This window comes from Flavobacterium anhuiense, from assembly GCF_004151235.1.
In the GTDB taxonomy this organism is placed as follows: Bacteria; Bacteroidota; Bacteroidia; order Flavobacteriales; family Flavobacteriaceae; genus Flavobacterium; species Flavobacterium anhuiense_A.
The window spans coordinates 1-53,481 of the sequence record NZ_JUIV01000025.1 but is presented as its reverse complement, the minus strand read 5'-3'; the positions used below and the strand labels follow the sequence as shown (position 1 = coordinate 53,481).

At 34.3% G+C, this 53,481-nt stretch carries 31 protein-coding genes and 1 pseudogene; 15 read left to right on the top strand and 17 right to left on the bottom strand.

All coding sequences use genetic code 11. From position 1 onward, the window contains the following. The 13 genes and pseudogenes from NU08_RS22535 to NU08_RS20655 all read left to right on the top strand — a co-directional run. Nucleotides 1-92: pseudogene (locus NU08_RS22535) on the top strand (transposase); the annotation flags it as partial. Nucleotides 93-178: 86 nt separating this feature from the next. After that, nucleotides 179-826, top strand: coding sequence for a hypothetical protein (locus NU08_RS20710; protein ID WP_129748952.1), 648 nt, complete (start codon nucleotides 179-181; stop codon nucleotides 824-826). 495 nt (nucleotides 827-1,321) lie between these two features. After that, nucleotides 1,322-2,620 (top strand): hypothetical protein, encoded by a 1,299-nt coding sequence (locus tag NU08_RS20705; protein ID WP_129748951.1) that lies wholly within the window; start codon nucleotides 1,322-1,324, stop codon nucleotides 2,618-2,620. A 402-nt stretch (nucleotides 2,621-3,022) separates the two neighbouring features. Continuing rightward, nucleotides 3,023-10,432 (top strand): hypothetical protein, encoded by a 7,410-nt coding sequence (locus NU08_RS20700; protein WP_129748950.1) that lies wholly within the window; start codon nucleotides 3,023-3,025, stop codon nucleotides 10,430-10,432. A gap of 15 nt (nucleotides 10,433-10,447) precedes the next feature. Next, on the top strand, nucleotides 10,448-16,285 hold the full coding sequence (locus tag NU08_RS20695; RefSeq protein WP_129748949.1) for a VWA domain-containing protein: 5,838 nt from the start codon (nucleotides 10,448-10,450) through the stop codon (nucleotides 16,283-16,285). A gap of 87 nt (nucleotides 16,286-16,372) precedes the next feature. Continuing rightward, nucleotides 16,373-17,527: a hypothetical protein gene (locus NU08_RS20690; RefSeq protein ID WP_129748948.1), complete on the top strand. Its 1,155-nt coding sequence runs from the start codon at nucleotides 16,373-16,375 to the stop codon at nucleotides 17,525-17,527. Nucleotides 17,528-17,548: 21 nt separating this feature from the next. Continuing rightward, nucleotides 17,549-17,917 (top strand): tail fiber assembly protein, encoded by a 369-nt coding sequence (locus NU08_RS20685; protein ID WP_129748947.1) that lies wholly within the window; start codon nucleotides 17,549-17,551, stop codon nucleotides 17,915-17,917. Nucleotides 17,918-17,981: 64 nt separating this feature from the next. Beyond that, nucleotides 17,982-18,842 carry a DUF5977 domain-containing protein gene (locus tag NU08_RS20680; protein WP_129748946.1) on the top strand — a complete coding sequence of 287 codons (861 nt, stop codon included), beginning with the start codon at nucleotides 17,982-17,984 and terminating at the stop codon, nucleotides 18,840-18,842. Nucleotides 18,843-18,846: 4 nt separating this feature from the next. After that, the gene (locus NU08_RS20675) at nucleotides 18,847-19,482 is read left to right on the top strand and encodes a DUF5977 domain-containing protein (RefSeq protein ID WP_129748945.1); all 636 of its coding nucleotides are present in this window, start codon (nucleotides 18,847-18,849) and stop codon (nucleotides 19,480-19,482) included. 85 nt (nucleotides 19,483-19,567) lie between these two features. Next, nucleotides 19,568-21,292, top strand: coding sequence for a sialidase family protein (locus tag NU08_RS20670; RefSeq protein ID WP_129748944.1), 1,725 nt, complete (start codon nucleotides 19,568-19,570; stop codon nucleotides 21,290-21,292). Between the two features lie 14 nt (nucleotides 21,293-21,306). Continuing rightward, on the top strand, nucleotides 21,307-21,768 hold the full coding sequence (locus tag NU08_RS20665) for a hypothetical protein (protein ID WP_129748943.1): 462 nt from the start codon (nucleotides 21,307-21,309) through the stop codon (nucleotides 21,766-21,768). Between the two features lie 2 nt (nucleotides 21,769-21,770). Then, nucleotides 21,771-23,405 carry a BspA family leucine-rich repeat surface protein gene (locus tag NU08_RS20660; protein WP_129748942.1) on the top strand — a complete coding sequence of 545 codons (1,635 nt, stop codon included), beginning with the start codon at nucleotides 21,771-21,773 and terminating at the stop codon, nucleotides 23,403-23,405. A gap of 97 nt (nucleotides 23,406-23,502) precedes the next feature. Then, nucleotides 23,503-25,107 (top strand): class I SAM-dependent methyltransferase, encoded by a 1,605-nt coding sequence (locus NU08_RS20655; protein ID WP_129748941.1) that lies wholly within the window; start codon nucleotides 23,503-23,505, stop codon nucleotides 25,105-25,107. Nucleotides 25,108-25,157: 50 nt separating this feature from the next. On the opposite strand, the gene NU08_RS20650 is transcribed toward NU08_RS20655, so the two are convergent. The 17 genes from NU08_RS20650 to NU08_RS20570 form a co-directional block, all read right to left on the bottom strand. Further along, the gene (locus NU08_RS20650; RefSeq protein WP_129748940.1) at nucleotides 25,158-26,975 is read right to left on the bottom strand and encodes an alkaline phosphatase; all 1,818 of its coding nucleotides are present in this window, start codon (nucleotides 26,973-26,975) and stop codon (nucleotides 25,158-25,160) included. 246 nt (nucleotides 26,976-27,221) lie between these two features. Continuing rightward, complete coding sequence (locus NU08_RS20645) at nucleotides 27,222-28,757, bottom strand: RagB/SusD family nutrient uptake outer membrane protein (RefSeq protein ID WP_129748939.1); 1,536 nt, start codon at nucleotides 28,755-28,757, stop codon at nucleotides 27,222-27,224. Between the two features lie 19 nt (nucleotides 28,758-28,776). Beyond that, nucleotides 28,777-32,145: a TonB-dependent receptor gene (locus tag NU08_RS20640; protein WP_129748938.1), complete on the bottom strand. Its 3,369-nt coding sequence runs from the start codon at nucleotides 32,143-32,145 to the stop codon at nucleotides 28,777-28,779. 70 nt (nucleotides 32,146-32,215) lie between these two features. After that, on the bottom strand, nucleotides 32,216-33,136 hold the full coding sequence (locus tag NU08_RS20635; RefSeq protein ID WP_129748937.1) for a FecR family protein: 921 nt from the start codon (nucleotides 33,134-33,136) through the stop codon (nucleotides 32,216-32,218). Nucleotides 33,137-33,247: 111 nt separating this feature from the next. Then, nucleotides 33,248-33,805: an RNA polymerase sigma-70 factor gene (locus tag NU08_RS20630; RefSeq protein ID WP_129748936.1), complete on the bottom strand. Its 558-nt coding sequence runs from the start codon at nucleotides 33,803-33,805 to the stop codon at nucleotides 33,248-33,250. 447 nt (nucleotides 33,806-34,252) lie between these two features. Next, nucleotides 34,253-34,909, bottom strand: a complete 657-nt coding sequence (fsa, locus tag NU08_RS20625; protein WP_129748935.1) for a fructose-6-phosphate aldolase — start codon at nucleotides 34,907-34,909, stop codon at nucleotides 34,253-34,255. 472 nt (nucleotides 34,910-35,381) lie between these two features. Beyond that, the gene (gene xylA, locus NU08_RS20620; RefSeq protein ID WP_129748934.1) at nucleotides 35,382-36,707 is read right to left on the bottom strand and encodes a xylose isomerase; all 1,326 of its coding nucleotides are present in this window, start codon (nucleotides 36,705-36,707) and stop codon (nucleotides 35,382-35,384) included. 9 nt (nucleotides 36,708-36,716) lie between these two features. Then, nucleotides 36,717-38,198, bottom strand: a complete 1,482-nt coding sequence (locus NU08_RS20615) for a xylulokinase (protein WP_129748933.1) — start codon at nucleotides 38,196-38,198, stop codon at nucleotides 36,717-36,719. Nucleotides 38,199-38,200: 2 nt separating this feature from the next. Further along, nucleotides 38,201-39,208 (bottom strand): GntR family transcriptional regulator, encoded by a 1,008-nt coding sequence (locus NU08_RS20610; protein ID WP_129748932.1) that lies wholly within the window; start codon nucleotides 39,206-39,208, stop codon nucleotides 38,201-38,203. A gap of 532 nt (nucleotides 39,209-39,740) precedes the next feature. Further along, nucleotides 39,741-40,775, bottom strand: coding sequence for a glycoside hydrolase family 43 protein (locus NU08_RS20605; protein ID WP_129748931.1), 1,035 nt, complete (start codon nucleotides 40,773-40,775; stop codon nucleotides 39,741-39,743). A gap of 22 nt (nucleotides 40,776-40,797) precedes the next feature. Continuing rightward, on the bottom strand, nucleotides 40,798-42,231 hold the full coding sequence (locus NU08_RS20600; RefSeq protein ID WP_129748930.1) for an MFS transporter: 1,434 nt from the start codon (nucleotides 42,229-42,231) through the stop codon (nucleotides 40,798-40,800). Between the two features lie 258 nt (nucleotides 42,232-42,489). Then, nucleotides 42,490-43,599 carry an endo-1,4-beta-xylanase gene (locus tag NU08_RS20595; protein WP_129748929.1) on the bottom strand — a complete coding sequence of 370 codons (1,110 nt, stop codon included), beginning with the start codon at nucleotides 43,597-43,599 and terminating at the stop codon, nucleotides 42,490-42,492. A gap of 38 nt (nucleotides 43,600-43,637) precedes the next feature. After that, nucleotides 43,638-44,801: a mannonate dehydratase gene (gene uxuA / locus NU08_RS20590; RefSeq protein ID WP_129748953.1), complete on the bottom strand. Its 1,164-nt coding sequence runs from the start codon at nucleotides 44,799-44,801 to the stop codon at nucleotides 43,638-43,640. Nucleotides 44,802-45,060: 259 nt separating this feature from the next. Further along, entirely contained in the window at nucleotides 45,061-45,798 is a 738-nt protein-coding gene (locus NU08_RS20585; protein WP_091498139.1) for an SDR family NAD(P)-dependent oxidoreductase, read from the bottom strand. Nucleotides 45,799-45,960: 162 nt separating this feature from the next. Continuing rightward, entirely contained in the window at nucleotides 45,961-48,114 is a 2,154-nt protein-coding gene (locus NU08_RS20580; RefSeq protein WP_129748928.1) for an alpha-glucuronidase family glycosyl hydrolase, read from the bottom strand. A gap of 265 nt (nucleotides 48,115-48,379) precedes the next feature. Then, nucleotides 48,380-49,408 (bottom strand): LacI family DNA-binding transcriptional regulator, encoded by a 1,029-nt coding sequence (locus NU08_RS20575; RefSeq protein ID WP_129748927.1) that lies wholly within the window; start codon nucleotides 49,406-49,408, stop codon nucleotides 48,380-48,382. Between the two features lie 140 nt (nucleotides 49,409-49,548). Then, nucleotides 49,549-49,995, bottom strand: a complete 447-nt coding sequence (locus tag NU08_RS20570; RefSeq protein ID WP_129748926.1) for a PepSY-like domain-containing protein — start codon at nucleotides 49,993-49,995, stop codon at nucleotides 49,549-49,551. A 290-nt stretch (nucleotides 49,996-50,285) separates the two neighbouring features. On the opposite strand from NU08_RS20570, the gene NU08_RS20565 reads away from it, so the two are divergent. Continuing rightward, the gene (locus NU08_RS20565) at nucleotides 50,286-52,478 is read left to right on the top strand and encodes a tetratricopeptide repeat-containing sensor histidine kinase (protein ID WP_129748925.1); all 2,193 of its coding nucleotides are present in this window, start codon (nucleotides 50,286-50,288) and stop codon (nucleotides 52,476-52,478) included. A gap of 12 nt (nucleotides 52,479-52,490) precedes the next feature. Further along, nucleotides 52,491-53,132, top strand: coding sequence for a response regulator transcription factor (locus tag NU08_RS20560; RefSeq protein ID WP_129748924.1), 642 nt, complete (start codon nucleotides 52,491-52,493; stop codon nucleotides 53,130-53,132). Nucleotides 53,133-53,481 lie beyond the last annotated feature (349 nt).

Here is a 53,481-nt window from a genome sequence, read left to right as displayed (position 1 = left end):
GTTTTGTAACTAATCCTGTAGATTGGAAATACAGCTCTGCTAGAAATTATGGCGATAACGATCAAACTGTTTTAGAAATTGATATTAATTGACTTTCCTGTGTGCACGAGCGAGACGCTCGCGCCAGCAGGGGGGGCTTACGATTTAGAACCTTTTTTAAATTTTAAATACTAAAATTATGAGTACAGTTATAAAACACACAAATGATAGTGGCAATTATATTACAGATCAACAAGTTTCTTTTTTACAATTCTACAATAAAGAATTTTTCATTAATGGTAATGAACTAAAATTAATTGAAAAGTATGGTCCCCAAGGAAGGTCAAATAAAAGCGTTGTTTTAAAAGGAGGAGAATATTATTTATCACCAGATGAAGATTTACAACTAATAATAAATCAACACTCAACTACAGCTCCTTATTGGACATTTTGCTACAATAAACAAACAAACAATTATGGTGATGTTTATTGGGAATATCTTTTTTACAAAAATGGAGAACTTGATGTTAAAGGACGACAGGTTTTTAACAATGAAAAATTATTGATTGCTTCATGTACAATTGATCTAGAAACAAATCAATTGAAAAATAGAAGAAAGTTTTTTTATGGAGATCTGAATTTTTATAAAAGGAATGAATATGAATCTCATTTTTTGAGTGTATCATATAATGAAAACAATGATGTAAGTGATATTTATATATATGATGATGATTACCAAAGTGTAAATGAATTTTTATCTTCAACTAATTCTATTCATTTCGATTGGTTAGGCAATACCTATTTCCATAGTTTTGAGCCTATTTTGCCAACTACAATAATTGCATAATTTATAAACTTTAATAGATAAGAAGAAAACAATCACTAGGTTTATCACACCTAGCCCGATCTCCCGCTGGCGCGAGCGTCCCGCTCGTGAACGCAAAGTTGTCTTGTCCTAAAATAGATATACAAAAAAATAAAACAACTCAAAGACAAAAAATCTTTGAGTTGTTTTTAAAATCAAAAGAGAAATCAAATCTCTTAAATTCCAAAAAATTACATTTTAAAAAACTCAGGAAACTTAAAATTATAAGTTTCCCTACTCTGCTATTGGCTATATCTAAACCAATACAAACCTTATTTCTTTGTTTTACAGCTCTGTAAAATAAAAACCCTATTGTGACGCCACTAACACAATTTTTAAACATTCAGATTACTTGCAATCATCCAAAATCAACAACTTTTTGTAAGTGTCTTATATATCTGAATGAATTACGGTAATCCCCTATAAGCCCGATTAAAAGCCTATAAATTATTTAAACCCGTAAAAAATTAATTAAAAATGAGTACAAATCACAACAGAATCAGAGTGGCGGACTTAGAAAAAAATCAGCCAAACAAAATTTTAAAAACGAATCAGAATGGTGAATTAGAGTTTACCGATGCAAACAATCTTCAAGCCGAAAGTTACAATGCCCTTGACTGCATCACCGAAGGTAAAACCTTAGATGCCAGACAAGGGAAAGTATTGAAAGACATGATTGATCTTAAACCCGTAGACCTAGCTTCTGATACGGAAACTCAAATTAGTGCAGCAGTTCCTGAAGATAAAAAAGTAGTTAGTCGCTTGAAATTGTTTAATTGGTGGGAATGGATGAAGAGAAAAAGTGAAATCATTGTCGGTAATTGGACTTTTAATAATATTTTGAAAATAGGAAACTCAGGCTATCTTATGACGGATACATACAAATTTTGTATAAGAGGAAATCAAGGAAAAACGCTTCAAATAGGTGTTGAAGGAGTAGCCGATGATTCTATTTCAATCGATGTTACTGGAATTTCCTTAAAAAATCGTCTTACATTACCTATTGGGACTTCCACAATTCCTGCTCTTGTTATTCCTAACGGTGTGCTAACTTCATCTCCTCAAAAGGGTGCAATAGAACGAGATCTTACAGGAGAACTTTATCATGTTATAAACAATGCCCGATATAGAATATTTGACAGTCGTGATTCTGGAAATTTTTTAACAACGACTTGGAGATCAACATACACAAGTTCTGCATCTGTATCAGGAACTTATGTAAATACATCAGCATCATCGATATCATCTATTGCTTCGGGTGCTTTAGGCTCTTCTAATCAAGGAAATTATTTATTTAAAACATTTGATAACTATTTGATTAAAAATGGAAATTATTCACCCTCATTAATTGCTCCTAAATCTGTTTTATTTGAAGTTTATTTAAAAGGTAATAATTGCAAGTTTTCAGGAAGTCAATACATTAAATTATATTCTGTTGAAAGAACGGACGTAACGACAGAAAATAGTATTAGAAATTATGAAATCCCAATACAAACAAATTTAAGCCAAAGCGGTGATCTTCTTGGCTCTGTCTTAATGTTTTCAGAAACAACTTACGATACTTTTGGTAATAAAATCTTAGAGAATTACAAGAAATATTTTTTACAAACAATTGATTATGTTGGAAATTATACAGATTTGAAATTTTCAGATGCCTCAATTTCATTAGAATACAGAGTAAGTGTTTTATTCGATGACTCTACAAATCAGAACTCTAAAAATGTTTATGCAAGACCAATTTTCACAAACTATTCTTCACTTTTTTTAAAAATATAATTAAATAGGTAACTATAAATGATGTGGCTGTCTCATTCAAAAATAGAAATGAGACACCACCATCTTTTTACAGAACTCTAAATTTATTACTTTTTACCCTAATCTTATCCACTCTCTTTACAACCCTGTAAAGCCTCAGAACATCCATGTTAAACCGCTAAGCAGCTCTTTTTTAAGCTCCATTTTTAGGCTCATCTTTACACTGTCAAAAGAAAAAAACAGGTTCTGAAACTCTTAAAAACTTTAGTCTTTTGAAAAAATCATTAAGCAGATAAATTGCTAAAAACTGCTTAGAAAAATCCTAAAAAACTATGCATTTACATCGCAAAGATTGGTTCGATCTTACTCCAATTTAATCATTCAGAATACGAACAAAATTAAAGTCAAAAACAAAATTAGAATATGCCAACTAATCCAATTCCTGCGGTTCCAATTCCTACAGCGCGATATTATCCGAGATTGTCCGAGATAATTACTGTAGACGATTTACCAGAATTCTTATCGTTTGTCGAAGATGGTTTGAATTCCATTTTTGATAAAATCCATTACAAAAATTTACAATATTCAAAAGGGTATCGTGGTGATTCTGCCTTTTATAGTCTTGATATTGTATCAAGCAAAAAACTGGCTCTGCCTCTGCCTTTTGGTCTAGGTTTGGTTCTTAATCCAGATCTAAAAGACAATGATTCTTCTATATCATCATTTCCCATTACATTAGAATATCAGTGGGAAATTCTGGCTTTCTTAAAAACATTCAGCTCCAGCAATTTCTCTTTTTCTATGGAGGACTTTTATGCTGTGGGTCTTCAGGTTTTCCGCATCAGCGAAGAACAAGTTGTAGCTCATATGATGAATATTTTTGTGGAAGCCGAAGAAGGAAAAACAAAATACGAACAGCTTTTAGAAGATATTAATACGCTTCAAAATACTAATCTGGAATTTCCAACAAATGTAGAACAATCCATTGGAGGTATTATTGACCTCATCAACGATAGTACTATAATTACAAAATCGATTCCGCTATTATTATTTGGAATTTATATCGCTAAAGAAGGTTTTACTTTAGACGAAATCAAGCAAAAATTGCAAGATTTCTACAACATTGTAGCTCCAGATGGAATCGAAGCTCACATTAAAAGAATTATTACTCCAAAAGCAAAAGCAACCTTAGCTTTAAGTGCTGGAATTGAGTTTCCAAGAAACATCTTAAAACCTGTCAACTCCGATGGAACTGATTATGGTGATGGAACTCAAAAATCGATGTTCGTATTTGCTGAGGCACAATTGTATGCAGATACCGAAGAAGGTATTGGCTATCAATTAGAAATGGGAGGATCTCTTGCTCCTTCAAATTATGCCATGATCGGCAACACAGGTTTACTTCTTCAGTTAGATACTTTAAAAGTCGATTTAAGCAAAAAAACCAATATTTCGGAAGCTGATGCTGACGGACGCCCAAATGATTTCGTTGGAGTTTATGCTCGTGCTGTTTCAGTAACTTTTCCTTCAAAATGGTTTAATGATATTCCTAAAACGCCAGGAAGTACAGCTCCAACACTACAAATTGGCGCATCAGATTTATTAATAGGTACAGGCGGACTTTCTGGAAATATTTATCTGGAAACAGTACCGAGTACAGATGGTGCTTTTAGTTATTTCAACGATAAATTCAATTTTAATTACCCCATCATCATGTTCCAAAAGGACGAAAATGGTGTGGCCAATAAAAAAGAAATTGCCGATTACTCGTCTTTACTTGTCTTTTTACAAGAATTAAATAGTAAAGGCTTACCATACGCTTTTGATTATCCATTATCGTTAACAACTATTAACGATTCGACCACTTATATTTTTACCGAAGCAAAAGATTATCAAAATTTCCTAGCAGAACTTTACGATAATACACTTTGGAAAACTATTGGTTCTGAGAAAAAAGGATTCAAAGTTGGCTTCAATAAATTTGATATTACTTTCAAACAAAATAAAGTTACTAGCTCTAACATTAAAGGTGCTTTAGAAATTCCAAAACTTACAGAAAAAAATGGAGATGCATTAAAAGTCAATCTTGAAGGTCACTTAAATGATGATGGAGATTTTAACCTTACTGCTTCATTCCCAAAAGATAATAAACCAAAAGCAAATCTATTTGACCTTGTTAATATTGATTTCCACAGTTTTGAACTTGGTAAACAAGATGAAGATTACTATTTAGGAACTTCTTGTTATGTTTCTTTTCCTGAAGGAACTTTAATGGGAAGTTTATTAAAAGGGAAAGGATTTGAGGTTGAAAAATTGCGTGTGTACAGCGACGGAAATATTGAAGTTGAGGGCGGATCTATTCCAATTCCTATCAGTCTTTCGGTCAATTTAGGTCCAGTTCAAATGGCAGTTACGAACATCAACTTTGGTTCAACCCAAATTAATGGCCGTAAATATAATTTCTGGGGATTTGATGGTGCCATCAGTATCAATCCGCTTGGAGTTGATGCTCGTGGTGAAGGGGTTAAATTTTATTACTCTACTGATCAGAACTCCGAAAACGGTCTTAAAAAAGATTCCTTTTTAAGAATCCAAACTATTGAAGTCGATTTAATCATTCCAGGAACTGCAACAGAAGCTTCGGCTATGGCAATTATCCACGGTATGATTTCGCTTCCTGAACCAGGAAAATCTAAAGAATTTATTGGTGAAGTTGGTTTGAAACTGCCAAAAGCAAAAATTTCAGGAAGTGTAGGAATGCGTTTTATGCCTAAATACCCCGCCTTTTTAATTGATGCTAGTATTGAACTGCCCGTTCCTATTCCGCTTGGATTTTTAGCCATTAATGCCTTTAGAGGTTTATTAGGATTTAGATATGTCGCCACCAAACAGGCTGTAGGATTAACAAAAGATAATTCTTGGTATGATTATTATAAACATCCAAAACCTGGTATTAACATTAAAAAATTCAGTGGCCCACCAGATTCTATGCAATACAACACTCCATTTTCTATTGGAGCTGGAGCCACTTTTGGAACAGTTGCAGATGGCGGACATGTATTGTCTTTAAGAGCCATGCTTTTATTGTCTCTGCCTACTCTATTTTATATTGAAGCAGGGTTGAATGTTATTTCCTCACGATTAGGACTGATTGAAGATGACCCTAGCAATCCGCCATTTTTTGCTATGGTTGCTTTTGGAGATGATTCATTAGAACTAGCAGCTGGTGCAGATTTTAGTATTCCAAAAGACAGCGGACAGATCATTAAGCTTCATGCACTGTTAGAAGCTGGATTCTTCTTCAAGAATCAGAAACCTTGGTACGTAAATCTCGGTTCTAAAAAAGATCCTATTACGGCAGAAGTTTTAACCTTATTTACCGCAAAATCTTTTATTATGATTTCTGCTCAAGGTATCGAAGCTGGAGCTAGATTAGATTTCAAATTACAGCAGAGTTTTGGTCCAGCCAAAGTTAAATTATGGGCCTACTTGGAAATGGGTGGAAAAATCTCATTCAAACGTCCTCAAATGGGTGGTTACATTAGCGCTGGTGGAGGAATCCAAATTAAGCTTTGGATTATTAATGTTGAAATTGCTTTAGATACGATATTTTCTGTTGAATCATTTAAACCTTTCTTGATTTATGCTAGACTAGAACTAAGTGTTCGTGTGAAGATTGCTTTTGTGAGGGTACGTAAAAATTTCACCGTTGAACTGCAATGGGATCTTAACCGAGTAGTTGATCGTACGCCATACAGCCCACTTCCTAAAGGAACTGTTGGAGACGGAGAAGATGATAGAACATTAGAAAATGTCAAAGGAGTGCATATGCTAACCAATCAGGCATTTGCTTTGGATTATTTCAAATTGCCTGGCGAAAAAAATTATGAAAGCAAAAAGCTTTATCCAGATGGCACTCCAAGACCTGAGTTTATTACCTCGGTAATTCCTTTAGATACTTATATCGACATTAAAATGGCAAAAGGATTGGTTCCTAGCTCCGAATTAAACAAAAAAGTAGGAGGATATACTGGTGAAGCTAAAAACTATACTGATTTAATGCCTCCTGAAGCGACATCTAAAGCCGGAAGACCAATACGTCAAGTTAAGCATGAATACGGAATCAAATCGATCAATTTGAAATCTTGGAATGGCTCTGAATGGGTAGATTATAATCCTTTTGAAGCAGTTGTACAAGATACTGAAAGAACCAATGAATTAAAGGGATTACCTTGGGCACATTGGCAAAAAGCAATTGACCAATATGATTCTATTAGAGTATTAGCAACAAATCCGTTTTCGTTTTTAAGTGCAGCCGAACCAGGATGGCATGTTCCTGAACAATTAGGAATTACGTCTACAAAACTATTTTGTGCTTCAACACAAATCGAAAAACAGCATATGGATTTCCTTAACAAACAAATTGGAAAGCGTTACTATGTGCCAATGCAGTACGAAGCTGATAAAATCAATGGTTTGTTTTTCAAACTTATTGGAGAACTTTCTGTGATTGAAGATCAATACACGCTTGAAGGTGGCGATTTCATGAGTATTACAACTGATGAAAATCCTTTTGGATATAATCGATCATTGTCTTTTAGAAATGAAAACGAGTTAGAAATTATTTTTCCTGAATCTGCTATTGATCCAGAATTAAGGCTTACAACTCAGGCTAAAGAAGTAAAAATTACAGCTTATACTGCCTTTTTTAATGATGGAGATAAATTAGTATCATACGCGCCAGCAAACTTTAGAAAAACTGAGATAGACGAATTTTCTATAGAACAAACTTATACGAAAGCAGAATTTGCAAAAGCGATTACCTTATATACTGAGGAAATTGATGGCCAGAAGAAAAAGATAGACAAAATTGTAATTAGCCCAGTTTCAGCAAATGCAAAACGCATTAAAGAAATCAGAAACGAAATTGCTGCATTATTTGATGATACGTATGGCGAATTAACAGGAGAAACTGAAATTACATTGACAGATCCTATAAAGATTGCTAAATACGCCTCTCTTATGACTGAATTGACAAATCTGAAATTGGATGCTGGAAATGAAAATGCTAATACTGGAGGTAATCCAAATGCATTGACTTTTACACATTATTACGGCTATAATGGGAGAACTTTATATGATTTTGATCAAGTAATTAAATTCAATGATTCGTATGTAGTAACATTCCATCCAAAAGAAGATGCGAAAACTACGATTCTATTACAAGTCAATTCTGATGGTTCAATTATTAGAGAGCGTTTAATTAACGGAATTGTCACTTCTCTTCAGGTTGTAAATGGCAATTTACTGGCAACTCAGGCTTTAAACGCAGAACAATGTAAAGGAATTGGAGAAGCAACAATTGATCTTGACTTTATTGTAGGATGCTCCTCTCCTATTGCCGCAACTGCAATTGTCGAAATGGATGAAGAACTAAATCCGATTTTAGGCACGCAATATTTGAATACTTATTCTTTAGGTTTCAACAAAATATTGCTATTAGCAAATAATGACCTTCTTTGGATTAACAATACATTATCAAATGAAACTCAAATCAGTTGGATTAAAGGAAGTGACAGAACTGTGATTTATCGTTCTAAAATTAACGGAGAAGCAGTTAAAGTTCTTCAGCATAACGATTCAGAATTCAGTTTGATTACTAAGGATAAAAAAGTTATCCGTTTAAATGTCGACAATGCATCAAAAGTAATTTCTGCAACGGATACAAAAGTAATTTCTACAACTGAAGTAGTTGAAATTATCGATGCCATAATTGCGAATAATAAAATACTCCTTTCAGTTAAATTATCGAATGGCAAGTTTGCCTTGGCGCAGATCGATGGAAATACTCTTTCATTAGTAAAAAATGACACCATTTTTGATTCGGCTGTTTATTTATCTAATCAGACATTAAATGATCATTCTGTTTTGGCTTACAATACGCATTATTTGTTTGTATTGAATGAAACTTTAACCCAAACACGATTAATTAAAAGGGAAACAAATGTAGAGGATGCTTCAATCATTCATATCCAAAATGAACCGTCTGTAAATGAAATCTTGATGCTTTCCAGCAAACCAAAAGAGAAAGGTGTTTATTTTTCATTGTTTAGCGATGCATTTGATAACTGTTCTTTACATCCTGCCGAACAAGTTTCTGTAACTGCTTCGACAGCTGCTCTGACAGTCGGAAGTATCAATTATACAGTATTGGGTTTAATTAGTGGATTAGATTTTAGAAGAAGCATTAAAACTTCGAAGATAATTACAACTGATGCAATTATTTGTTCAAGTCTAGTAAATACTGAAGATCCAGAACTTAATTACACTACTTATATTCAGAGAGTAGATTGGTTTAGTAAAGAAGAGTATTATCATAATAAAACGATTTTGGATATTCCTGCCGTAGCTGGGCAATTACAAGCGATGAAAAATGCTGTCGAAACAACAGTACAGCCAATTTGGAGACCAAATACAACGTACTGTTTAGATTTTACTTTGACAGATACGGTTGATGATAATAAAAAGAATCCTGTAGAATTTAAATATTACTATGGATTTAAAACTCTCGGACCAATTGGACATTTTCCTGTTAAGGATCCTGAAACAGTTGATCCTCAAAATCCGCCGGCGAAAAATGAATTGACTGCATTGTCTAAATCTCCGCTGACTTCATTAAGAAGCTATCTGGATTATAATCGTTCTTATCCAAATGCAGATGGAAGTTTATTACAGTCTAAACCTTCATTCTACGGCAACGAGCAATGTGATATTTCTTTATTCTTTACGAGTACATATACTTCTCATATGTTTAAGAATTGGGCAGAATATGAAACTGAAAGACCTGAAATTGAAGGGAAACTAAATCTTTTCATCAAAGATCCTCTGACTGATCTACTTATTGAATATCCAATAAAACCATTGGAAGAAGGACAAGAAGAAATCGCCTATCCACAACCGATAGAAAAAGATAATGATTTAGAGTGGACTGATGATAATGATCCTAGAATTCCATTGGGTGTTAGAATGTTAAACAATTTTATTGAAGATCCTTCTAAGACGCGATGCACACTTGTGTTAGGACAACCTTTAAAACCAAAATCATTAAAATACAAAACAACTTTAACCAATTTAAAACCTTCTAAACTGTATACTGTTTTAGTCAATAACTATTTTGATGGTGCGCAAATAGGAATATCAAGTGAAAGCAAAAATATCCTCGTACATCAATTTGGATTCCAGACTTCACGCTACAAAGATTTTAAAGAACAAGTTCAGAGTTATTTTGTTGATGAAGAAAAAACTAAAGAAGCCTTGTATGATGTGAATGTTAATCTGGATCAGGAACGTATTGATGCTCTGCATTACTTGATTGCTCCTAAAACTGATAATTCGGCAAATGCATTGAGCGATTCAATGGCTACAAAATATCAGCATTTGTTTGATCGTGCGACCGAAGGAATCTTAAAACTTTCTCCTCTTGATCCTGCACAAGGTACTGAAGTAAATAGAATTATTGATACGAATACTGGAGCAACGATAGCACTTTTAGTTCGAAACCCAGAGCCTTTTAATATTCCTAAAATGCCTTTGGAAGAAATTCAAGATACGATTTCTGTTTTAGATGGATCAGAAAACCCAATATCTGGATATAGTGTACTGCATTCAAAAGATTACTCACAAGCTTTGATTATGCATAACAGCAAAACCATTTCAGGAATAGAAAACTTGAAAATCAGGTTTAAATACAGAATGTGGAATAATGACGGAACTGGTCCTTTAACAAACATTATTGATACGCAGATACTGCCATTACAAAATACAAATCTTTAAAAAAATAAGAAAAAAATGAGTTCTATAAATCTTCAGGAAAGCCAGCTCTCGGGCTGTGCAACTTATGTAGCAATTGTAGTCGACGAATCAGGTTCGATCAATGGAAACGAAGCACAGCAAATTCGCGACGGATTATCTTTATTTATCAATTCTCAGAAACAAAGTAATATCACACTTTCGTTAATCGGAATGTCTAACAGCGATACAGCTGTTAGACCCGATAACGTTATCCAGAAAAAAATTTCTAGTAATTATCAGGATTTTATTGATTGGATTGATTTATATGGCCTTGGCAATGAAAGCATTCAATCAGATTATTGGGCTTCTGGTTTAAATGTTGCCAAAAATTTATCTGTTACTCCAGATATCGTTTTTGTTGTTACTGACGGTCTGCAAGTCAATAATTCTGAGTTTTTAAAAAATCTTTTTACTGAATTAAATCTAACTTCGAAAGTTTTTGTGTATGGAGTGACAAGTTCGTTTGATACTATTGAAGAACTAACGACACCGTTGACAAACTTTTTAGAAAGAACACCAATTTTAAAAAATGATCAGACTTCTGCCTTAGAATCAGATTATATCAGAGTTCCTGATTTCAGTACTTTAGGAATTGAATTAAATAGACTAGCAACCAATTTATCTGATTTACAAATTGGCTGTTTTCCTAACGTCAGCATTATTGACGATAATTTAGTTTATCCTTCTTTAAGAAAAGGATTAAGAGTAAGTACACCATGTGGAACTTTAGTTCTAAGAAACAAGAGTAGAGTTCCACTGACTTTAAGCGGTGGAACCAAAATTCATAAAGAAAAAAATCTAAATGGACTTATTTTTAAGCTTGACAACTCGGTAATAATTCCAGGGAAATCTGAAGTTGAAGTTCCAATTCGAATTGAAGGAAAAGCTTTAGCACTTGGTCATTTTTCAGCTCTCGTAGATCTAAACAGTGTTTTTAATCCTTTAGGAATAAGTATTAATTTTAATGTTGGGAGAGAATCATCAATCATTGATATTTCTTCAGAAAAAACAAATCTGCAGTCGGCCTATTTACATATCGCCGCAGCAGGTTCAAGAGGAATTGACAGTACAAAAGGAATTCATCTTCGATGGATGCTGACTGGCAAATTAGGTGAAAATCACCTTCCAAAAGGAGAATTGTACGATGGACAAAATTCTAATTCAAGCTTTAATAAACCTGATGATTTTGTAAAAGTCTACAGAGCACCTTACACAAAAATCAGCCAAACAGTAGATTTAACCCAAAATCCAAATGTTGTAGACAACAAAAAAGCACTTTGGATTTATAAAACAGTAAATCCGCAAAGATCTGTATATGTTAACTTTAAAGATGATAAAAAATATAAATCAATTAAACTTAGGATTGATCCATTAACTAATCCCGTAGATTTTATGCAGGCTTATGGAAATAGTTTGATTGAGATTGAAACCAAAACCGATTTATTCTTTGCAGCCGAATTAGATTTTTCATCTTCAAATACTTCAAAAAGTGTAAAACTGGAAACTTTATCGGTTGCTGAAAACAAAATCGCAGTTGCTAAAAACGTGAGCATCCGTAAAACCTATACTTCAGCACAACTAAACGATAAGGTCCGTGTAGTTGCTGAAAATGGAAGAAGTATTCGATTTAAAGCCAATTATTGCCTTTTAAACTCTATTCAATTTGAGTTTTATTCTGATTTCATTACTAATGCTAATGTTAATGGAGACTGGACTTTAAAAGGAAAATACGGTCTTGACACAGACGACTTTAAAGTTTTTGAACAGCTGGAGCCAAAGTTAAATACTGTTCATGGAAAATGGTTAAAATTTAATGATGGTGAATATGTAAACATTAAAAACTATAAAGCAAAATGGAACAGACCAACTGCTGAAGATGATATTACTGACGAAAACATCAAAGATATTGTTCTGAAATATATTGAGCTAAGTAAATCAGGTAATCCGACGGCCAAAAAAGATATTCATTTTGGAGATAAGATACCTATTAATGACCCAAAAGAAGGAGAAGTGCAACAATACGCTGAAAACTTAACTGAAATATCTTATCTAGATCTTTTAAACATAGCTGCAAACGATTATCATATTGCGCGTATGTTAGGTTTAGGCTGTTTAGATCTTGATGAGGAAGTTTATGATGGAGAATATATTTATTTAACAGAATATACCACTTTTGGAAGTTTAGATGAAGATCCAGAAGGAAAAGAAGTACAACATCTTTCAATGAGTATTCCAACTTCTATCAATACAGAGCGTATGCCTCTTCCTGTGCAGTTAAGCAAAATTGTTCCAGGATTAAATGTTGATTCGGATGAAAATCCAAATAACAGAATTACAGATCCTGAAGGTTATAGTTTTGATGGAAAGAAACGATTTGTGAGTTTATTTATGGATGATATCATGGATTATGATACTGTAACTACAAATCCTAAATCACAAGATGATTTTTTCAAATCATCATTAGAATATGATGGAAGTACTTTTACTTTCCCTGTTTATTTAGGAATTGATCATAAAATTGCTTCTGAAACAATATGGAAAAATCCAGAATTATCACATGATGTTGAGTACAAAAGCGTCAATCAAAATCTAAAAGAATCAGAATTTGAAACTGTTCCAATTTACATTCCTAAGTCTGGAAAATCAGTTTTAAATGCTATTCAGGAAAAAACAGGTGAAAACACGTATATCTATCAAGGATACGGAATTAATATTTTCTCGAGAGCTACATCTGGACGCCAAATCAGCATTAAATCTGATATTAAACCTGCCAATAATTTAATGCCTCCGAGCAATATGAATGCGCTTTTGGTTACAGAAGAAAATCCATTATTGTTTACTTCTCAATCAGAGCAACAATTATTAGACAAGATTACCGGAGCAGACAAAACATTGGTCAGAATTATGTTTGATTATTATTCTGCCCAAGAATTGTTAAGTTACCCTGTCCCAAAAGAAATATCTGTTAAAGATGCAGAAACCGATACAGAATCTATTTTTCCTGATACTGAAGAAATACTTGCGGATCATTTTAAACTGTACTACAAAGACGGACTTCCGGAAGTTGAATATGGTGAAATTGAAATTATTGACAACGATACTGTCAATAACCTTACTGCAATTGTAAAAATAAGAGAGTATAAAATTATCAGTAGTGGTCAGCAGGTTAAAATCGGATTAGATAATGCTAATAAAACAAGATTTGACGGAGGAATTTTAACTATTGGAGATCAAAATTATGTAATTCAAAATATCGAAGTTAAACTTAAAAAAGATGAAAATTTTAATGATGTTTTTGATTATGCTCTAATTGAAGTATTGAAAAAAGAGGTAACCGACAAACTTCATGCTGATGGAGATGCAACAATCGATTCGGAACAAATTCTAGACATTAAATATCCTGAAAGCAGATTATGTACACTGGTGCAAAACATGCAAACGGCATCTAACTGGCATCAGCCTCAAATTGATTTTACAATTCAATATCCTGAGAATTTAAATGTTATTCATCGTGAAGTTATTGATCACACCAATGAAAACGGAGAGAATCTGCAAGTCGAAAAAACAAGAGGAGTTTGGAAGAATGCTGTAATTGAAAGAGTTTTTGAGAACTCTTATGAAATGGATGAAAAAGGAGAGTATAAACTGGATGAAGAAGGTAATCTGATTCCGTTGAAAACTGAAAGGAAACATTTAGGTTTATATAAAATCATCTTCAAAAATTTCAATTTACCTCAGCATCTTCAATTTAAATCGGAGAAAGAAAACTCTGTAGAATGGGCAAATGGTATTGTGAGATTGTTTACAAAAAGCGCTTTTAAAGAAGGAAATCCTGTTCCTGTAAAATCGAGAAAAGAGTTTAAGGTTTATAAAACCGAAAATATCGGTACAACAGGAGATTTAGTCTTGTATATCGATGATCCAGATTTCAAACTTGGCAACTATACCACACAAACTATGGCTGAGGGCTATGATGAAATTTTAGGTGCAGAAGATGGTCCTCGCGAAGAAAATGAGCCAACAAATTACGCTAATGATTATGTTTCTCAGTGTGTAAACTATTATCCAAGTTACAAGGTTTATTTGTATGCAGATCATGTTTCAGGAATTACAAAGGAAAATATTCAGCCAAGAGAAAATGAGAGCACACACTACTCTAGTTTTGGAATCAGTACGCATTCAAAAGCAACTATTGGCTACAAATCAAAAATTAGCATTCCTTGTCCAATGTATGCTGTCAAGGTCGAGAAAACTGAAAAACCTGAAGAGATTATTGGGGGCAGTTTGTATGCAACACGTCCAGATTTTTACAATCGTTCAACTTTCACTTTTACGACCAAATATAATGAGGAACGAAAACCTTATGGCCTATTGCATTATAGAGCTAATGACGAAGATTTGCTGAATGTTTTATACAAACCAACAACTGTAAGTACAATTCGTGAAGAATTGAACAAATTGGGAGGAAATGATGAAATTGATTTCAACAAACGATGGGTAGATTTTTTAGATTTTAACGGACTTGCTACAAGAGGCCAATATGATGTTTTTCCAAAAAATGAATCTGAAGAAAATTATCAGTTTCCATTACCTGACAATGATGAATTAATAGAACTAATTAATGATTTTATCAAATGGCATAATCAAACACAAGATACAGATGAGCCAACGATAACTTCGATTACATCATTAAATAAGGTTTTAGTTTCAAAAAAAGTTAAAGATCCAATGTTAGCGGTATATTTTATTGAACAAGCTATTTACAATGCCTTTGTTCCATTAACTGAAGTGCCTGTAATTTATGAGCATATCAAGGACAATAAGTATGTACCTGTTAATAAAAAACAGACCATTAAAGATAAAAATGGAAATGCTTTAAAACCAACTGATTCTGATTTTGACATTGCACCAATGATGAAGGTTGTAAGTGAAACCGAAAACAGAGTACAATTTACCGATTTTAATCTGGATGGAAATTCTCAAAACATCTATTTCTATGCTGTTCGTGAAATGGACATTAAGATGAATTTTGGAGAATTCAGTGATGTTTTAGGACCTGTAAGACTAGTAGCTTCTACTCCACCTAAAACTCCCGAAATTAAAAGAATTATGCCAATTCTTGAAAATAAAGTATTAGGAATTAAGCCTGCGGTTCAGATTGAGTTAAATGCGTATCAGCCAGAATATAAAATCAGAAAAATTAATGTCTATCGTGCTGCAACAACGCTTGAAGCTCAGTCTATCAGAACGATGAAACTAGCTAAAGAAATTGTAATTGATGAAAATACTCTATCTGCGGATTTTGAAAATGTCTGGACCGTTTACGATGATTTTGAAGATTTAGAAGAAGTCCCATTTGGTGATGGTATTTTTTACAGAATTACTGTTTCTAAACAAATTGAATATGCAGATCCAGAATCAACAACAGAAAATCCAATTATAAATATTGATTATACTCCTTCACAGCCATCAAAAATTACAGCAACAGTTATGGTAGATAGTGTTTCGCCTGAATCTCCAGTTTTAGAAGCATCTAGGACTGTCACAGGGGCAAACGGAGAAAGGATTACTTCTATCATATTCAACTGGGAGAAAACGGTTTATAATGGTAAATATCATTTATATAAAATGAACGGTCAAGGGAATTGGGAGAAGATTCATGAAATTTCAACAAATCTCGAAAATGTTGCCTTACCGCTTCAGCTGACAAAATTAAAAAATGATGAATTGATTATCAAAGATGAAAATGGAAATCGAATCTATCATCATTTCAAAACAATCTCAGAAAACTCATCAGGCATGGTCAGCAGCGATGAAAAAATCCTAACTCTTTAAAATTAATAAATACCAATGATTTGATTCATTGGTATTTATTTCAGGACTTAATAAAACATTTAAAAGCAAAGAAATAAACTAAACAAAATGGCAACAAGTAGAAACGACTTTCACAACAAATTCAATAATGGAGATATTCCATCGCACTTCGACTTTGTCGAAATTTTTGACAATTTCGTTCATAGAGACGATGACAAGGCAGATTTACAAATGGTCGAAACAGGAACGGATAACCAACATTACATCACGCCAGCACTTTTAAAAGCCGCGTTTCAAAATGCGGGAATCATTGCTGGTAATTGTTATGTTCCTTATAAAGAATTTCAGGATAACTTTTCAGGATCATCAATTCAGCTGGAATCTTCTCCCATTGCAGACAGTGCCAAAGTCTATAAAAACGGACAACTGTTAAAAGAAATTGATGATTATAATCTAAACTATGATAGTGGTGTACTAACTTTTACTGATCCAATAATCAGTCGAAATATTGAAATAAATTATTGGTCTAAAAATTCAGATACTGACTCTGAGGAAAGTGGTTCTAATCCAATTCTTGGAAGTTTATCTATTCCTTATAAAGAAAATTTTGATGAGGATACTTTCACTAATGACAAAATCACTTTAAAAGAAATCCCTGTAAAAGATAGCATCAGAATCTATAAAAATGGCCAACTACTTAGAGAAGGTCAAGGCAAAGATTATGCTGTGGATTACAACAATGGTATTATTACATTTTCGACAGTAATAAGCAACCGCAACATCGAAGTCGATTATTGGTACAAAAGCACTGTTACTTTATCTGATTTGGAATTAAACACTAAATATGTTGATTTAGCTACAGCTCAAACCATTGGCGGAAACAAAACTTTTACAGAAACAGTAGAAGGTAAAAGCTTTGTTAAAACTGGCGGAACGGCTAATCAGTTTCTAATGGCTGATGGTTCTGTATCAACTTCTCCAGGTTCTGACTATGATGCTGGACACTTTATTAGTACGCTTTCTTCAGGAGGCTACCAAAAATTTAGTAACGGATTAATTCTTCAGTGGGCATATTTAATCAACAATACAAATACTTATACTTTTCCCTTAACCTGGCCAAACAAAGCTTTAAGCGTTACACTCTCCACTGTAAGAACATCTTCTGGAAGTAGAGGAGCCAATCACGTTGCCAATATAACAAATACAAATTACTATGCAGTAATTGATGGCACTTATGGCTACATGTTCGCAATTGGGTATTAATTAAAACTAAAAATTAAAATTATGTATAAAGCAACATATAACGAAAACGGAGAATACACAGGTTTTTATGTAGAAGAAATTCACGAAAACATTCCTCAACCTAATATTGAGTTAACCGAAGAAGAATGGCAGCAAGCATTATCAAAAAATTATAAAGTAATTGAAGGCAAACATACTTTCTCTCCTTTTGTCCAAAACAAAGAAGAGCTTTTAGAAAATTTAAGAGCCAAAAGAAATGCGCTATTAACTGAAAGTGATTGGACCCAAGTAGAAGACTCACCTCTTTGTGAAGAAAAAAAAGAAGCTTGGAAAAATTACAGACAAAAGTTAAGAGATTTAACCGATTTAGAAGATACAGCAACAATTGTTTGGCCGGTAAGCCCTATGTAATGAATATTTCAATTATGACTCTTCAATGAGCTAAAAATCAAATAATTATTATTTATTAAAAAATATGGAAGAAAACTTAACATACAAACCTTTTGCTTATATAGACCAATATGTTCCCGAAGAAGGAACATTCGTTTACTATAATTCTGAAAAGACTTTAGCTGTAAAAAAGAATGATTGCCCTTACGGAACATCTGGAAGTCTAGTTACTTTAATTGCCCCTGCCAATAAATTTGTTTCTACTGAAAGTGCTGAAGATGCAAACCAACAAGCAGAATCTTGGTTAGATGTAAATGCGCAAGCTTATGCAAATAATATTGGAACTTGCACTATTAGAGCTACTGCATGGCGAGGAGAAAGCCCTTCTTGCGTACTTGAACCTGCTACGACTTTGCTTCCTTTTGATTACATGATCATTAAATATAAATGGGCATTTGGCGCAGGTGCCGACCTAGATACTTTTACAGGTCTTATAAATACTGGTATCAATACTTTAGATAATAAATGGGTCGGATTTGGACTTGGCAGTGAAGTTCCTGCAAGTGCTTTGGCTCAAGATTCTTATATAATGTGGGGCGGGGATGTACAAGATGTAACTGGTATCGAAACCTGTCTTGTAAACTTCAGAAAAATAAAAGAAGATTACCCTACTTTAAATGATATCCAAGTAAGAATGGCCGGTGTTTGGTGGGATTCAAAAAATACTGGAAATATCGATGTAGAAATCACAACCTACCTTGGTGGAACTATGGAGAAAGTAGGCAAAGACATTGTAAATAACAACGGACAGCTAGTTCAACAGCTGAATTTTTCAAAAAATGTCTCAATACAAGGAAAGCGTTTAACTATAGACCAAGTAACCAACATTGGGTACATTAATTATTCTAACAACCTCTCAACTGCAAATGTTGTGATAAATTATTAAAAATATGGGAAATACAGGATACAAGTCTTTTGAAACACTAGAAAGATATTACACAGATGATGGCACTTCAACTGGAGAAACTAAACCCAATATAGTTACGGATCCAGATTATATTGCTCCTTTTAAAGATGAAGTCGAATGTCCGCCAAGTGCTCGTTTTTATAATACCATACAAACCAAAACTGTAACTAGAAATAATTGTGGTGCCGGATATATGGGAAGCGATGTCACACTTACAGCCTATCCAAATCAATTTGTTTCAAATGAAAGTATATTAGACGCAAATAATCAAGCAATTGCTTGGCTAGAGGGTAACGCTCAAATATATGCTAATAATGCGGGAGTATGTACAATTGCTCCTATTACAAATCCGACCGTACCGACATTACAGCATGCCTATTATGGAGGCGAGAATATGATACTTGAATGGCCAAATTATATTGATTCAGGAGTTATAACTTATGAATTATATCGTAGTATAAATAATGGTACTCCTATGCTTTTACAAACATCAACAGACACCTTTTATCATGATAAATTATCAAATGGTGTGACATATTCATATCAAATTAGAATTAATTCTAATGGATACATTTCTCCTTACAGTAATACGATCACAGTCACAGGTACATCTTCATAAAAAATGTAATTCATAATATTTTTGGGGTTTCTATACCCCAAAAGATTATTTTTTTTCAAAAAACTACTTAAAAAATACCATAAAAATGAGCACAAACCACAATAGAATAAAAGTCGCCGATTTAGAAACAAGTGAGCGAGACAAAATTTTAAGCACAAACTCCAGTGGCGAGCTAGAGTTTCGTGATATTAATAGCATTAAAACTGATAGTTATAATGGATTAGATTATACTGAAGAGGGAAAAGCTTTGGATGCTAGACAGGGAAAAATTTTGAAGGGCTTAATAGACAACATTAAAGACACTCTCAAAACTTATTTTGACACCATCTACTTAGGAATTTCTAACGATCAAAATGTTTTGGGAATTAAAACATTTCTTAATGGTACATTAGGCATAAGAAATGCCGCAAATACTTTTACCTCTTTTTTTTCAAATTCTAATACTGCTTCAAGAACTTATACTCTACAAAATAGAAACGGAACTTTATTAGATAATACTGATTTATCAACTATAAACTCTTCTTTGGCAACCAAACAGTCCGTTTTTACGGGAACCACAAACTACATCCCTAAGTCATTAAATGCAACAACACTAGGTTCCAGCAGGTTAATTGATAATGGTATTTCTTTTGGAATCGGAATAATCAATAACCCCACAAAAGATATAACCTTAGGATATCAAATCAACAGAGAAATAGGAGTTGAAGAATCCAACAACTCAAATGAAGGACGTGATCTAACCATAACAGCAGGCAGGACAATCAATTATGCACCAGCTGGTTTTGTATCTTTAAATGATATCGGACGTCCTTATTTTGGAGTTGTTCAAACTGCAAATAAAGATATTTTAGCAACTTCTGGAAATTCAATTTATAAACAAGATCCCTCAACTGGATATTTTAATCAATCAATTAGCCTTACCGGAAGTGCCAAAGGAATGTTTATAGATGATTTCAATAATTTGTTTGTAATAGTTGGAAATAGTTTACAAAAGCAGACAAATTCTACTGGCCCATTTATTACTGAAACTGGAATAACTCCACGCAATTATGTATATATTGACAATACCCCTAACGGAGATGTCTATGCGGTAATGTCTTACTCAGAACAAGGTGGAGCTACAAATGAATATATCTATAAAAGAACAGGCAATATGGGCGATTTTTTACCTGTAAATTCTATTCAAGGAAGATGGAACTCCCTTGCTTGTTCTAAGATTAATGGCTGGATTTATGCTGGATTGAAAGGGTCTGGATTGTATCAATCGAAAGATAATGGTTCTACATGGCAACTAATATATACCTATGGAAATATTAATAATGTAGTTGTTTTACCAAATGGCACTATCTATATATCATCATTTTGGGGTGGATCACCAAATTATTTATACAGTGTAAATCATGGAGTTACTTTTATAGACTCTGGCAATGCTATGCCTTTTAATTTCGGAGTTATGAAATCCATCCCAAATGGAAATGTGTACTGTTTCGGTATGTCAAACAATCAAAGCATGGCTTTACAAAGCAATTACGCTATAGGATCACCGGATTTAAATGGCGGTACATTAAAACTTAAGGCAGGAACAGGAAAAGGTATAGGTCAAAGCAGACTTCAATTTTTAACTGGTCAAAAAACAACTTCAGGAACTGATATGCAAATTGAAACGGTTAGAGCATACATAGATGAAAATGGTTACATGATTTGGACACAAATGCCTACTTATCCAGACAATGTTTCCGCAATTGCAGGGGGGCTACCAATTGGGTGTGAATACAAGACATCTACTGGAGACCGCAAAATAGTTTATTAAAAAAATACCACAAAATGAGCACAAATCACAACAGAATCAAAGTGGCTGATTTAGAAACAAATCAGCAAAATAAAATTTTAATTACCAATGAAAATGGTGAATTAACTTTTAATGATATTCCTGAAAAAACTTTTAAAACAGTCAATGGAGAATCAATCCTTGGAAGCGGAGATATCGATTTATCAAATAAACAGGATATTTCTAATCAATTAGAAGTAAATTCCAATCAGACCATTCCATCTAACTGGCATGGCAAAACTGTACTTTTTACGGCTAACTGCACCATTACAGTGCCGGCTTCATTGCCTCAAAGTTTCATTTTTAACGGAATCACATTACCTGGAGTAAGTGTAACTTGGGTTATTACAGCACCACATACATGGCTTTTTGGAATTCCATCTGTAACAGTCGAAAAACAGATTTTTACTTTTACGAAAAGAGGAACTACAAATAGCATTTTACTATTAGGTGTATAACTATGGGAGCTTTATTACAAAATACTATTTTCGGGAGAAGCAAAAACTCTTTTGTTTCCACTTGGCGGACTTCAAACACATCTGCCGGATCGAGTACTGCCACGCAAATAAAACTTCCATTAGTTGCATCAGGAACATACAACTTCACGGTTGATTGGGGAGACGGAAGCTCTAATAAAATTACTGCTTGGAATCAAACCCAAGCTACTCATACTTATGCGACAGCGGGAGATTATACAATAAAAATAAACGGAACTTGTACAGGATGGCAGTTTAATAATACTGGAGATAGGTTGAAAATATTATCTGTTCAATCGTGGGGCATTTTAAAACTAGGAAATATTACGAATCAATTTAATGGTTGTGCTAACCTAAATTTAGCATTGGTTAAAGACGTTTTAAACTTAACTGGAACAACAAATTTAGCAGGATGTTTTGTTAGTTGCACCACATTAACAACTATAAACAGAATTAATGAATGGGATACCTCATTGGTTATAAATATGTCGCAAATGTTTAATGGCTGTAGCAACTTTAATTCATTAATAGATTCGTGGAATACTGTTTCTGTTACTGATATGAGTCTAATGTTTAGTGGTTGTCTTTTATTTAATCAACCTTTAGGAAATTGGAACACTTCAAGAGTTATAAATATGGCTAGTATGTTTAGTAATGCTACAAACTTCAATCAAAATATTGGTGCATGGAATGTATCTGCTTGTGCATTTTTTGGACTTATGTTTGTTAATGCTACAACATTTAATAATGGTGGGAGTCCAGATATTCAAAATTGGCAAATAAAAACAAATGGTTCTGTTGATATGAGAAACATGTTTCATGGTGCAAGTGGATTTAATCAGCCAATTGGAAATTGGAATGTTTCAGCAGTTACAAATATGTCCACTATGTTTTACACAGCTCGCAATTTTAATCAAGATATAGGTACATGGAATGTTTCATCTGTTACAAATATGTCTAATATGTTTGGTGGCGCTATGAATTTTGATCAAAATATTGGAAATTGGAATGTATCTAATGTAACTAATTTTGGCGGTATGTTTAATTATTCAGCATTTACTAATGGTGGAAGTCCAGATATTCAAAATTGGCAAATAAAAACAAATAGTCCCGTCGATATGTCTAATTTATTTGTTGGTACTCCGTTTAATCAAAATATCAGTAGTTGGAACGTGTCAGCAGTTACAACTATGTTACAAATGTTTAGTTATGCCAAATTTAATCAAGATATTAGTAATTGGAATACCGCAGCAGTTACAAATATGACTGGTATGTTTTCTAATAATAAAGATTTCAATCAACCAATTGGAAATTGGAATGTGGCTGCAGTTACTAATATGTCAAGTATGTTTACTGGTGCTACAAATTTTAATCAAGATATAGGAAATTGGAATGTATCTAACGTATCTAATTTCTCTAATTTCATGTCAGGAAAAACTTCAACAACATTCTCAGCTTCAAATTTAGATGCTATTTATAATGGATGGAGTTCAAGACCAGTAAAAACTCCTATTACAATAACATTTGGAACAGCAAAATACACATCAGCATCAAGCGCGGGAAGAGCTTTGTTAACTAGCTCTCCTAACAATTGGGTAATTACTGATGGTGGAATTTAATCTCTAATAAAATACTTTTTTCTAAAGCCAAACGCAACATACAACTACCAATCAAAAAAATTCACTATTTTTAAACTAAACCTTCACTCTTTGCATTATGAACGATAAATCACAGCTTTTAGGTTCAATTTTCAGACATCTTGATGGATTAGTTACGGCTCCTGTAGCGATAGCGCTCAAAAATAAATCTGTTTTAGAATTTATATTAAGCAAAGAAAAGCTCACCTTATCTGAGCTTACTGTTGCTTTTAAAGCCAATGAAGGCTATCTGAATGTGGGTTTGAGAGTTTTGGCTTCTCAGGGATTTCTGGATTATGACGTTGATAATAAAAAGCAGGAAATCACGATTTCTGTAAACGAAAAAACGAAAACAGCTTTTTCATTGTTTTATCTCTATGAAGATGTAGTGAGTCTGCTTCAGCTTTCTATACAATTTCACCCGCGTTTGTTTGAAGATGTTCCTTTTGAAAAACTCAATACAATTTTTGAAAAATATAAAAAAAGATACGGAATTGAGCCTTCAGAAGATCAGTTGAAAAACAGTATTCAGGAACAGATTTTAAAACATATTGAAGGTTATCTGATTGGCCCGACCATTGTACGTTTGGCAATGAACGGAATGTTTCATAAATATTTTATGGAAACTTCTTTCAGACCTGAAGAATTTCATAAATCACCAGAAAATTTTAAAAAGATATTAGACTTTTTTGTTCATCTAGGGTGGTTTCTGGAAAAAAATGGCAATTATCAGTTTACTGAAGCAGGTTTATTTTTTGCTAAAAGAGCCAGCGCTTACGGCGTTACGGTTTCTTATTTGCCAACTTTCGCTAAAATTGAAGAATTAATTTTTGGCGATCCAGATATTTTGAGAACTACCGAAGGCGAAAACGAACTTCATGTAGATCGTGAAATGAACGTTTGGGGAAGCGGCGGCGCTCACGACACTTATTTTAAAGTGGTTGATGAAATTCTGATCAAGCTTTTTAATCTTCCGATTGAAGAACAACCAAAAGGAATTCTCGATATGGGGTGCGGAAACGGCGCTTTCTTGCAGCATATTTTTGAAGTAATTGACAGACAAACTTTGCGTGGAAAAATGCTCGACGAATATCCGCTATTTATTGTTGGAGTTGATTATAACCAAACCGCTTTGAAAGTAACCAGAGCCAATCTAATAAATGCAGATATTTGGGCAAAAGTAATTTGGGGCGATATCGGACGTCCTGATTTGCTAGCCAATGATTTGAAAGAAAATTATAATATTGACTTGAAAGATCTTCTTAATGTGAGGACTTTTCTAGATCACAACAGAATTTGGCAAGAACCCAAACATATTAATCCAAACAGAGTTAGTACCTCAACAGGTGCGTTTGCTTATAGAGGAAAAAGAATCAGTAACAATATTGCTGAGGATAATCTTTTGGAACACCTTCAAAAATGGTCACCGTATGTACACAAATTTGGTTTGCTTCTGATTGAACTTCATACCATAAATCCGAAACTTACAGCAAGCAATTTAGGTCGAACACCCGCAACGGCTTATGATGCTACTCACGGTTTTTCTGACCAGTATATTGTTGAAATTGATGTTTTTAATGCGATTGCGGCCGAAGCTGGATTATTTCCGGATAAATCAATTTTCAAGCGATTTCCAGATGCTGATACAGCAAAAGTTAGCATCAATTTATTGAAAGGAAAATAAAAAAATGCCTCTATTTAGTAGAGGCATTTTGTTTATCATTTGAAAAGAAATTATTTCCCTCCAATCAATTCTATAATCTTTTCATAAATCGCAGTATTCTGATAAACTCCCATGAATTTTTCAGATCCTGGTCCATAAGCAAAAACAGGAACTGGAATTGCTGTATGATCGTTGGTACTGAAACTTCCGTGAACGTAGCCTTTTTCAATGCTTCCATCAATTAGAGATAATCCGCCCGTTTCGTGATCTGCAGTTACGATTAATAATGTTTCTGGATTTTTATCTACAAATTCCATTGCCTGACCAACCATTTTATCGAAATCAAGCATTTCTCTCACAACATATTCTACATTATTCTGGTGTCCGCCGTAATCGATTTGAGCGCCTTCAGCCATAATAAAAAACGGATTCTTTGTTTTTGAAAAAGTGTTTGTCGCTTTCGCTAAAGATTTGGTTAGAAAATCTCCTCGTCCATTTTTCATAGAAACTACGGCTGCATCTTCTAAAACCACAAATTTGCTGTTTTTGATCGTATCCAAACTTGCAAATTTATCCGAGAAATTATATCCTTTTTCAATTAAGGTTTTAGACAAATCTTTACCATCTTTTCTAGAAATAAATTCTTTCTGCCCTCCTCCAATTAAAATATCAGACGGACTTGAAAGAAAATCGTTGGCAATTGGTTCGCTTAAACTTCTTTCTGGCTGATGCGCATAAAATGCCGCTGGAGTTGCATCTGTAATATTTCCAGCAGAAATAATAGCTGTTTTATAGTTTTTCTTCGCCAATTGTTCTGCAATGGTTTGAAGCGATTTCCCCTGTTCATCAACACTTATAAAACGATTGTTGGTTTTATGTCCCGTAGCCATTGCTGTTGCGCCTGCAGCAGAATCTGTAATATAACTATCTGAAGATTTTGTGATTGAAAATCCTTGAGTCGGAATATTAAATAAACTCAATTGCTCTTTGTTAGCAGTATAACCAGAATAAATTTGCGCTAATCCCATTCCGTCGCCAATTAAGAGAATAACGTTTTTTGGACGCTTATTCTTGAAAACATTTTTAGGAACATAGGCTTGGTGAAATTCTGTATTCTGATAAAATGTTGTTTTGATATTATTTATGAATTGAGTCAGCTCGGCAACTTTATCCGTTCCGATAAAATCAACTTTTAAATTCATCAAAGTCATATACGTATTCACGTTGTCTTGCGTAGCCCAGAATCTCACTTTTTTGTTTTGATCGTGGACTTTTTTGATAATGGCCTGAATTTTTTCAGAATCTGGCTGCGTCAAAACACCTTTTCCGTTCCAAACTGTAATTTCATGCAAATCTTCGCTGATCATCTCAACTCTTGCTAATTGATCTGGAGTATAATTTTCATTCAATCTTCCGTCAAAATAAATAAAATCTGGATATTCCTTCCATAATGACGGTAAAGGTCTATTTCCAGAAATAACCACTTTTATGTTTTTATTCGAAATAATATCTGGAAAAGTCTTTAACTGCTGTGTAATTGCTTTCAAAGTCGAATCGGCATCTGACTTTACATCAATCATTAAAATCAATGGCTTATTGCTAGGATATGCTTTTCCGCCTAAAGTTTTTAATTTGTTAGAAAGCGGTTCCAAATACATGCTTTTAAGTGTATTGTGAGAAGCAATTTCTTTAGAAGTGTGAGCTACAAACAGCTCATTATTTACTAAAAAAACATCGGCTTCTATAACTCCTGTTTCGTTAGAATAGGCACCATAAAATGGCAATTTGCTTTCGTAATCGTTATGAGAATGAATATTAGACGAAGTGTATTCTTGGGCTTGCACGAACAAGCAAAATTGAAGGCAAAAAAGGGTGATTATTTTTTTCATCGAAAATGATTTTTATTCTTTTAAAGCTGTAGGTAACTTTATTAGAATTTGGTTTAAGCTATTTATTTTTTAACACATAGAAACATAGCTTTTCTTTATGTGTAAAGGCGTTTCACTTGTTTAAATGCACATAGCAAAAAGTAATCTTGTCATCCCTCTGAATGACAAACTTTACTTTTTTAAAACTGCAGTCTCCTGACTAAGACTGCAGCGTAAAAAACTAAAAAAACACAACAAAATTTTTTATTACCAGCCTTGGTTTTGAGTCAAAGCTCCTTTACTTACTGCAATTTCATCTGGCGGTATTGGCCATACATGATGAATTGCAGGATTGAAATTACGGGCAGGATAAATAACACTTCCGTTATAATGGTGCAATGGTTTTGCATAAGTTTCTTTTGCATCTCCCCAACGCACTAAATCAAAATGGCGGTCTGTCCACTCTCCTGCCAGTTCGCATCTTCTTTCTCTTTTCAAATCGACCATTGTAGCTCCAGAAATATCTGCAAGACCTGCACGGTGGCGAATCATATTGATTTCTGTATCTGCATTTTGACCTTTCATTAATTTCGCTTCCGCTAACATCAAAATCACATCAGCATAACGTAAAAGAGGAACATTTAAAGCTGTTGAAGGTTTGTCTCCGTTTGCATTTACATAACGAATGTCTACTCCACCCGATGTTGTTTTTGGATAACTGAACGGCTCCATGTATTTTTTAAACTGATAACCCGTTCTGTTACTTGAACTTACTACGTGGTTTCCTTCATTAAAAGTTACGGTTTCTCCGAAATAAACAAATTTGTCTCCTTTTTGTAAAATCGTAGCACTACGTCTTTTATCGTTTGGCGCATAAGTATCAAATAATTCTTTTGTTGGATAGAAATTTCCCCATCCGTTGTAAACTCCCCAACCTTTATCTTCTAGACAAACTCCAGGAAAAATAGAACCTAAAGATGTATTTTCGGCACTTGAAGTTACCGACCAAATATATTCTGAAGACCAGTTATTGCTGATTTTAAATACATCTTCAAAATTGTCTAACAATTTGTGTTTTCCGCTAGCCACAATCATATTCGCATATTTAATGGCATTGTCCCAATCTTTTGCATACAAATACGTACGTACTAAATATGCCCAAGCCGCAGTTTTGTGAGCACGTCCGCGATTGTCTGGTGTAAGCTGATCAAAATAAGGCAATAAATCTGCGGCTTTGATTAAATCTGCTGCTATGTAAGCATAATTTTCGGCTACATTTTTAGCTCGAGGCACGTAAACATTTGTTGGATTCTCTCTGTCCTGAATCGGAATTCCTGCACGATCGTCTCCATAATGGTAAGCTAACTCTAAATGCATTACCGCATGATTAAAATAAGCTTCTCCTAACATTCCGTTTTTAGTCTTTTCATCCAAAGCAATATTTGGAATATTACGAATCACGTCGTTGCAACGCTTCATAATTTCGTAATGGATTCTCCAAATATCTTTAGTATCAGATTCTGATCCGTCTACGATAAAATTTTTGATTCTTTCTGCGTTTTGTCTTGGTTTTGTGCCAATATCATCGCTGGCATTATTCAGCCAAAAGAAACCGCGACCGTACATATTATCATCAGAATACAAAGCATAAATTGCATTTACTCCTGCTTTTGCATCTGCTGGCGTTTTCCAGAAATTCCCGCTCGAAGGAGCTCCTTGCGGCACAACATCAAGTTCGCTTTCGCAAGCCGAAGTGCTTATCAAAAGCACAAAACTCAATAATAAAAGAATTATTTTTTTCATTTTAATTGTTTTTTATTTTTTAAAAAGTTGCGTTAACACCTGTCATGTAAATACGAGAAAGCGGATAACGTCCTAAATCCATTCCGAAGTTTTTAAGACCAACTTCAGGATCCATTCCAGAATAATTGGTAATCGTAAACAAGTTTTGTCCTGAGATGAAGAATCTCAATTTTGCTTTTCCGTTCAGCCAGCTTTCTTTGATGGTATAACCAATCGATACGTTTTTCAATCTTAAGAAAGAAGCATCTTCAATATATAAATCAGAAATACGTCCGAAATTGTTGTTATTATCTGTTGACGAAAGAATTGGAACATTTGTATTGGTGTTTGTTGGAGACCAAGCATCTTTTGAATCAGCCAACAAGTTGTAACCTGGAAAAGAAGCATTTAAACCTGTATATTTTACGGCATTGAAAACACTATTTCCTGCAGCTCCAGTGAAAAAGATATTCATATCAAATCCTTTGTACTTGAAATTGGCATTTAAGCTATATGTTGTTTTTGGGAAAGGACTTCCTAAAACTACTCTATCGCTGTTATTGATTACACCGTCGCCGTTTTCATCTTTAAATTTAATATCTCCAGCAACCGCATTCGGCTGATACATCACACCATTTTTGTTTACATACGCTTTCACCTCATCATTGCTTTGGAATAATCCGTCAGAAGCATATCCGTAGAAAGCTCCAACTGGGCTTCCAACTTGGTAAATATTGGCTAATGGTAAACTACGAACTCTGCTTAAACCTAGAGGTTCTAACGAATTCAAATCGTCTTTAATAGAAACAATTCTATTGCTTAAGAAACCCGCATTTGCCGTTACATCAAATTTAAATTCGCCACGAGTTTTTTGATAGGTTAAACTCACCTCGATTCCTTTATTTTCAACATCTCCTGAGTTTACAATTCTTCCTTGTGGTGTTCCAGAAACTCCAGGCAATTGGTCACGAACCAACATGTCTTTGTTTTTCTTTACATAAGCATCAACAGAACCAACCAAAGTATTATTTAGCATTGTAAAATCTAAACCAATATTGGTCTGCTCAGAGCTTTCCCATTTTAAATTCGGGTTTGATAATTCGCTTTCAGCGTAACCGTAATTGATGGACGGAACTGCTCCAATTAAAGCCTGAGTTTGTACCAAAGGCACACTAAATTGGTATGGTCCAAGGTTTCCTAAGTTTCCAATTTGTCCCCAGCTTGCACGAAGTTTCAAATTGCTGATGATTGGCTCAATACCTTTCATAAAATTTTCTTCAGAAATTAACCAACCTGCAGAAACTGAAGGATACACTTTCCAACGGTTATTTTCTAATAATTTTGAAGTTCCGTCACGACGTACAATTCCTGAGATTAAATATTTCTGACTGAAATCGTAATTAATTCTTCCCACATAAGAAGAAATAATTTCATCTGATCTTCCTGCCGCGGTCTGCTGAATTAATTTGGCATTCAATAAATAACGCTGTGATGGATCTTCGTTATCAAAACCAGTTCCTTCAACTGTGTAAAAATCTCTTTTTGTTTCTTGATAGGTATATCCAGCTAAAGCTTTCAAATTGTGTTTTCCGAATGATTTCTCATAAGAAATCGTCTGTTCGCTCAATAAATCGGTAACTGTTGAGTTTTTCAACGTCAATCTATTGAAATCGAATATTTTTCCTGGCTCAGTAACTTTTACTGTAAAGTCTGTTGCATTGTCTTGAATTCTAGTATATCCCCAATTCGATTTTACTTTTAACCCTGGAACAATTTCCCATTCTGCATACGGATTGATCAAAATGGTAGAAATCGGATTTTTATTGTCTAATCTTTTCAAATACGCCACCGGATTGATAACGTCTCCGTAAGAACCAACATATTTTTCTGGAACACCACCAAATTGCCCCGAACCATCTTCTCTGTAAATTGTTGCATTTGGCGGATACAAAATCGCGGCTTGAATTGCTCCTGTGTACGAACTTGAAGTATTTGCAGTTTGCCCGTCTGTTAATGAGTATGATAAATTTTCTCCAATTGTAAAATTATCAGCCAATTTAAAAGAAGAATTTGCTCTTACTGTATAACGTTCTCCATAAGTGTTTAACAAAATACCTTCGTTTTTTCTGTAACTTCCAGAAAGAAAGAAATTAGATTTTTCTGTTTTTCCGTTTACCGAAAGAGACAAATCTTGAATTTCTCCTGTACGGAAAATTTCATCCATCCAGTTGGTTTTTGTTGTTCTTGCAGTTGGTTCAAATGCAGGATCGAAAGCAGGAATTCTCGGCAAACCTGCATTATCTCTTGCTAAATTCATCGCATCAGCATATTCTGCAGCGTTTAAAACCTCTAATTTTTTCGCTACATTCTGGAAACCTCCTTGGTAGTTTACATTTACATTAATCTTATCTGAAATTCCTTTTTTAGAAGTGATTAAAATTACTCCCCCAGAAGCTCTCGCACCGTAAATTGCTGCAGAAGCTGCATCTTTTAGAACATTTATCGAAGCAATATCGTTTGGATTAATAGTATTTAAAGAACCGCTGTAAATGATTCCGTCCAAAACGATTAAAGGCGTTTCAGCGTTCAAAGACCCAATACCGCGAATGTTGATTGTTGGCGATGCTGTTGGGTCACCACCATCGTTAATTACCGTAACTCCGGCAACTGTTCCTTGCAATAATTCAGCTGCGTTGTTGTAGGTTCTGCTAGAAGTTTCTTTCATAGAAACAGAACCAACCGCTCCTAAAACTTCATTCTTTTTTACGCTACCGTAACCCATTACCACAACTTCTTGAAGCTGTTTTACGTCGGCTGCCAATTTTACCGTAATATTTTGTGAGCTCGTTACTTTTACTTCTTGCGTTATATAACCCACATAAGAAAAAATAAGAGTAGCTTCTGAGGCGTTTACTTCCAATTTGAATGTTCCGTCAAAATCTGTTGCTGTTGCTGCGTCTGAACCTTTATCTTTAATTCCAACTCCCGGCAAAGGCATATTATCGTCTCCTCCGAAAACAGTTCCCGAAACAATAATTTTATTCTGATCTGCAGAAGCAACTTTCTGGTTTTTCTTGATTACAATATTGTTGCTCACAATCTCATATCGAAGCACATTACCGCAAATTTTATCCAACGCCTGTTCTAGCGTTACGTTATTCAGTTTTAAACTTAATTTCTGATTGGCATTTACTTGGCTGCTTTCGTACATGAAATGCACATCAACCTGATTTTCAATTTTTTGAAATATATTTTTTATACTCTCATTATCAACTTTTAAAGTGACTCTTTTGTTAATGTCAACGTTCCCAGCTTTTACTGTTAGTGCAGCAAAAAACAAAGTCATAAACAGGAATAATTTTGTTCCCATTGTCCTTATGCCGGCATACCGCATTTGTTTTTCATTCATAGTTTTTAGATTTAGTGTAATTGTTTTGTTTATAGTTTGCTACGTAGTTTTATTTTTATTGTTTAAAGAATTATTCGATTTTATAAACCCCAGAATCTATTCTATATTCGGCATTAATGATATTGCACACCAAACCAATCACCTGATCAACAGGCAGTTCTTTAAAATAGGCGCTAATCTTTAAAGCGTTTAAATTCTTGTTTTTGACTTCAATCGAAACATTATAATTACGATTGATTGTGGCCACAACTTCAGAAAGAGGCGTTTCTTCAAAAACCATAATATTTTTGCGCCATAACGAAATGGTATTCACTGGAATATCCTTGAAAGCCTGAAGCTTATTATCCTGAGATTTAAAAACCACTTTCTGTCCTGGAGTTACATACACATTCTCTTCTGTGACGGTCGATTTCACGTTTACTCTTCCAGTAGCAACCGAAACTTCTTGCGTGGTCTGGTCTGGATAAGCTTGAACATTAAAACTGGTTCCGAGAACTTTGGTATCCATTTTATTGGTATGAATAATAAAAGGATGTTTCTTGTCTTTGGCTACATCAAAAAAAGCTTCACCACTTAAATACACTTCTCTGGTATCGCCTTTAAATTCCTTCGGATATTTAAGAACACTTCCAGCGTTCAGCCAGATTTTTGTTCCATCACTTAATTTTATCTGAGCATGTTCGCCTAGTTTTACTGCAAACTGTTTGCTTTCTACAGCATTTTTTGTCGAATAGAAAAACACAGATAATCCAACAAGGAAAACCAAAGAAGCCGCAACAGCCCAGTTTTTGTATGAAAGAGCAATAACTTTATTAGTGTTTTTTATTTGTCTTAATTCCTTTTTCAGTTTTGAGCGATCCGATTGAACCACTTCCATATTATCAAAAAAATCATCCGTACGATCGTACCATTTATTCCACATTTCTTGTCCTTTTGGGGAATACTTTCCTTCTAAAAAATTTTTGATTTCGTTATTTGAATTTTCAGGCATTATAATTTCTTTATGTCTTAATAGTATGTCTTGGAAATTGTAGTTTTAGGTAGGCGCAAAAGGTTACGCTTCTGTTAAGAAAAAGGTAGATTCTTAATCTGAAGTTTACTTTTAATTGAATTCGCCCAAATAGGTGCGCATGAATTTTAGCGCATACGCAATATGATATTTTACGGTTTCAATGGAAACATTCAATTCTTCGGCGATTTCTTTATTGGTGTAATGTTTTATGCGGCTGAGAATAAAAACCTCTTTTGATTTTTTAGGAAGTAATGATGCTGCTTCGTCAACCGCTTTTTGCAACTCGTCATAATAAATAGAATCTTCGATTGCATTATAACTTGTTTGCGAAACCGTGTTTTTTTCTAAAACTTCTTGAATATATTGGTCCGTAACTTCGTGTGATTTTATGTAATCTAAAGTCATATAGCGAACCGAAGTGTAGATGTAGGCAGCAAAACTTTTCTGAATGATAATTGTTTTGCGTCTTTCCCAAATAGAGGTAAAAACTTCCTGCACAATTTCTTCTGAAATAGCAATCGATTTCATTCGCAGATATACAAATCGAACTAATAGATCTCGATATCTAAAATAAAGTTCATCAAAAGCTTTATCCTTGCCCGATTTTAATAATTCTACAAGTTCTTCGTCTGTAAACTTCTTATACATGATTTGGTTTTAAAATTGGCATATACAAAGTATTGGGTTCTTCTTATATGTCTCCAAAATTAAAACTGAGGGTAGGTCGATTAGGTTACGTTTACATTAATAAAACCTCTCTAAAACGAAACATATTATTAACAATTGAAGTTAAAAGCCAACTGAAAAATAAGGGTTTGTAGTATTTCGCGTAAAAAATGAAATACTTTGTTTGGTATAACAATCTTTCTCTTATAAAAAGCAGAAAAAGTGCTTAACAAATAATTAATGGGAATGCATTAAAATAATGTTTAACCTATTCAAAAATCACAAGATGAAGCACTTCAGATGTATAAAATGATTGGATTTGAACGTACAAAATCAGAAGAAGTTCTTTTTTCAAACAGTCTTTCCTATTATCAAAAAAAGCTCTTTTCAGAACGAAAAGAGCTTTTTTAATTTGTAGTTTATTTTAGTCTAGAGATTCATTTTTTTAGCATCTTCAACAAACTGTTTCAATCCAATATCTGTCAATGGATGTTTCAACAAACCTTTAATTGCCGATAATGGTCCAGTCATAACATCGGATCCAATTTTAGCGCAATTGATAATATGCATCGTGTGTCTTACAGAAGCCGAAAGGATTTGAGTTTGATAATCGTAATTATCGTAAATCTCTCTGATTTCAGCAATTAGGTTCATTCCGTCTGTAGAAACGTCATCTAATCTTCCTAGAAATGGAGAAACATAAGTTGCTCCTGCTTTTGCAGCCAATAATGCCTGACCAGCAGAAAAAACTAAGGTCACATTGGTGCGAATTCCTTTTGAAGAAAAATATTTACAAGCTTTTACACCATCTCCAATCATAGGCAATTTTACAACGATTTGCGGATGTAAAGCGGCTAATTCTTCACCTTCTCTTACCATTCCTTCAAAGTCTGTAGAGATTACCTCAGCAGAAACATCACCGTCAACGATATTGCAAATAGCCAGATAATGGTTTAAAATATTTTCTTTTCCTGTAATACCTTCTTTTGCCATTAAAGACGGATTGGTGGTTACGCCGTCTAAAACACCTAAAGCCTGCGCTTCTTCAATGTCCTGAAGATTGGCAGTGTCAATAAAAAATTTCATAAGTTTTTTGGTTTTGTTAATTGTTTTAATTGTTTTTTCGACGAATGAATCGCATAGTCTGTCATTTCGACGAAGGAGAAATCTTCGCGAGAAACTCGACAAAGATTGGTTATTTACTTTGTAGAGCTACTTACGGAGATTTCTCCTTCGTCGAAATGACAAACTGTATGTATTTCTTTGCTTAAGTAAAATTTTAGTGAGTGAAAAATGTGCATTTCGATTGATTCTGCTCTTCAAAAAACCTTCAATAAAAAATATCCTCTTATTTTTTTATCAAACTGACTTTTGATTCTATTTAATTTTCAAAAAATAGCAACTAAACCTTAAATCTACTTTTTTCAAATCTCAAGAAAAAAGCCATAATCTTAATACACATTTTCAAAGTTTTTAGATTTTCTGTCTCACTAAATATTTTGTAGAAACCTAACAGGTTTTTAAAACCTGTTAGGTTTAATATTAAAATCTAAACCAATTAAATATATTGGTTGATGATATTTTCAAACAATTCTTGTTTACCGCTTTGAAGGTTTAATTCTCCATTTTCGTGAGCGATAGTGTAAAGATCTTTCAAGCTTAATTTGCCATCAGCAAAATCTTTTCCTTTTCCAGAATCAAATGAGCTGTATCTTTCTTTTCTCAATTTCTCGTAAGGAGAAGAAGTGATGATTTTATCAGCAGTCAATAAAGCTCTTGCAAAAGTATCAGCACCGCCAATGTGCGCTAAGAAAACATCTTCTAAATCTGTTGAGTTTCTTCTAATTTTCGCATCAAAATTAACTCCACCGCCTTGTAGTCCGCCAGCTTTTAAGAAAACCAACATAGCTTCAGTAGTTTCTTGGATATTATTTGGGAATTGGTCTGTATCCCAACCGTTTTGGTAATCCCCTCTGTTCGCATCGATGCTTCCTAACATTCCAGCTTTTGCAGCCACTTCTAATTCGTGTTGGAAAGTATGCTGTGCCAAAGTAGCGTGGTTTACCTCGATGTTGATTTTGAAATCTTTATCTAAACCATATTCTTTCAAGAATCCAATCGCAGTTGCAGAGTCAAAATCGTATTGGTGTTTAGATGGTTCCATTGGTTTTGGCTCGATGAAAAAAGTTCCTTTGAAACCTTGAGCCCTTGCGTAGTCTCTAGACATTGCCAAGAATTGCGCCATGTGGTCTAGTTCTCTTCCCATATCTGTGTTTAGCAAAGACATATAACCTTCTCTACCTCCCCAGAATACGTAGTTTTCTCCGCCTAAAGCGATTGTTGCATCAAGCGCTAATTTTACTTGTCCTCCAGCTCTTGCCACTACATTAAAATCAGGATTTGTAGCCGCACCGTTCATGAATCTTGGATTTGAGAAACAGTTTGAAGTTCCCCAAAGCAATTTAATTCCAGATTCTGCTTTTTTCTGTTTTAAGTAATCTGTAATAAAAGCCAAACGTTTTTCTGATTCTGCAAAAGTTGCTCCTTCAGCAATCAAATCGTAATCGTGGAAACAGAAATAATCGAATCCCATTTTGCTGATGAATTCAAAAGCAGCATCTGCTTTATCTTTTGCAGCTTGATAAGGATCTGATGAAGCATCCCAAGCAAAATTTTGAGTCCCTGGCCCGAATGGATCGCTACCTTGTCCGCAGAAAGTATGCCAGTAAGCGATAGCAAATTTAAAGTGCTCACGCATTGTTTTTCCAGCTACAACCTGGTCCGGATTGTAATATTTAAATGCCAACGGATTGTCAGATTCTTTTCCTTCAAACTTAATTTGGCCAATACCTTTGTAGTATTCTTTATCTCCTAAAACTATCATTTGATTTTTTTATTTATTTGTTAATATTAATTCTAATTCTTGTTTCCATTTTTTATAAGCAGTTTCATAAGGTTCTTTATTGTGAAGTGGCAAAAATGTCATTACGTGATCGTTGTCACTTACGTTAGCTCCAAATTTGCTGTAATCTCCATCTTTTAAGCCAACCGCTCTCGCTGCGCCAACTGCTCCTGTTGTATTGTAAATTTCAATTTCGTGACCAATTAAAGTTGCCACCGTATTCGAGAAAATCTCCGAACGGAAAAGATTATCATTTCCAGCTCTAATGACATTAATCGTTGCATTATCATCTTTTAAACATTCCATTCCGTACACAAACGAAAAAGCGATTCCTTCAAGAGATGCTCTAAACAGATGCGCACTGTTATGAATATTTAAGTTGAGGTTTAAAAAGTGTGTTCCAATAGTTTTATTGTTAAACATACGCTCGGCACCATTCCCAAACGGAATCACCACAACGCCTTCTGATCCAATTTCAACATTAGAAGCTTTTTCATTCATTACCTCATAACTTTCGTTCCCCATATTATTGCGAAGCCATCTGTACTGAATTCCTGCTCCGTTAATATTCAAAAGTTTACCCACTCTCGGCGTTTCCAATTCATAGTTTACATGAACGAAATTGTTTACTCTTGTGCTTTTTCCAGAAGACATTTCGCTAACCGCATAAAAAACGCCCGAAGTTCCGCCCGTAGCCGCCACTTCTCCCGGATTCAATACATTTAATGAAAGTGCATTATTTGGCTGATCTCCTGCTCTATAAACAATCGGAATTCCAGCTGGCAATCCAGATTCTGCAGCAGCTTTTTCTGTAACGACACCTTGATTTGTAAAGTTTTCTACAATTTTCGGAGTCAATCCTGTATCAATTCCGTAATATTCCAAAAGCCAATCGGCTACTTTATTTTCTTTATAATCCCAAAGCATTCCTTCAGACAAACCATTTTTGGTCGTCGTTACTTCGCCTGTCAATTTCAAAGCGATATAATCTCCAGGAAGCATGTATTTAGCAATTTTATTGTAAATTCCTGGTTCATTTTCTTTAACCCATTTCAATTTAGAAGCGGTAAAATTTCCTGGCGAATTCAATAAATGCGACATGCATTTCTCTTCTCCAATTTCAGCGAAAGCCTTATTTCCAATTTCAACTGCACGACTGTCGCACCAAATAATTGAATTTCGAAGCGCTTTACCATTGTTATCAACAATCACCAATCCGTGCATTTGGTACGAGATACCAATTCCTTGAATTTTAGAGGCATCAACATTTGCTTCTTTTATCGCTCTTTTAGTTGCCGTACAAATGTGTTGCCACCAGATTTCAGGATCTTGTTCTGCCCAGTCTGGGTGAATCGAAAGAATTTCCATTTCGTTCTGAGGTTCATTCAAAACGATTACTTTTTTACCCGTTTCTGCTTCAACAATTGCTGCTTTCACAGAAGAACTTCCAATATCATATCCGATATAATACATACTTACAATGATTCTCTTATTATTAATTTTGTCGGCACATAACACTTCGTTTCTTCGTCATGCGTAATAAATGCCGCTGCTTTGGTTCCCATTTCTTTAAAATCGGTCGAAACAACCGAAATTCCTTTGTATATAAATTTCTTCATCGGGGTTTCGTTGTACGATAAAAAGCCAACATCTTTTCCCGGTTCGTAATCTTTCTCTTTGCACTGCTCTAAAAAGTGCCCTAAAATCCTGTCGCTTACGCTGATGTAGGCAATTCCTTTTTCAATATTGAACTTTTTAGGATCTGTAATCACTTCGTGTTCAAAACCAAAATCAGCACAAAATTTCTTAAAAAACTCCACCGTTTCCCACGGATGATTCGTAAAATCAGGATATACAAATTGTATCTTTTTATACTTTTTAAACAAATCAACAGCCTCCGTCAAAGACTCATAAAAAGCTTTCCCGAAATCCTGAAAAATGTAATTATTCGTTTTATCGGCCTGAATATTCCAATCAATCAAAAGCAATTTATCGCTTGCAATTGCTGATAACGCTGGAGCAATATCTCGGTGATCAAAATTCATCACCACATATTTATAATACTTCCCGATTCCGTTATTGATGATCGTTTTAAAAACATCAATATTATAATGATGAAACTGCACATCAGTAATCACATTATCTGGCAGATTGTTCACAAACGAATGATACAAAACCTCTTTATAAGCCTTAAACGTATCCAAAACCAAAAGAACTTTTCTTGTTTCACCTGCCACATAATAACCTTTATTCGGCACAGAATCAATTACTTTTTGGTCTTTCAAAATCGAATACGCCTTAAAAACCGTGTCTCTCGAAAGCTGATAGGTTTTGCAGATTACATTAACAGAAGGCAATAAATCTCCCTTTTGCAAAATATTTTCCGCAATAGCATTCGTAATCCCGTCAACCAACTGCTGGTACTTCGGAATATCACTTTCGTGATTGATTATAAATTCAAATTTTTCTTCTTCTTTTAGCATACCGTTCTGTTCCGTTCTGTTATGCTAAAGTAGCTAAAAATATTTTACAAAAAATTATTTTTTAGATTAAAATTGTTATTTTTTTAAGCCCTTTTAATCTAATATTTCGGGCGTGTGCTTGTCCCGATAACTATCGGGAGGCTATCCGTTGCAAGTCCTCGCACTTCCTTCGTCAGGCTCCGGGCTTTCCACTTCTATCCCTCACACGTAACGGTTTCAGAAGAAATGAACGTAACATTATTTTTTTTTAAAAAGCTTCAGCAATATAATTTACCGCAAAATTCGCGATTCAAATAGTTATCGGGGACACGAAGAACGCAAAGATTATTATCACCGATTTATCCGCCCAGTTTGTCATTCCGAGGAACGAGGAATCACACTAGAAGCTCCGTACAGAATAAAGCCAATCTTTATCGAATCCCGCGTGTGATTCCTCGTTCCTCGGAATGACAAACTCTTTTGAGAGAAATAAAAAACAAAACTTCAAGCAGCACAACCGATTGTATTTTTTCTTAAATTTTTTACAAAAATCTTAATCAAATAATCTTCTTATTCCATACGGATCAATCGTAACAATAGAACCGTCTTCCAAATAATCTATCTTCGTCACTTTCATGCTTCGAAGATGCGTCACTCCTTTTGAAAGGCTCGAATCATGATAAAACAAATACCACTCGCCTTCCACTTCACAAATAGAATGGTGCGATGTCCACCCGATAACCGGATTCAGAATCCTTCCCTGATAAGTAAAAGGCCCATACGGACTGTCTCCGATTGCATAACAGATGAAATGCGTGTCTCCTGTTGAATACGAGAAATAGTATTTTCCATTGTACTTATGAACCCACGAAGCTTCAAAAAAACGGCGCGCATTATCGCCTGCCAAAATCTCATTTCCTTTTTCATCCAAAATCTTGATTTCTTTTGGCTCTTCTGCAAACTCAAGCATATCGTCTCTTAACAAAGCTACAATTGGTCCCAGAGCTTTCTCTTCAGCCAAAGGCTCTTCGTTATTCTGATCGTATTTATTATTTCGGTATTTCTGAAGCTGTCCGCCCCAGATTCCGCCAAAATAGATGTAATGTTTCCCGTCTTCGTCTTCAAAAACCGCAGGATCAATGCTGTAGCTGCCTTTTATGGCATCTCTTTCAGGAACAAAAGGCCCTACGGGAGAATCTGAAACAGCAACGCCAATCTGGAAAATTCCGCTGGCGCGTTTGGCTGGAAAATACAAGTAATACTTTCCGTTTTTATGCGCCGCATCTGGCGCCCACATCTGCTTTTCGGCCCAGGCAACATCATCAACGTGGAGCGCAACGCCATTGTCAACAGCTTCCGATGAAATGTCTTCCATAGAAAAAACATGGTAGTCTTCCATTCCGAAATGGTCGCCGTTGTCATTGAACGGAATTCCAGCATCAATGTCATGCGACGGATAAATGTAAATCTTCCCGTTGAATACATGCGCCGATGGATCGGCAGTGTAGATATGGGATACTAAAGGCTTCGAAATAGCCTGATTATTGATTTCTTCAAAATTAATGTGTTCAATGCTGTCTTCAGGCATAGGGATATTTTTCTTTTAATAATTAACTTCTTCTTTCTTTAAGCTCAGTTTCAATCTGTACTTCCATTTCCTTGTTGATCTTATAGAAAAACAGTAATCCAGCTCCAATCAAAAAAGGAATTGCTGGAAAAATGCTCACCAGTAATTTAATTCCGTTTATGGCAGTTTGAGACTGTTGAGGTGTATTCGGAACGTAATCAAAATACCCTAAAAACAAAGTGGTTAACGCACCTCCAACACTCAACCCTGTTTTTAGTCCGACCATCATGGCAGAAAATATAATGGCAGTTGCACGGCGATTGTTCAGCCATTCTGAATAATCGGCTACGTCGGCAATCATTGCCCAAAGAATTGGGATTGTGATTCCGTAGAAAAATCCGTGCAGGATCTGAGAGAAAAATATTAATCCAATTGACGCTGGCGGATAAAAATAAAAAGCAATAATAAATAAGGTTGATATGAATAAGAACACACCAAAAACATTTCTTTTTCCGTATTTATCTGCCAGATTTTTAGACAACGTAATTCCGACAATCATAAAGATAATTCCGCCCGCATTAAATAATCCAAAACCTGCCGAAACAGGATCATTCCCAAAATGGTTCAATCCTATGTTAGTTAGAAAATCTAAAATGGGCTCGATAAAAACGGCCAATTGCTCTTTATCTACATAATTCTCAAAATAATACACATACGAACCGCCTTTCATCGCCAAAGTCACAAATACCAAAGTCGTCAAAGAAAGCATAATTATCCAAGGTCTGTTTTTAACTAAATCGCTTAAATCTTCTTTTATGCTTGATTTTTGTTCTGGCTTCGGAATGATTCTTTCTTTGGTGGTTAAAAATGTAATTAAAAGCATGATGGTTCCGATAATCGCCAAAGCAGTCATAACTTTTTCGATTCCGACAGCCTTATCTCCGTTCCCAGCACTTTTTATAATGCCAAGCATAAAAACCTGAACAAAAAACTGTGCAAACATCACCGCAACAAAACGATACGACGACATACTGTTCCTTTCACCCATATCTCCTGTAATCACACCACTTAAAGCAGAATACGGCAAATTGTTTCCTGCATAAAAAAGTAGCAGCAAGGTATAGGTTACAACAGCATAGATCACTTTTCCTTTATAGGAGAAATCAGGAGTTGAAAAAGCTAATAAAGCCACCACTCCAAGCGGAATAGCAGTTATTAAAATCCAAGGTCTAAATTTTCCCCATTTGGTGCTCGTTCTGTCTGCCAAAACCCCAATAATCGGATTAAAAATAAAAGCTGCTATTAATCCAACAATCAGCATGATGATAGAAGAATCTGTTGGCGATAATCCATAAATATCAGTGTAAAAATACGCTAGATAGGTCATCAAAGTCTGAAAAACTAGATTAGCTGCTAAGTCTCCTAAACTGTATCCAATTTTTTCTTTGATGGATAGTTTTTGTGAAATGTTACTCATTGGTGGTTTTGTGGTTAGTTAGTTCTCGTCCTGCAAGGTTTCCAAAACCTTGTGGCTTTCAATTGTTTCAAAATACTTCTCAAACATACCTACAAGGTTTTAAAAACTTTACAGAAAAGCAAATTTCAATCAAAACAATCGGTTGTGTAAAATTATACAAAAAAATATATACTGCAAATTTAGTTTGCTTTATTTATGTATTTTTCTATTTCACAACCGATTGTTAGACAATTCATCAAAATTTACGTGTTTTGGGTATTATTTTTTAGTTTCTTTCAGCTTTATTATGCTGTCATAAGCTTTTTTATGTCTTAAATCTTTATCAAATGGAAGCGGATAATTGGTTCTTCCTTTGATCGGCCAGTCGTTTAACCAAGATTGTCCATCATGAACGCCCCAAAATGTTACACGGCTTATTTTGTCTTTATGCTTTAAAAATAATTTAAAAATCGACGCATAACGTTCTGCAAGTTTGTTTTGGATAGAATCTGGCAATGCTTTTGGATACGGATTCATTTTTTCGCTTCCTTCAAATTTCTGATTTACATCTGCACCTTTCAAATCCCATGGATTTGGCAAAACGGTAATATCCAATTCTGTAAAAGCGACTTTAAGTCCTAAAGCCGAATATTCTAAAATGCTTTTTTCTATTTCTTCTATTGACGGACTATTTAATCGCCAGTGCCCCTGAATTCCAACTCCATCAATTTTTCCGCCTGCTGCTTTAATTTTCTTGATTAAGGCAATCGCTCCAGCTCTTTTTGCAGGTTCTTCAATATTATAATCGTTGTAATATAGATCAACTTTCGGATCGGCTTTTGCTGCGAGTTTGAAAGCATCAGCCAAATATTTCTCTCCGAGTGTTTTCAAAAAAACTGATTTTCTCAAGGTTCCATCTTCGTTTAGAGCTTCATTTACAACGTCCCACGAGTTAATTCTTCCCTTGTATTTGGAAACTATCGTTGTTATATGATCTTTCATAAACGCTTTCATCTCTGTACTATCAGCAATTTTTTCCATCCAAGGCGCTAATTGGCTGTGCCAAATCAAAGTATGCCCATGAATAAACATTTTATTCTTCTCACCATAGGCTATAAATTTATCTGCCAGAGTAAAATCGTATTTATCTTTCTGCGGATGGGTAAACATTGATTTCATGATATTTTCTGCCGTAATCGCATTAAATTCTTTTCGGATCAGAGAATCTTCTTTTGCATTTTTTTCATTGATCTGATTTAAATCAAGAGCGGTTCCTATATAAAAATCATTTTTATAGGCATCTTTTAAAGTAAGATTTTCTTTCTGCGATGTACAGCTGATAGATACTAGAGCTGTAAAGGCAAATAAATAAGGTTTAATAAATTTCATGTCTTTGGGTTTAAATAGTTAATATTTTTTATTTGATTTTACAAATTCAATTTATAAGCAATTCCCATTTCAAGACCTCTTAATTCAGCCAAACCTTTTAATCTTCCTGTGAGAGAATAACCAGGGTAAGTTTCTGTTTTTTCATCCACTTTATGAAGAAAACCATGATCTGGGCGCATAGGAAGACTTATTTTTCTTTCGTTTATTAATAGTAGTAATTTCTCTATAACAACTTCCATTCTGACATTTCCATTTAAATGCTCAGATTCCCTAAAAATGGTTTCGCTTTCGCGGATAGTGTTTCTCAGATGCAAAAAATGAATTCTATCTCCAAAATCGTCTATTATTTTTTCGAGATTATTTTTGGGATCAGCGCTCAAAGAACCTGTGCAATAACATAATCCGTTGGCAGTTGAAGGAACGGCGCTGAAAATAGCTTTCAGATCGGCTTCTGTTGAAACAATTCTTGGAAGACCTAAAACCGAAAATGGCGGATCGTCTGGATGAATAGCTAATTTTTGCCCATTTTTATCCGCAATTGGAGTTACTTCTGATAAGAAATAAATCAGGTTTTCTCTTAATTTTTGATTGTCTATTTCGGCATAATTTTCTAAAAGAGATAAAATCTGTTCTGCTGTAAAATTGATTGTACTTCCTGGCAGTCCTAATAAAACATTTTTAAACAATAATGCTTTTTCTTCTTCAGATAACTGACTTCCAAATTGCAGTGCTTTTTCTTTTTGAGCATCAGAATAATCATTTTCTGAATTTGGTCTTTTCAAGAGAAAAACATCAAAATAAGTAAAAGCATCCTGATCGTATAACAAAGCTCTGCTTTTGTCTTCGTTTATAAAATTATGATTGGTTCGCACCCAATCCAGAATCGGCATGAAATTGTAGGTTATGGTTTTGATTCCGCATTCTGCCAGATTTTGCAAACTGATTTTATAATTTTCAATGTATTGCTGATAATTTCCCGAAGCTCGTTTGATTTCTTCATGAACAGGTAGACTTTCAACTACAGTCCATTCCAACCCTTCATTTCTAATCATCAGCTGTCTTTCCTGAATTTCTTCAACCGTCCAAATCTCGCCAACAGGAATTTGATGCAATGCGGTTACAATTCCCGTAGCACCAGCTTGCTTAATATCGATAAGTTTTACGTTGTCTTGAGGTCCAAACCAACGCATGGTTTGCTGCATTTTAATCATACTTCTTTTTTTTTGCCACTAAGGCGCTAAGGCACAAAGTTTTTTTTCTACCATTAAGGTATTAAGTTCATAAAGCTAAGCCTTTAATTATCCTTTTTTCTTTAGGTTTAAGTCCATAAAGTCACGCCTTAATTTCCTTTTTATCATAACGATTGAGTTCAAAGTTTTGCTTAATTTTCTTAATACCTTAATGATAGAAAAACTCTAAAGAAAACCTTTAGGCCTTAGCGCCTTTGTGACATTTTCACAATTAAAAACCAATACTATTTCCACCATCAACTGGCAATACTGTACCAGTAGTATATTTTGATTCGCTTAAAGCGAAATAATATACCGCGTCTGCAATATCTGATGGTTCTCCTAAATACCCCATTGGTGTTCTTCCTAATACTTTATTTTTTCTTTCTGGATCGTTGTCAAGTGCCGTCGAAGACATTTTGGTTTTAATGAATCCTGGAGCAATACAATTCGCACGAATACCAAACTGTGCCAATTCAACTGCCATAGCACGAGTCATGGCTTCGATTGCGCCTTTGCTTGACGAATACGCAATAACTTTTGGGATTCCGTATTGTGATGCCATAGAACTTATATTGATGATGCTTCCTCCTCCATTTTCTTTCATGTTTTTTATCACTTCCCTGCTCACAGCAAAAACGCTCAATAAATTGGTATGAATTATCGAAAGAAAATCTTCGTCAGTTACATCTGGAATTTCTTTTTTCATATTGATGCCTGCATTGTTAACCAAAATATCTACTGGCCCATTCTTCGTAATACTTGCGATCATTTCGGGAATTCCGGCTAGATTATTTAGATCAAAGATGACAGGAACAGCATTTTCACCAATTTCTTTGCAGGCTTCTTCTGTTTTTTCTTTTGATCTTCCGATTATATAAGTTGTGATTCCGTTGTCACAAAGTTTTTTTGCGGTTGCAAAACCTAATCCCGAATTTCCTCCGGTTACAATTGCCGTTTTTTTGCTCATAATTTTTATTATACATTTTTTGAACGCTGATGACACGGATTCGCTATAGCGAAAACGCTGATATATACGGATTTTTTATTCTTATTTTAAATGGAAAAAATCCGTCTTTTTTCCGTGTCTTCGCTATAGCGAATCCGTATCATCCGCGTTACAATTATTTATTTATCCATTCCCCGGTGCAAAAGGGAATTTTAATGATTTGAAATGCTCTAAAGTCTGCGTTGGTTTTTCTACACTAGGAGGAAGTTCTTTTCCTGAAAATTGCTGAAAATACAGCAAACAAGCATCGCGCCACCATTTTGCTTCTTTATACTGAATTTCCAATAACATTTCGACTTCTTTAAAACGTTCGCTGTCGATATATTTTTCCGTTTTCTTCCAAATCTCCTGCATCTCTTTGACCTGATTTACGCCTTCCTGATATTTTAGCGCCAGACCATTCCAAAGCGTTTGACCATTTTTTAGTTTATAATCCCACGAAACATGATGAAACCACAAAAGGTCTTTTTCAGGACAGGTTTCTAAGTTATCAAAGAGATTTGCGACTTCTGGTGCGTATTGCGAAACGGCATTGGTTCCCGATTTCGATCTGTCAAAACCAATCCCGTTTTTATCTGCTTTATGATAATAGGTCGGATTCCATTCTGGTCTTGATAAATTGGAAACCCACGGTCCTGGCCCATAATGATGTCCCGTGTCCATGATATGATGCAGACCAAGTGGTGTCATATAATTGACAACGGCTTCACGAGATTCTATCATGACATTTTTTACTGGTTTGATGAAGTTTTCATCATTAGAAAAAGTACTTCTTAACCATTCGTCGGCAATGGTTTCTGAATCCAGATACGGATTCCACGCCAGTCTTCCGAAACCGTACCAATTGGCCTGTGCAAACGGATGTCCTGTCCAGTTTAAGTCGTTTCCAATATTAGCAACGCCTGCGATCCCTGTTAGTTTATTTTGATATAAAGTGCCGTCAATCACTTTGGCGATGGTTGAACCTTTTCCTTTTTGATAAGTATCGGATTCCAGAACTTCCTGAAATAATTTAGGAAGGAAAACCAAATGCGTGCTGAAACCTAAATATTCCTGTGTAATTTGAAATTCCATCATTAAAGGCGTTTTTGGCATTGCTCCAAATAATGGATGAAATGGTTCTCGTGGTTGAAAATCGATGGCTCCGTTTTTGACCTGAACAATTACATTTTCCCTGAATTTTCCATCGTAAGGCTGAAATTCAGCATAAGCCTGTTTGGCACGATCGTTCGCGTCATGTTCAGAATAGACAAATGCTCTCCACATAACTACTCCGCCAAAAGGCGCAACAGCATCGGCCAGCATATTAGCTCCATCGACATGATCTCTTCCGTAATTTTGAGGCCCTGGTTGACCTTCTGAATTGGCTTTTACCAAAAATCCGCCAAAATCTGGAATTCGCTTATAAATTTCTGCCGACTTGTTTTTCCACCAATTCATCACTTCAGGATCTTTTGGATCGGCAGTCTTTAGCTTCCCAATTTCAATAGGCGCCGAAAATCTTGCAGTTAAATACACTTTTATTCCATAAGGCCTGAAAACATTGGCCAAAGCTTCTACTTTCTCTAAATATTGCGGAGTAAGAATTAAAGCGTTTGCATTTACATTCGTTAAAACCGTACCGTTAATTCCGATTGAAGCATTCGCTCTGGCATAATCAATATAGCGCTGATCGATAAAATCAGGCAATTTCTGCCAGTTCCAAAGAGAAAATCCAGCGTAACCACGTTCGATAGTTCTATCCAGATTATCCCAGTGATTTAGGATTCTGATATTGGTCTTAGGAGAATCAGCAATATTTAAGTTTTTAATCGATTTATTCGTCTGCAGTATTCTCAAGAAATTAAAAACTCCGTATAAAACGGCAACATCATTTTTTCCCGTAATAACAATTTGTCTTTTATTCTTAAGGGAAAAAGATCTTATGATAAAACCTTCATTATTTATTTTATCAAAATCAGACTGCAGTTCATTTTTAATTTCTGCATTTAAATTTGACTGTGAACCTACAATAATATTATTCTCTCCTTTTACTTCTGATTTAATTTCAGGAATATTTCCCAACATGGTCAAAAATGCCGTTTTCAGTTCTTTTTCAGCAATTTTTATGGTTTCAGAATTTCCTAATATTGCGATTCCTTTAATATTGTTTTTGTATTCTGAAGCCATTCCAGAATTGGTAACGGCATTATACTGAAGCCAAAGTTTATAATCCTTTTGTGCTGAAGCTGAAAAGGAAATCAGAAAAAACAGAAAAACAAATCTTAGTAAAGTCATTGGTTAATTTTATTCTTTTAAAATCTTTTTTTAAACAACAATATTTTATTTCTTGTTTAGAGCATTTGATAAAATTTTAATTCAAAAAATATATTATTCGAAATAAAACAACAATTGCAATCGGTTGCGTAAAAATATAGGATTGTTATGTAAGAAAAAAATTTTAGCTACTTTTTTTTCTAAAAAAATAATTTATATAACAAATAAAAGCAGGATAATTATAAAAACTATCCTGCTCTATGGTATGTTAAAAAATTTTTTAGCTTTATTTCTGAGTAGATTCTCTTGCGAGTACTTCTGTATTTAAAAAAGTGATTTCTTTAGCATCGTCATTTTTAGACGATTTTAAATTTTTAATGATAATTTCAGCCGCCGCCTTTCCCATTTTTTCAGCTGGATGCGTAATAGTCGATAAATTCGGATCTATAATCTGCGAAATTGGATCATTATTAAAACCAATAACTTTGAATTCTTCGGGTACTTTAATACCGCGTTTTTTAGCAGTTTGAACAGCGCTTACAGCCAAAATATCTCCTGGCGCAAACAATCCGTCTGGAAGTGGCTTTAAATCGAATAAAGCATTACTAGCTTTAACACCGTCTTCGTAAGTAACAGAATTTAGATTGATAATCAGTTCTTCCTCAATTTCGATATTATGATCTTTTAAGGCTTCTATATAACCTCTTTTTCTTTCGTTATACAGATTCCCTAATTCAGAACCAGCTGTAAAATGTGCAATACGAATACAACCTTGTTCAATGAGATGTTTGGTTGCTTTGTAACCTGCTGTATAATTGTCAATTACTACCCTGAAAGTATTATAACCTTTTGGAACCCTGTCGACAAAAACCAACGGAATATTATTGTTGGAAAACTGATGAAAATGAGCCGTATCTCTAGTTTCCATCGCTAGAGAACAAATTACGCCGCTTACGCGATTTGAGTACAAAGATTTCGCCATATTCACTTCTTCTTCATACGAATCATGCGACTGCATAATGATTACCGTATAATCCGATTTTTGAGCTGTGATTTCGATTCCGCTAATTAAAGAAGACAAAAAGGGCTGTGTAACGGTAGGAATCAAAACACCAATTGTCCTAGTTTTGTTGCCACGTAAACCTGCTGCTAAAGTATTTGGGACAAAACCCATTTCTTCAGCAGTTTTTTTCACTTTCTTAATCGTCTTATCACTTATCGTGTGATGATCTTTTAAAGCTCGTGAAATAGTAGATGTTGCCAGATTAAGTCTCTCGGCAATGTCATAAATCGTTACATGTTTATTTTCTTCCATGAAATAAAAAATAAAGATGTAAATATAAGCTATTTTCCCTCAAGATGTTCTTTAGAAAAACTGAGATTAGACAAAATATTCCCAACCAACCGTCTTATAAATAGCAGTTGGTTAGGAATATTAATTTCTGTCCTGATCCTTTATTTTTGAACATTGTTCTTTTTGTCTTTTAGAATTTTACCTTCTTTGGTAAACTCTAAATCAATTTTATTAGTCAGATCGACATCGAGATCTTTGTGTCCATAGTCGATGTGCGTTATTTTTTCGTTCGGATGATTTTTGGCTACATAAGCCTTAATATTATCTGGAATAAAATCGGTTGGAATTGGGTTATCTTCGCCATCAACTTCACGGTACGAACCGTCTTTCCAGAACTCCACCTCTGTTCCGTCTTTCAGTTTTACTTCATAACCTTTTTCTCCATGTTCAGGATCTTTTTGAGCTTTTTCTACCGAAGTATGGTTAAAATGCTTCTTTAGAAATTCCTGTGCCGGTTTTGGCAATTCGGTTACTTCGATTTTCTTCTGCGCGCTGGCCGAGATTGTTATAATAAACAATGCTATGGCTAAAAATATCTTCGTATTCATAATTTGATTTTTTAAATGTAGTCTCACTAATTTACTACAACCAAAAATGCATTCAAATGATTTTAAGAAAGTTTTAGAGTTTTAATCACACTTAAAAATCTGATTACCAAAGGTTTTAAAAACGGTTAATATCACAACTTTGCTTAATAATTTTATTTTTAGAAATATTATTTTGATTGTTTTGTAGTACTTTTACCTCCAAGCCAAGAATTAATTGGCTTCTTAAATCCCAAGTTTACAAGACTTTAAAAACTATTCTATTTTTTATTTAGGATACAAACCAAAAGCGTATGGCGATCTGGTCAGGAAGATTATATTTATTGATTTTCATCTTTTTATCGTTTGGTCTGCAAGCTCAGATTGAAACGAAAAAGAAGAATTTTGTTTCCAGAAATCCTCTAAAAATTAAAGAGGATAAAAATACACTGGCCCTTTATGATTTGTACAATAAAGGCGAAGAGAAAAAGGCTTACAAAAAAGCACATTCTATTCTAAAATCAGGGACTGCGGACAATAGAGCTCTTGCAAGAACTAATCTGCTTCTGGCTTATTATTTCAATAAAAGAGCCATTATAGATTCTTCTATTTATTATACTCACCAGGCTCTAAAATTTAATACTGCTGTAAACGATTCATTAAAAAGCAGGCTTTTTTCACTTGGCTATAATTTGCTGGCCATCAATTATAAAAAAAGAGGTTTGCTGAATGAAAGTAAAAAATGGCACTTAAAAGGTATTGAAGCTTCTCAAAAATACAACGAAACAAATCTTTATTATACCCACACGCACGGTTTGGCACAAACATACAGTGAATTGGGCGATTATGACAATGCACTGGAATTGTTCAAACAATGTTTGGAATATAAAGATGACAACGAAATTATCTTAGGAAGTTATATCAATATTGGAGACATTTATTCGAAGCTGAAAGATTACGACAATGCCAATATTTTTTATAAAAAAGGAAAAGTACTCTGCGAAAAAACCAATAATAATCAGGGACGAGTTATTGTTTTACTAGGTCTCGGAGAGAATTATCAACTGCAAAATAAATCTCAGGAAGCTTTAAAAATGTTTCAGGAAGCACTTGCTATTGCTGATAAAAGCGAACTAAACCAACTGTCTATTGTTTCCCGCAGCAGTATTGGAGATACTTATATTTCTTTGAAAAAATACAACGAAGCTAAACTGATATTTTCTGAAGCGCTTAAGAAATCTGTTCATTTTGGTCTACTTCAAAATCAGAGTTATATTTATGATGAATTGAGAAAAATCGCTATTCTTCAGGACGATTATAAAAGTGCTTATTCATTTTTTGAAAAATCGACACACATAAAAGATTCTATCAATAATCTTCAGAAAATAAAAGAGATTAATGAGTTAGAAGTCAAATACAAAACGGCACAAAAACAAAAAGAAATCGAAACTTTAAAGTTTGAAAACGAAGCTAGAAAACTGACGCTTGCCAATCAGGAAGAGGCCATAAAAAACATGATTCTGCAAGAGGAAATTTCGAAGAAAAATAACGAAAATACAATTCTGGCGTTTCAGAATTCATCGAACAAAAAAAGAAATGAAATTGCTCTTTTAAAGAAAGATCAGCAATTGAAGGCTTTAGAAATCAATCAGCAGAAAAAAATGCGATGGTTTACCGTTATTGCTTTTCTGGTTTTACTTATTCCGATAATGGGCCTTTTGTTTCAGTATTATAAACGATTTAAAGTTCAGCGTTTACTTAATATCAAACAAGCAGAAATCAGTTCACAAAAAATTGATGGCATTCTAAAAGAACAGGAATTAGAACTGATAAAAGCTTCGATAAGCGGACAAGACAAGGAAAGAAAGCGAATTTCGCAGGAATTGCACGATAGTATTGGCGGAAATTTAGCTGCTATAAAACTACAAGTCAATCATTTGAATGCTTCTGATTTTTCTACTATTCAAAGAATCAGTCTTCAATTGGATGAAACGTATCAGCAGGTTCGAAATTTATCACATACACTTCTTCCAAAGAAATTCAGCCAGAATAATTTTTTAGAAGTTCTCGAATCGTATTTGAAAAATATCAGTGAAGCAAGCAAAATCAAGATTTCGTATATTCCATTTCCGAAGAAAGAAATTAATGAACTGGATGAAAATATTCAGATTGAGGTTTTCAAAATTATCCAGGAACTTTTAACGAATACGATTAAACATGCAAAGGCTTCGGAAGTGGAAATCCAGCTGAACTATATTGAAAATATATTTAATGTTATGTTTGAAGATAATGGAATTGGTTTTGAAACGAAAAACTATTCTAAAGGAATTGGTTTTATTAATCTCGAGAACCGCATCAAAAAACTAAATGGCTCTTTTGCAATTGATTCGAAACTAAAAAGAGGTTCTATTTTTAATATAGAAATTCCGATTGCAGAACCGAAAATTAAACCGAAAATTAAAGGAATTGATTTGAAAAATCAGCTTGATGAATTGAAAAGCAACTAATATATTTGTTGAATGAACCCAGTTAACTTACTTATTGCCGACGATCATACGATGTTTCTTCAGGGAATTATTGCTCTTTTGGAACAGGAACCTAATATTACCGTTATTGACAAAGCGGTAAACGGAATTGAAGCGCTCGAAATCGTTAAAAAGGGAATTGTTGATTTTATTATCTTGGATATCAGCATGCCTGAAATGGACGGAATTGAATTGAGTAAAATCCTCAAAAAACAGTATCCAAATGTCAAAATATTGATTGTAAGCACACACAGCAATGTGATGGTTATTTCGAGACTAATTCGAATTGGGGTGAATGGATATTTGTTGAAAAATGCTGAAAAAGTAGAGCTTTTAAAGGCTATTAATACAATTGCTTCGGGAGAAAATTATTTTGCGGAAGAGTTGGAAGAAAAGCACCTTTCGAATAGTTCTCGAATTGAAAAACAGGTTTCAAATTTAACCGAACTCAGTTCGAGAGAAAAAGAAATTCTGGTGCTGATTGCACATGAGTATAATACGGCAGAAATTGCCGAAAAAACGTTTATTAGTTTAAATACCGTAAATACGCACCGCCGTAATTTATTGTCTAAACTAAATGCTAAAAATACGGCGGGTCTTGTAAAATACGCAGTCGAAAATGGTTTAGTTGATTAAATTATATCTGACTAAACTATATTACTAAGCTCGAACAAAAGTAAAGCTCCCCAATGCTTATACTAATTATTCGAGCAAGTAATAAGAATCTGATTTTAATCAAATTAAAATTGCATGATAACATCAATTTAATTCTCCAAAAATATAGTTTGATACACCTCGTTTACATGACAATTTAATACAAAAGTACTCCTATTCTTGTTCTTTTAAATCACTATAAATAGTGATTTTTACTAGATTTTATACTTCCGTTTAAGTTTAGCATTCCAAAACCATATAAAAACAGAAAACCCCGTTTCCAACGAAACGGGGTTTTCAAAAGAAAGGCGACGACATACTCTCCCACATG

Excerpts from the sequence above, each read along its gene's own strand:
- NU08_RS20640 (WP_129748938.1), bottom strand. The coding sequence starts at position 32,145 with ATGAATGAAAAACAAATGCGGTATGCCGGCATAAGGACAATGGGAACA.
- NU08_RS20645 (WP_129748939.1), bottom strand. The coding sequence starts at position 28,757 with ATGAAAAAAATAATTCTTTTATTATTGAGTTTTGTGCTTTTGATAAGC.
- xylA (WP_129748934.1), bottom strand. The coding sequence starts at position 36,707 with ATGATAGTTTTAGGAGATAAAGAATACTACAAAGGTATTGGCCAAATT.
- NU08_RS20600 (WP_129748930.1), bottom strand. The coding sequence starts at position 42,231 with ATGAGTAACATTTCACAAAAACTATCCATCAAAGAAAAAATTGGATAC.
- NU08_RS20585 (WP_091498139.1), bottom strand. The coding sequence starts at position 45,798 with ATGAGCAAAAAAACGGCAATTGTAACCGGAGGAAATTCGGGATTAGGT.
- fsa (WP_129748935.1), bottom strand. The coding sequence starts at position 34,909 with ATGAAATTTTTTATTGACACTGCCAATCTTCAGGACATTGAAGAAGCG.
- uxuA (WP_129748953.1), bottom strand. The coding sequence starts at position 44,801 with ATGCAGCAAACCATGCGTTGGTTTGGACCTCAAGACAACGTAAAACTT.
- NU08_RS20605 (WP_129748931.1), bottom strand. The coding sequence starts at position 40,775 with ATGCCTGAAGACAGCATTGAACACATTAATTTTGAAGAAATCAATAAT.
- NU08_RS20675 (WP_129748945.1), top strand. The coding sequence starts at position 18,847 with ATGGGAAATACAGGATACAAGTCTTTTGAAACACTAGAAAGATATTAC.
- NU08_RS20595 (WP_129748929.1), bottom strand. The coding sequence starts at position 43,599 with ATGAAATTTATTAAACCTTATTTATTTGCCTTTACAGCTCTAGTATCT.
- NU08_RS20660 (WP_129748942.1), top strand. The coding sequence starts at position 21,771 with ATGGGAGCTTTATTACAAAATACTATTTTCGGGAGAAGCAAAAACTCT.
- NU08_RS20575 (WP_129748927.1), bottom strand. The coding sequence starts at position 49,408 with ATGGAAGAAAATAAACATGTAACGATTTATGACATTGCCGAGAGACTT.
- NU08_RS20560 (WP_129748924.1), top strand. The coding sequence starts at position 52,491 with ATGAACCCAGTTAACTTACTTATTGCCGACGATCATACGATGTTTCTT.
- NU08_RS20705 (WP_129748951.1), top strand. The coding sequence starts at position 1,322 with ATGAGTACAAATCACAACAGAATCAGAGTGGCGGACTTAGAAAAAAAT.
- NU08_RS20630 (WP_129748936.1), bottom strand. The coding sequence starts at position 33,805 with ATGTATAAGAAGTTTACAGACGAAGAACTTGTAGAATTATTAAAATCG.
- NU08_RS20580 (WP_129748928.1), bottom strand. The coding sequence starts at position 48,114 with ATGACTTTACTAAGATTTGTTTTTCTGTTTTTTCTGATTTCCTTTTCA.
- NU08_RS20565 (WP_129748925.1), top strand. The coding sequence starts at position 50,286 with ATGGCGATCTGGTCAGGAAGATTATATTTATTGATTTTCATCTTTTTA.
- NU08_RS20710 (WP_129748952.1), top strand. The coding sequence starts at position 179 with ATGAGTACAGTTATAAAACACACAAATGATAGTGGCAATTATATTACA.
- NU08_RS20690 (WP_129748948.1), top strand. The coding sequence starts at position 16,373 with ATGGCAACAAGTAGAAACGACTTTCACAACAAATTCAATAATGGAGAT.
- NU08_RS20650 (WP_129748940.1), bottom strand. The coding sequence starts at position 26,975 with ATGAAAAAAATAATCACCCTTTTTTGCCTTCAATTTTGCTTGTTCGTG.
- NU08_RS20570 (WP_129748926.1), bottom strand. The coding sequence starts at position 49,995 with ATGAATACGAAGATATTTTTAGCCATAGCATTGTTTATTATAACAATC.
- NU08_RS20615 (WP_129748933.1), bottom strand. The coding sequence starts at position 38,198 with ATGTATTATATCGGATATGATATTGGAAGTTCTTCTGTGAAAGCAGCA.
- NU08_RS20695 (WP_129748949.1), top strand. The coding sequence starts at position 10,448 with ATGAGTTCTATAAATCTTCAGGAAAGCCAGCTCTCGGGCTGTGCAACT.
- NU08_RS20685 (WP_129748947.1), top strand. The coding sequence starts at position 17,549 with ATGTATAAAGCAACATATAACGAAAACGGAGAATACACAGGTTTTTAT.
- NU08_RS20680 (WP_129748946.1), top strand. The coding sequence starts at position 17,982 with ATGGAAGAAAACTTAACATACAAACCTTTTGCTTATATAGACCAATAT.
- NU08_RS20655 (WP_129748941.1), top strand. The coding sequence starts at position 23,503 with ATGAACGATAAATCACAGCTTTTAGGTTCAATTTTCAGACATCTTGAT.
- NU08_RS20665 (WP_129748943.1), top strand. The coding sequence starts at position 21,307 with ATGAGCACAAATCACAACAGAATCAAAGTGGCTGATTTAGAAACAAAT.
- NU08_RS20610 (WP_129748932.1), bottom strand. The coding sequence starts at position 39,208 with ATGCTAAAAGAAGAAGAAAAATTTGAATTTATAATCAATCACGAAAGT.
- NU08_RS20635 (WP_129748937.1), bottom strand. The coding sequence starts at position 33,136 with ATGCCTGAAAATTCAAATAACGAAATCAAAAATTTTTTAGAAGGAAAG.
- NU08_RS20670 (WP_129748944.1), top strand. The coding sequence starts at position 19,568 with ATGAGCACAAACCACAATAGAATAAAAGTCGCCGATTTAGAAACAAGT.
- NU08_RS20700 (WP_129748950.1), top strand. The coding sequence starts at position 3,023 with ATGCCAACTAATCCAATTCCTGCGGTTCCAATTCCTACAGCGCGATAT.